Source organism: Inhella sp., from assembly GCF_041912635.1.
GTDB lineage: Bacteria > Pseudomonadota > Gammaproteobacteria > Burkholderiales > Burkholderiaceae_C > Inhella.
In genome coordinates, this window is the sequence record NZ_JAYRMO010000028.1 from 1 (window position 1) to 56,203 (window position 56,203).

Sequence of the window (56,203 nt, forward strand, 5' to 3'; positions counted from 1 at the left end):
GCCGCCTGCTGTTCGAGCACGCGCTGCGCGAGCGCTTCCGCCACCCCGGCGCGCCGCTGATGCGCACCTTGCCGCATGGCGGCCGCGTGGTGGCGGGCAGCAAGGATGGCGAGTCCTTCTACTTCGTGGGCAGCGGCGCCAGCCCGAAGGGCGAACGCCCTTTCCTGGACCGCTACAGCATCAAGGACCAGCCCGTGCAACGCGTCTTCCAGGCCGCCGAAGGCGTGCTGGAAATGCCGCTCGCCTGGCTGGACGAGCGCCAGCTGCTGACCCAGGTCGAGCGCGCCCACGAGGCCCCGCAGCCGGGGGTGCGCGATGGCGCGCAATGGCGCGCGCTGCTGCCCCCGCGCGACCTCTCGGCCGCCTGGCGTGCCATCAAGCGCCAGCACCTGAGCTTCAAGCGCGAGGACGGCGTGGAGATGTCCGCCTGGCTGCTGCTGCCGCCGGACCACCAGGAAGGCCAAAGGCGCCCGGCGCTGATCTGGGCCTACCCGCGCGAGTTCACCGACGCCGAACTCGCCTCGCAGGCCGCCGCCTACAGCGAGCTCAACGGCCTGCCGCCACCCGGCAGCCCGATCTGGCTGGCGCTGGAGGGCTATGCGGTGGTGGTGGAGGCCACGATGCCGGTGGTGGGCGACTCGCGCACCGTCAACGACGGCTTCGTCGAACAGCTGCAGATGAATGCCAAGGCCCTGGTGGAGCAGCTGCGCGAGCACGGCGGCGTGGACATCAGCCGCCTGGCCATCGGCGGCCAGAGCTATGGCGCCTACATGGCGGCCAATCTGCTCGCGCACACCAATCTGTTCAAGGCCGGCATCGCCCGCGGCGGCGCCTACAACCGCACGCTCACCCCGTTCGGCTTCCAGAGTGAGCGCCGCAACCTCTGGGAAGCGCGCGAGACCTACATGAAGGTCTCGCCCTTTCTGCACGCCGAGCGCATCAAGGAGCCGCTGCTGCTCATCCACGGCGAGCAGGATGCCAACCCCGGCACCCCGGCGCTGCAGAGCGAGCGCCTGCACCAGGCCCTGGCCGGCTTGGGCCTGACGACGCGCCTGGTGCTGCTGCCGCTGGAAGGTCACAGCCTGCAAAGCCGCGAGGCCGCCGGGCAGGTGCAGTGGGAGATGCACAACTGGCTGCGCCGCCACCTGGGGCCCGGCCGGCCCACGCTTCCTTAACCCCCGCTGGGGTTAAGCCCAGACCTGCGGCCCCTCTCAACCCGTTCGGCCAAGATCCGGCAGTTGATTGCGGCCAAGGGACGGGCAAAGCGGGGGGCTGGCAAGGCGCGAGCTCGCAGCGGGCTCAGTGCCCGCAAAGGCGAGCAACGCAGCCAGCGGGCGCAAAGCGTTCTCACCAGGACGCTGAAGCCGGACGTGTGCGCAAGTCCTTGATGTACCGACTGCTTCATGCGGCGGGAAGCGGTCAACTGCCGGATCTAGGTTCAGATCGCCAGCGGATCCACGTCAATCGCCCAGCGCGTCAGCCCCTTGTGCTGGCGCTTGAGCGCATGCAGCTCGGGCACCCAGGCCGCGAGCGCACGCTGCAGCGGCGCGCGCTGCGGGCACTCCACCAGCATCTGCCAGCGCCACTGGTTGGCCACCTTAGGCACCGGGTGGGGCACGGGCGGGTACCAGAACAGTTCGCTGTCCGGCGCCAGCGCCTGGCCGGCGGCGGCGGCGGCCTGCAGGAAGTCGCGCGCCACGAACTCCTCGCGGCTGTCGGCGCGCAGCAGGGCCAGGTGGGCGAAGGGCGGCAGGCCGGCGAGCTGTCGCTCTTCGAGCTGGCTGGTGGCGAAGGCGACGAAGTCGTGCTTCTGCAAGGCCTGGTAGAGCGGGTGGCGCGGCTGGTGGGTCTGCACCCACATTTCCGCGGCGTGGCCGGCCCGGCCGGCGCGGCCGCCGGCCTGCATCAGCAGCGCGAACAGGCGCTCGGGGGCGCGGAAGTCGCTCGAATACAGCAGGTTGTCGGGGTTGAGCGCCGCCACCAGGGTCACGTTGCGGAAGTCGTGGCCCTTGGCAATCATCTGCGTGCCCACCAGCACGTCCACCTCACCGGCGTGCACGCGCGCCAGCTGGGCTTCCAGGCTGCCGGCTTTTGAGGTGCTGTCCGCGTCCAGACGCGCCAGGCGCGCCGTGGGCAGCAGGTGTTCAAGCTGCTCCTCCAGGCGTTCGGTGCCGCGGCCGATCGGGGCGATGTCCTGGTTGCCGCAGTCCGGGCAGGCGCTGGGCACACGCTCGGTGAAGCCGCAGTGGTGGCAGCGCAGCGTGCGGTCGCTCTTGTGGAAGACGCGCCAGGCGCTGCAATGCGGGCAGCCGCTGCGCCAGCTGCACTGGCCGCAATGCAGCACCGGGGCGTAGCCGCGCCGGTTCAAGAGCAGCAGGGATTGCTCGCCGCGCGCGATGCGCTGCTCGATGGCCTGCAGGAGCGGCGCGGCAAACGGCGGGGGCGTCGCGCCGGGGCCCTTGGGGGGCGGCTGGTTGTTGAGATCGAGCAGGCGCACCGTGGGCAGGGGCGCCGCACCAATGCGCTCGGTCAGATCCACCCGGCGGTAGCGGCCGGTCTGTGCGTTGTGCCAGCTCTCCAGCGAGGGCGTGGCCGAGCCCAGCAGCACCGGGAAGCGCCCATGCGCGGCGCGCCAGACCGCCAGATCGCGCGCCGACTGGCGCGCGCCGTCCTGCGCCTTGAAGCTGGGATCGTGCTCCTCGTCCACCACGATGAGCCCGAGGCGCGGCAGCGAGGCCATCACCGCCAGGCGCGTGCCCAGCACCAAATCGGCCTGGCCGCTGTGCGCGCGCAGCCAGTCGCGCAGGCGCTGCGGGGGCGTCAGGCCGGAGTGCAGGCAGGCCACGCGCTCCGCGCCAAAGCGCGCCGCAAAGCGGGCCTGCAGCTGCGGGGTCAGATTGATCTCGGGCACCAGCACCAGCACCTGGCGGCCCAGGGCCAGGGCTTGGGCGGCGGCGTGCAGATAGACCTCGGTCTTGCCGCTGCCGGTCAGGCCCCAGAGCAGCACCGGCTGGGGCGGCACCTCGCCGCGCAGCTGGGCGCTGAGCAGATCCACCGCGGCCTGCTGGCCGGCTTGCAGGGCCGGGCCGGCGCCGGGCGCGGCGGCCTCCAGCGCAGCGGGCTGACGCTTCAGGCGGCGTGCCAGCTGGGTGTCGTCCAGCTGGGCCAGGGTGGGCGGCAAGGCGGCCAGGGCCAACTCGCCCAGGCCGCGCTGGTAATAGGCGGCGGCAAAGCGCACCAGAGCGCGCCAGCCGGCGTCCAGCGGCGGCAGGGCCAGCACGCCGGCCAGGGCTTTCAGTTCCACGCCGGGGTCGGGGTCCGGCTCGCCGTCCCACACCACCCCCAGCACCTGGCGCTTCCCCAGCGGCGCGCGCACCAGGCTGCCGGGCGGCAGGGCCTGGTGGTGGCGGTAATCCAGCGGCGCACCCAGGCCGCTGTGCTGCGGGGTGGGCACGGCCACCTTCAGCACGACGTCACAGGAGTTTGAGGAATCCGTCACAAAGTGGCGCCAGGCTTGGGTTTTTCGAACGATCCACAGCCTGTGGATAAGTTTGTGGGAAAAAGCGGGGCAGCCGCAGGGCGGTCGTGCAGGCTCCGGGCCGGAAGCCCATTCTCACGCCCAGGGCGCCTGAAAAAACGCTTTCAGGACAAGGGTTTAGCACGGTCGACCGAGGGCGCGGCACCGACCCAGGGTTGGAGCCCCCGCTCCACAAAATGTGGGGACAAGTGCGCCCGGCTCGTGTAGCGCCGCGCCATTTCGCGCCCGCCCGAGTGAGCGGGCGCTAACCGACTAGCGCAGCGTGCGCGAGTGGTTGTGCACGGCCTCGACCAAGGCCGCGACCTGCTCGATCGGCGTGTGCTGGCTGATGCCATGGCCGAGGTTGAACACATGGCCGCCCCAGCTGCCATCGGCGCGCTGCGGGCGGCCGAAGCTGTCCAGCACCTTGATGGCCTCGGCCTGCACCACGGCGGGCGGGGCGAACAGGCACATCGGGTCCAGATTGCCCTGCAGGGCCACGCGGTCCTGCGTAAGGGCGCGGGCGCGGCCGAGGTCCATGGTCCAGTCCAGGCCCAGCATGTCGGCACCGGTCTCCACCTGTTCCTGCAGCCACAGGCCACCGCCCTTGGTGAACAGAATGTGCGGCACGCGCTGGCCATCGGCGCCGATGCGCTTCAGGCCGGCCAGCACACGCTGCGAGGCCGGCAGCGCGAAGCGCAGGTAGGCATCGTGGCTGAGCACGCCGCCCCAGCTGTCGAACAGCATCACCGCCTGGGCGCCGGCGTCGATCTGGGCGTTCAGATATTGGATGGTGGCGTCCACCAACTTGTCCAGCAGGCCCTGCATCAGGTCGGGGCGGCTGTACATCAGGGTCTTGACCTGGCGGTAGTCGTCGCTGCCCTTGCCCTCGACCATGTAGCAGGCCAGGGTCCAGGGGCTGCCGGCAAAGCCGATCAGCGGCACCTTGCCGCCCAGGGCCTGGCGGATCGAAGCGACCGCATCCACCACGTAGCGCAGCTGGTTGAGGTCGAACACGGCCTCCTTCAGCGAAGCCTCATCGCGCACCGTCTTGGCAAAGCGCGGGCCCTCGCCCTCGCCGAAGCTCAGGCCCAGGCCCATCGCGTCGGGCACGGTCAGGATGTCGCTGAACAGGATGGCGGCGTCGAGCGGAAAGCGCTCGAGCGGCTGCAGCGTCACCTCGGTGGCGTAGTTGGGCGACTTGGCCAGGCCCATGAAGCTGCCTGCCTTGGCGCGCGTGGCCTTGTACTCGGGCAGGTAGCGGCCGGCCTGGCGCATCAGCCAGACGGGGGTGTAGGGCGTGGCCTGGCGCAGCGCGGCGCGCAGGAAGACGTCGTTCTTGAGCGGGACGTAGGACATGGGCCGGGATTATCCGGACCGGCCCGAGCCCCGCTCCTTGTTCTGCATCAGCTTGGCCAGCAGTTCCGTCCGCAGTGCCGCCTCCACCCCCTGCGGCGCATGGGCGGCGCGGCTGGCCAGCTCCTGGCTCAGCACCCAGGTGCCGGGGCCGGCCTCGCGCAGCACGCGCTCGGCCGCCACCGCCACACGCGCCAGCGCCACCGAGCGCAGCGGGCGCTCGCTGTCCGGCAGCATCCAGCGCAGCTGCGACCACCAGGCCGCGGCAAAGCGCTCCAGCCAACTGCCCTGCACCGCCACGCGCTCGCGGCTGCTGCGCAGCAGCACCAGCTGGGTAAAGCCGAGCTGGCTGAGCGCCTGCTCGTCCTGGTCGGCAAAGCCATCGCGCAGGGCCACCGGCAGGCTGTTGGGCGCATGCGGCAGCACCACGAAGAGCCGCGCCACGCCGAGCGCACGCAGCTGGCGGCCCAGTTCAGGCAGCTGCGCGACGCTGGGCGCCACGAAGGCGGCATCGCGCGTGCCGGTGAGGCCGGGGCGCTCCAGCACCAGGTAGGCGGTGGCACCGGACCAAGTGCCGCGCAAGCGCTCATCGGGCGCCTGCAGCTCGGCCTGGCTCAGGGTCAGCAGCCCGCGGTGCGTGCTGGCCAGCGGGCGCTGCACCAGCGCGCCCACCTGGGCGTGTCCGGCGGCCAGCACCTGGGCCAGCAGGGCCGCGCCCAGCCAGCCGCCGGCACCGAGTACCAGGGCGGGGCCGTGCGCCGTACTCACTGCAAATGCCTTTCCAGGAAGCGCTCGACACGCTGGGCGAAGTCCACCCGGTTCTTCAACAGAGCCCAGAAGTGGCCTTCACCGGGATAGCTGACCCACTCGGGCTCATTGCCGGCCTTTTGCAGCGCCGCGCGCAAGCGCTGGCCGTGGGCCAGCGGAACCCGGCGGTCGTCCTCTCCAAAGCCCAGCAACACCGGCGCCTGAATGCGCGCCGCCTGGTGGACCGGGGAGTGGGCGCGCAGCATCTCGGCGTCTCGGACCGGGTCGCCAATCATCTCGGGCAACGAGTGCCGACGCGCCAGGTCGCTGGTGTCGTCATCGATCCAGACGGAGCCGTTCAGCAGCAGCTCCAGGTCGGTGACCGCCACCCAGGCCACGCCACAGCGGTAGAGCTCGGGGTGCCGGACCAACCCCATCAAAGCGCTGTAGCCGCCGTAGCTTGCACCGGCAATGCAGGCCTTCTCGCCCGCCAGGCCTTGTTTGCGTGCCCATTGCAGGGCGTCCGCGACATCGTCCTGCATCGCCTGCCCCCATTGCTTGTAGCCCGCCCGCTCGTGCGCGTCGCCGTAGCCGGAACTGCCACGGAACTCCGGCGCGATCACCAGGTAGCCACGCGAGGCCAGGAACTGCGTCCAGGGCTCCCACGTCCAGGACCAGCCGCGCACCCACGGCCCGCCATGCACCAGCACCACCGCCGGCTTGCCGGCGGCGGGTCGGCGCGGGCTGCTGACCCAGACCGGCAGCTCATGCCCGTCGCGCGCACGGATGCGGTGCAAATCCAGGGTTGCCATCTCGGCCGGCTGCAGCTCCTTGCGCGCGGCGGCCACCGCCGTCCACTCCGGCTGCCCCTGGGGCGGGCTGCCCCGGTAGAGCCAAACCCGACCCGCTTCGACATCGGCATAGGAGTGGATCAGCGCCACCACTTCCTTCGCATCGCAACGTCGGCAACTCATGCGATTCACGCGCCCTGGGAGCTGGGCGTCCACCTTCTGCTGCAACTGCTTGTGGGCCGCGCTGAACCAGACCGTCGTCTCGGCATCGTGCGTCAGACGCAGGCCCAGAGCCCGCTCACCCGGCGCACCGCGCAGCAGGCGCCCCTGGAAGTCGAAGCCCTGCAGCGACACCAGAACCTTGCCGGGTGCCTTGCTCGCGAAGTCGTACAAGCTCAGGACCGTCCGGCCTTCAGCGCCCTCGCTATGGGTCACGTAGAGCTGGCCCTTGTCGTCCACGCTGTGGGGTAGGAAGGGCATGCGCAGCACATCGCCACGCGCCAGCACCTGCCACTCGGTCTGGCCGGGTGCGCGCCAGTGCAGGGTCAAGTACTGGTCCTTGCGGGTCATCACCGCGCGCGCCTCACCCTGGCCGTCAAACCACCAACGCAGCGGTTCGCCGGGTGCGCGAACTTCCGCTCCCCGGGTACGACCGGTGCGGGTATGGAGCCAGAGCGGGTAATAGCTCACCGAGTCGTCCAGCCCGAACTTGAGCTCGGCAATAAGCACCTCCTCATTGGTCTCGGCCGCCCGGGGCTGCGGCACCATCAGCAACTCGTGATTCCAGTCCAAGGTGCGGCTGACGATATGGGTGCCGGTCTGCATCGGCGCATGGCGACGGCGCACCAACATGCGCAGGTTCTCGCCGCTCGCGTCCACCGCAAACAGCCCCGGCGCTCCGCTGGGGCGTCCGCCGCCCGCAGAGAAGTCGGTGGTACTGAAGATCAGACGTTCGTCATTGACCCAGTGGATGTCATCGACATCCACATCCGAGAAATGAGCCACGGCACGGCCCTTGCTGGTGTCATCGACCTCCAACACGAACAGCCCGACCCGGTGCCCGTCGCCGCCAAAGCTCAAAGCCAGCTTGGTGCCCGATGGAGACAACACCGCCTGGCGCAGTTCGCTCTCCTTGAAGAAGAGTTCGGCCGGCAGGCCAGTTGCCGCTTGCACCCAAGCCATGCAACACCATGCCATCAAGCCGCACAACCATTTCCGCACACCACCCCCCCGCTTCAGAAAGTCGCGCAGGGTAGCGGACCTGCGCTCAAAACCGATTCACGCCCCCGGCTCTCCAGCCGGAAGACGGCTCGACAGCTTGCGCACAGGTGCCCTCACCACTCCCCGCGGCGGATGCGCGCGACATGGGCGTTGATGCGCGGCCGCAGCAGGCGCTCGAACAGCCAGCGGCGCGGCCCGCGCAGGTTCACGCCCTGTTGCGCATAGAAGGCGTCGGGGGTATTGAACAAGCCGAAGTCCTGGCGGATGCCCTCGCGCTGAATGAAGGTGTCCTGGCCGCGCCACTGCACGGCCACGGTCTGCAGGTTCGGCGTGGCGGCGCCATAGCCGCAGAAGGGCCCGCCCTGGCGGGCGAAGCGGCGTTGCAGGCTGGCAAGGTAGCGGTCGTCGAGGATCAGTCCCTCCAGCGCGACCCAGCGCCCCTGATGCTGCACCTCGACCCAGCTGTGCAGGATCTCGCGCGGCGCCAGCGACTGGATGGGCGCCGGCAGGGCGCCGGCCTGCAGGGCCTTGTCGATGGTGAAGCCGTGCAGCCGGCAAGGCAGGCCCAGGCGGCGCAGCAGGGCCATGAAGAGCGTGGCCTTGGTGTTGCATTGGCCATGGCCATCGGCCAGCACCTGGGAGGCCGGTACGTCGTCCGAGGCGTTGTAGCCAAACACGATCTCGTTGCGCACGAAGTCATAGGCCGCCCGGATGCGCTCGGCAGGGGGCAGGTGCAGCCAGTGACGGCCTTGCACCAGTTGCTCGATGGCCGGGTGGTCGAAATCCAGCAGCGGGCTGGGTTGCAGCAGCAAGTTCACGGCGGGGGGCAGGAAGTGGGCGGGTGGCCATGGTGGCCTGGCGGCCCCGCGCGCGCTTGAACGAAACAGTCGCGCGGCCCTGCTTCAGAGCAGGCGCACGCCGCGCAACGCGATCGAGGCCGTCACACCCAGCATCGCGCGCAGGGTGCGGGCGAAATGCGCCTGATCGGCAAAGCCGGCGCCATGCGCGGCTTCGATGAGGCTGCGGCCGGCCAGCGCCTGCTCGATGGCCAGCAGCAAGCGCAGCCATTTGCGGTAGCTGCGCAGGGGCATGCCGGTTTGCGCTTTGAACCAGTGCGAGAAGCGGTCGGGGGACAGCGCACAGGCCTGCGCCAGGGCCTGACGCTCGCCCTTGTCCCCGCCGGCCAGGGCCTGGCGCAGCAGCGCCAGCACGCTCGCCAGCCGGGTGTCCGGCGCCGCGGCAACCGGTGGCTGCAACGCCATGAGCGTCGCAGCCTGCGGGTTCAGCGCCAGCGCCCGAAGGCGGGCGAACCAGGCGGGCTCCAGGTGGCCCCAGGCAGCGGGGCCCGAACCCAGCAGGGCCGGCGCCAGCGCGTGGGTCGGGTCCACCCACAGCAGCAAGCCCTGGTGGCCGAGCAGGCGGTGCCGCGTGCCGGCGCGCAGCCACAGCGCCTCACCTTGCACCACGCCCTCATCCAGCTCCAGCTGCGAGACCGTGCCGGGCCGCGCCAGGCAGACCTGGTGCGCCAAATGCCGGTGCGCCCGGTTGTCCCCGCTGTGGCCGACGAACAGCGCCAGCCCGGCACCCAGCAAGGCTTGGCCCTGCCAGGCCGGCTGCGGGCTGCCGCTCATCACTCCGCCTGGGCCGGGCAGGGCAGGCTCTCGCCGCCTCCGGGGGGCTGCAGGCGCTGGCTGGCCTGGCACAGCGCCGCCCAGAAGCCCTGCACGAACTGCGGGTGACGCGCCTGCAGCGCGCGGCTGCTGGCGGCGAAGTAGAGGGTGCGCTGCACCGGCGGGCCCACGGGCACCAGGGCCTCGGGGCCTTCGAGCGCAGTGCTGGGCAGGGCCTCGGGGTTGATGAGCAGCAGGTCGAAGCGCCTTGCCTTGAGCATCGGCAAGGCGCTGTCGAAGCCGCGGATGGGCACGGCAGTGAAGCCACGCCGCTGCGCCACGCCATCCTGCGTGGTGCCCTGCACCACGCCCACCGTCAGGCCGGGCGCCAGACGCTCGCCGTCCCAAGCCTGGGCCGGCACGCGCTGCGGCCAGGCGTACAGGCGCAGCGCGGTGGTGGCGATGGCGCGGCTTGCATCCGGGCGGCCCTGGGCATCAAGCGGGAAGCCGAGCCGCGTGCCTCGCTCCAGCGTGTAGCCGAACAGCAGGCCGAAGCCCAGCTGGCCGCCCTGCAGCTCCAGATCCATGCGGCGGTGCGGCAAGCGCAGCAGCTCGGCCTTGCAGCCCAGCTGCCGCAGAGCGGCGCGGGTGGCCAGCACCAGCCAGCCAGGGTCGTGCTCCTGGAAGCCCGGGCCCTGGCCCTTCAGGCTGGGCGGGAAGGCCTCGTAGTTGAAGCTGATGCGCAGCTGGGGCGGGCAATCGGCCAAGGCCGGCCCGACCACGACCAGCGCGGCCGTCAGCAGCAGCTTGTTGAATGGTTTTGTCCTCCCCATGGCGCTTGGATTCTGGGGGACGATGCCGGCCATGTCCGCGCCTGTCTTGCATGCCCCTTTCGATGGCGGCGTCGTCATCGTCTTTGCCGTTGTCTACCTGGGCATGTTCCTGGGCGGCCTGCCCAAGCTCAAGCTGGACCGCGCCGGCATCGCCCTGCTCGGCGCCATCGCCGTCATTCCGCTGGCGGGCGAGACCATTCATGACGCCGCCCGTGCGGTCGACCTGCCGACCCTGGTGCTGCTGTTCGCTTTCATGGTGGTGTCGGCGCAGATGCGACTGGGCGGCTTCTATACCGAGGTGACGCGGCGCGTGGCCGCGCTGCCGCTCTCGGCCCCGGCCCTGCTGGCGGCGCTGATCGCCGTGGCCGGCGCGCTCTCGGCCGTGTTCAGCAATGACGTGATCTGCCTGGCCATGACCCCGGTGGTGGCGCGCCTGGCCCTGCGCCGCGGCCTGGACCCGCTGCCCCTGCTGGTGGGCCTGGCCTGCGCGGCCAATATCGGCTCCGCCGCCACCCTGATCGGCAACCCGCAGAACATGCTGATCGGCTCGGTGCTGAAGCTGCCCTTCGGTGCCTACCTGCGCCAGGCCCTGCTGCCGGTGGGCCTGGGCCTGGTCCTGCTGTGGGCCTGGCTGGCGTTTGGCGTGCGCTGGCAGCCCACGGCGGCACGGGAGGCCGGTGCCGCGCAGGAGCCCGCCTTCGACGCCTGGCAGTCCACCAAGGGCCTGATCGTCGCCACCGCGCTGATGGGCGTGTTCCTGTTCAGCGACTTCCCGCGCGAGGTGGCCGCGCTGATCGGCGCCGGCGTGCTCCTGATGAGCCGGCGCCTGCACAGCAGCGAGGTGATGGGTTTCGTGGACTGGCAACTGCTGCTGCTCTTCATCGGCCTGTTCGTCGTCAACCATGCCTTCGAGGCCACCGGCCTGAGCGCCCAGGCCGTGGCCTGGCTGCAGGGCCAGGGCGTGCACCTGCACGAGCCGGGCACGCTGACGGTGGTGGCCGTGCTGCTCAGCAACCTCGTCTCCAACGTGCCGGCGGTGATGCTGCTGCTGCCGCATCTCGGGGCCGACCCACAGCAGGCGGGCGCGCTGCTGGCCTTGGTGAGCACCCTGGCGGGCAATCTGCTGCTGGTGGGCTCGATCGCCAACCTGATCGTGGTGGACCTGGCCGAGAAGGAAGGCATCGCGATCGACTGGCGCGCCCACCTGCGTCTGGCCGCCCCCGCCGCACTCGCCAGCCTGGTGATTTGTGTCCTCGTGATGTGAGTCTCGTCACTGTGGCGCGGGGCTAACACCCAGCGGGTTTCCCTGACCCACGCTAGGGCAGACACCCTAGCCCACCGTCCGCACAATCGACCGCCCTGGATATCTGTCCCCGGAGGTCAAGAGAATGAAAAACCCGTCCCACCTTCCGTTGGTCGGCGCGCTGGGCCTGGCCCTGCTCGCCTTCAGCCCGCTGGCCGCCCAGGCCTCGGGCTACCGCTTCGGCACCCAGTCGGCCGCCGCCGAGGGCACCGCCAACTCGAACGGCGCCGAAGCCCTCGACGCCAGCACCATCTTTGCGAATCCGGCCGGCCTGACCCGCCTGTCCGGCATCCGCTTCTCGGGCGTGCTGGACTACGTGGAGCCCAAGGTGCGCTTCACCGATGCCGGCTCCTTCATCACCTCGCCGGAGTCGGGCCTGCAGCCGCGCCCGACCTCGCAGCCCGGCAATGTGCAAAGCCCGGCCGGCCCGGCCTATGTGCCGCACTTCTACGCCAGCTACCAGCTGAACGATCGCATGGTGGCCGGCTTCGGCACCTTCGTGCCCTGGGGCGCCAAGCTCAATTACGACGACAACTGGGGCGGCCGCTACAACATCCAGAAGGTGGTGCTGAAGTCGATCGCCTTCAACCCCAATCTGGCCTTCAAGGTGACGGACGAGCTCTCGCTCGCCGGCGGCCTGGTGGCGCAGTACATGGAAGGCGAGATCAAGCGCGCCGTGCCCTATGCCTCGGCCTACACCCTGGGCCTGCTGAGCGCCGCGCGCCAGGCCGCTGCCGCCGGCGCCACCGCGCTGGCGCTGGAGCTGCAGCAGCAGGCCGCGCAGGTCTTCGGCAACCCGGCCTTTGACGGCTCGATCGCCGTGGACGGCAAGGACTGGGGCTTCGGCTTCAACCTCGCGCTGATGTGGGAACCGGTCAAGGACAGCACGCGCATCGGCCTGAGCTACCGCTCGCCCGTCAAGCAGCGCCTGAAGGGCAATGGCGACTGGACGCAACCGGCCAATCTGCCCGCCGCCGTTCTGGCCGCCATCAAGGCCGCCCCGTATGACGGCGCCGGCAAGCTGGACCACAACGACTCCGGCGCCTCGGTCTCGGTGCGCACGCCCGAGTCGCTCTCCACCCACATCTACCAGCAGATCACGCCGACCCTGGCCCTGCTGGCCGACGCCACCTGGATGCGCCAGTCGCGCCTGGAGCAGCTGCGCATCGACTTCGACAGCAGCACGCCCGACTCGATCAGCCCCGAGCACTGGAAGGACACCCTGCGCCTTTCGCTGGGCGCGAATTGGAAGGTGCACAAGGACCTGACCCTGCGCGCCGGCGTGGCACGCGAGAAGTCGCCCGTGCCCAGCTCCACCCGCAGCCCGGTGCTGCCCGACGCCCACCGCACCTGGACCACGCTGGGCGCGAACTTCATCGTCGGCGCCAACACCACGGTGGATTTCGCCGTCGGCCTGATCGACGTGAAAGACGCCGCCATGGACATCACCGACGACGCCGAGGGCGAGACCCCCTGCAACTGCAGCAAGGCGCGCGTGCGTGGCAACTACACCAGCAAGGCCAATTTCTTCGGCCTGCAGCTGAACCACAAGTTCTGAGGAGGCGCATATGGATCGCCGCAGTTTTCTCCGTCGCAGCGCCGTCCAGGCTGGCGCCCTCATCACCGCTTCCTCCGCCCTCGGCGGCCTGACCGGCTGCAGTGGCGGCGGGGGCGATGTCGGCACGCCCATCGTGCCGCTGCCGCCCACCTTCCCCGGCTCCAGCATTCCGCTGCCGGCCACGCCGGCCGCCACCGGCGCGCACAAGTTCCCGCAGTCCATCGCCTCGGGCGACCCCAAGCCCGATGGCGCCGTGCTCTGGGCCCGCGTGGTGCCGGCCAGCGCCGATGACGTGGCCTCCGTCAGCGGCGGCAACTTCAGCGTCAAGCTGCGCATCAGCGCGGCGGTGGCCAACGCCAGCGCCGTGGGCACCACCACGGCCCTGAGCGGCAACATCGATGCCGAGGCCGACGTGCCCGTCTACGCCCAGTACGACCACAGCCTGCGCCACCGCATCAGCGGCCTGCAGGCCAACACGGTGTACTACTACCAGTTCACCGCCGGCGACACCCGCTCCAAGGTCGGCCGCTTCAAGACCGCCCCGGCCGCGGATGCCGACAACGCGAGCCTGAAGTTCGCCTTCATGTCCTGCCAGGACTGGAGCGTCAACCACTGGGCCGGCATGGAAAGCCTGGCGCAGGAAGACGTGGACTTCATCGTCCACCTGGGCGACTACATCTACGAAACCGTGGGCGAGGCCTTCCAGACCGGCGGCGTGGAAGCCGGCCACCCGCTGCTGCAGCTGCCGCAAGGCACCGCCCTGCCCAGCGGCGGCAAGTACGCCAACGGCCTGGCCGACTACCGCTACCTCTACAAGCGCTACCGCACCGACCCGCGCCTGCAGGCCGTGCACGAACGGTTTGCGATGGTGGCGGTGTGGGACGACCACGAGTTCAGCGATGACTGCTGGCAGGACCGCAGCACCTACGAGAACGGCAGCTTCAACGCCGCCACCGGCGTGGCCGACAACACGGTGCAGACGAGCCGCCGCCTGGGTGCGAACCAGGCCTGGTTCGAGTACATGCCGGCCGACATCCCGTTCAGCTTCGAGCCCGGCCAGGGCATCACCAACATCCGCATCTACCGCGACCTCAAGTTCGGGAAGCTGATGCACCTGGTGATGACCGACCAGCGCCTCTACCGCGCCGACCACATGATCCCGGAGGCCGCGCCCAACCCGCTGACCGGCCAGCCGCTGGGCCAGATCGGTGCGCGCTACATGGTGCCGGAGGCCACGCTCTACGGCATCGAGGCGCAAAAGCTCGCCGCCGGCGCCGCCCTGCCCGACCCGATGGCCCTGGTCACCGTGCTGGGCGGCTCGCAGCGCCAGTGGTGGGCGCAGACCATGACCAGCTCGACCTCGCAGTGGAAGATCTGGGGCAACGAAACCTCGCTGCTGAAGATGGGCGTCGACGGCGCCAAGATCCCCAGTGCGCCGGCCGCCTTCAAGACCAAGTTCGTGCTCAACGCCGACCAATGGGACGGCTACAACACCGAGCGCAAGTACCTGATGGGGCAGCTGCTGGGCAAGGGCGTGAAGAACGTGGTGGCCGTCACCGGCGACATCCACGCCTTCTACGCCGGCGTGGTGATGGCCGACTACAACGCCGCCACCCCGGTGCCAGCGATGGTGGACCTGGTCACCGCCGGCATGTCCAGCAACAGCAACTTCACCTACTTCCTGCAGGCCGCCAGCCTGCCGGCCTTCGCCCCGCTCAAGCCCCTGGTGGCCATCAGCGAAGCCGAGGCCGAGGGCATCGCCATCCAGATGCTGAGTGCCGCCATCGCCTTGGGCGCGGGCATCACCGATCTGAGCAACACCGCCGCCATCCAGGCCGCGGTGGGTGCAGCGATCCAGGCCGGCATGGTGCCGGCCGCCGCCTTCGCGCCCACGCCCACGCTGTCGCGCGCCATCATCAACACCTTCGATGAGACGCAGGCCGGGGTGATGGGCACGATCGTGGCGCAGACCATCGCCGGTCTGGCCGCCACCGGCCGCTCGGCGGCGGCAATGACGCTGTACGGCGCCATTGCCGGCCGCCTGGCCGCGGCGCTGGGCATCCCGATGTCCTCAGTGCCGGCCAGCGAAGTGGTCAAGCGCCTCAACCCCTTCGCCAACAGCACCACGGGTGTCGGCCCAACCGTCAACAACCCCTGGATCAAGCATGTGGACAGCGATGCCCAGGGCTATGCGGTGGTCACGCTCAGCAAGACCGAGCTGCTGTGCGACTTCAAGAAGCTCAAGCGCCTGGCCAACGGCCAGGCCCCGGCCCAGCCGGCCGTGGCCAGCGTCAAGCGCGTGCGCGTGGCGGCGGGCGTCACGGATGTGACCGTGGTCTGAGCCCACACCGCTCTCATCAGGTCAAGGGGCCCGGCTTGCCGGGCCCTTTTTCTTGGCGTCTTGTACCGGTGGGGCCAGGGGTACAGCCTCGGCCGCCTGGGCCCGGCTTGTGCCTTGGCCCGCGCACCGCGCCTGCCTACTCTGGCGGCCCTGTGATGCGCCCGCGAACCCAACCCCGATGCCCGACCTGATCCCCCTGATGACCTACTGCTTCGTGATGTCGAGCACGCCGGGGCCCAACAACGTCATGCTCACCGCCTCGGGCGCCAACTTCGGCTACCGCGGCGCGCTGCCGCAGATCCTGGGCATCGGCGTGGGCGGCTTCGTGCTCACCCTGCTGAGCTGCCTGGGCCTGGGCAATCTCTTCATGGCCTGGCCGCTGGCGCGCGAGCTGTTGCGCGTCGTCGGTGCGCTCTACCTCGTCTATCTGGCCTGGAAGCTCAGCGGCGCGGGCGGCCTGCAGGGCGCCGAGCTGCCGCGCCCGGCCAGCTTCTGGCAGGGCTTTGCCTTCCAGGCGGTGAACCCGAAAAGCTGGGTCAAGGCCATCACCATCGGCTCGGTGTTCCTGCCCAGCGGTCTCAGCCCCGCCGAGGGCGGCCTGCTGGCCGCCAGCCTGGGCCTGCTGATCGGCCTGCCCTGCACCTCCAGCTGGGCGCTGTTCGGTGTCGGCATCCGGCGCTTCCTGAGCGACCCGCGCAAGCTGCGCGCCTTCAATCTGGCCATGGGCCTGAGCCTGCTGGCGCTGGCGCTCAATCTGCTTTCATAGACTCGGGCGCATGTTTGCCATCGACCGCACGAGCAGCACCCCGCTGGCCGACCAGATCGAGCAGCGCCTGGGCGGCCTGATCCAGAGCGGTCAGTTGCCGCAAGGTGCGCGCCTGATGTCGATCCGCCAGCTGGCCCAGCAGCTGGGGGTCAGCGTCAACACCGTGGTGCTGGCCTACGAGCGCCTGGCCGCCTCGGGCCTGGTCGACAGCCAGGGCACGGCCGGCACCTTCGTGCGCCGCGCCGCCGCCCCCATGCCGGATGCCGCGGCCATCGAGGCCGGCGAGGCGCAGGAGCCGGTCTGGCTGGCGCAGCAGGCGCACGACGTGCACGCCGGGCTGCTGCTGGCCAGCAGCGGCGCCCTGCCGGCCAGCTGGCTGCAGGACGCCGTGCCCGCCAGCACCGTGGCACGCGCGCTGGCGCACAGCCCGGCCGGCATGGCCACGCGCTGCCCGCCGCAGGGCCTGCCCGAGCTGCGCGAGCGCCTGGCCCAGCAGCTGCGCGCACAAGGCATTGCGGTGGATGCCGGACGGGTGCTGACGACCTTCGGCGGCACCCATGCGATCGACCTGATCTGCCGCGCCCTGCTGCGCCCGGGCGACGCGGTGCTGGTGGAGAACCCCGGCTACTTCCTGATGTTCAGCCGCCTGCGCGAGCTCGGCCTGCGCCTCGTGCCGGTGACGCGCCGGCCCGAGGGCATCGACCTCGAAGAGCTCGATGCCGCCTGCCGCGTGCACCAGCCGCGCCTGCTGTTCACGCAGACCGTGCTGCACAACCCCACCGGCTGGGGCAGCAGCCCGGCCCATCTGCACCGCCTGCTGGTGCTGGCGCAGCGGCACGGTTTCCTGATCGCCGAGGACGATGTGCAGGGCCATTTCCACCCCGGCCAGCCCACGCGGCTGGCGGCGCTTTCCGGCCTGGAGCGGGTCATCTACTACTCCAGCTTCTGCAAGGCCGTGAGCCCGGCGCTGCGCGTGGGCTACCTGGCCGCCGAGCCCACGCTGCTGCGCGCCCTGCTGCGCGAAAAAATCCACCAGGTGCTGACCGGCGCGGCGCTGAACGAGCTGGTGTTCCAGGAACTGCTGGCCGCCGGGCGCTGGCGCAAGCACCTGGAACGCCTGCAGCGCAAGCTGGCCGCGGCGCGCCACCACAGCCTGGGCCTGCTGCGCCAGGCCGGGCTGCGCATCGAGGTGCCGGGCGAAGGCGGCCTGTTCCTGTGGGCCCAGTTGCCCGCGGGCGTGGACCCCGAGGCCCTGGTGCAGGATGCCTACCGCCAGCAGATCCTGCTGGTGCGCGGCGCCACCTTCATGGCCGATGGCGCGGGCGACACCCATCTGCGCTTCAACGTGGCGCAGAGCCAGCACCCGCGGCTGGCCGCCTACCTGAGCCGCTACCTGGGCGAGCAGCCCGCGGCAGCGCGCTCAGGGAGCGCCGACACCCGGGCCTGAAGGCTCAGAACGCGGTCCAGGGCACGGGCGCCGGCGGCGCCGCGCAGAACCATTCTTCCGGGCTGGATTCGCATTCCGCCAGCCAGGCCTTGCCCTCGGGGCTGCGGAACTCGCGCAGGCGTGCCACCAGGTGCAGGGCCTGGTCGGTCTGGCCGTTGGCGTGCAGGCTGCGTGCCCAGGCCATCATCAAGCGCGCGTCGATCAGCTGGTGCCCCGTGCGCCGGGCCGCGGCCAGAGCATCGGGGCCGGTACCGAGCGCGGTGGCAGCGGCGTAATCGGCCTGGGCGCCGAAGAACAGGGTGCGCTGGCCGCGCGCGATGCGCTCGCGCAGCGAGGCCCCCTCATGCCCCGGCGCATAGATGGCGGTAAGGGCGCGGTACTCCCAGACGGCATACAGGCTGCCCAACAGCAGCACCAGGGCCACGCCCTTGTGCAGGGCGGCCTGCGCGGCCTGTGGGGCCTGCTGGCGTGCCGGGCCATCCTGCCCCTCCGCCGCCAGACACAGGCCGAAGGCATAGGCCGTGGGCAGCAGGAAGTAGGCGTACCAGAGCGGGTACTCCAGCATGCTGTGCACGCCGGCGATCAGGATCAGCATCAGCGCGGCACGGCGGTCCAGCGCATCGCCCCCCCGCGCGCGCCAGGCCAGGCGCACGGCGGCGGCAAAGGCCAGCGTCAGTGGCAGCAGCACCAGGGTGCCCAGGGGCACGCCCAGCTCGACCAGCAGCTGCAGCGGCAGGTTGTGGTTGTGGTCGAAGAAGGCGATCGGGCGGTCCGGGAAGGGCGTCAGCGTCCAGGCGCGGTTGAACTCGCCCCAGCCCACGCCGATCCAGGGCTGCTGCTTCAGCAGCTCCCAGCTGTTGAGCAGGATCTTGATGCGCGAGGGCGAGCCCGCGCCCTCGCTGTCCAGCCGCACCTCGGCGCCGAAGGTGGCACCGCTCAGTTCCGCCCAGAGGTGCAGGCCGCCCCAGGCCAGCAGGGCCAGCACGGGCGTGAGCAGCAGGGCGATGCGCTGCGGGCGCGCGAGCTGGCGGTCCAGCAGGCCCCAAAGCAGCAGCAGGGGCACGCCGAACCACAGGCCGGTGCGCGAGGCCGTCAGCACCAGGGTGGTGATCAGCAGTGCCAGCAGGCCCAGCAGGCGCGGCAAGGGCCAGCCGCGTCGCTGCGCCAGCCAGACGGCGGCGATGGCCGCCCACACCATCAGCGTGGCCAGGTGGTTGGGCTGGCGCAGATTGCCGACCGCGCGGCCCGCATAACCGCTGCGCGCGATCCAGCTGCCGTCGGCCCAGGCCGGCGCGAACACCTGCACCGCGCCGATGGCCGTGCCCGCCAGGCCGGCCGCCAGCAGGCCCAGCGCCAGGCCCTCGACCCCCAGGCGCGCCGCACCCAGCAGGGCCACGGCGGCAGCCGCCAGCACGAAGACGTTCAGCTCCAGCAGCGGCGCCAGCGGGGCCTTCAGCAGGCCCTGCGGCCCGGCCAGCAGCGCGCCCATCAGCAAGGCCACCAGCGCGGCCAGCAGCAGCTTGAGCCCCAGGCTGGCGCGGGCCGGCCAGCCGGCCGGCGCCAGCAGCAGCACGCCGCCCCAAGCACCCAGCGCCAGCAGCTGGTTGAACAGCGTGGACGAGGGGCTGAGGTTGTAGGCCAGCAGCGTGGGCGCCAGGCAGGCCAGCGCCAGGCCGGCCGTCAGCGGCCGGAGGTCCTTAGATCCAACCAAGATCGATCGCGCGCAGCACGGCCTGGGTGCGGTCGCGCACACCCATCTTGGCGAAGATCGACGAGCAGTGGTTCTTGATCACGCCCTCGCTATTGCCCAGCAGGCCGGCGATCTCGGTGTTCGAGCGGCCGCTGGCCACCAGGCGCAGCACCTGCAGCTCCTTGGGGCTGAGGGGTTCGGGGTCGGGCAGGCCCTCGAAGGCGCGCTCGGTGGCGCCGGGGCGGGTGGCGCGCTCGGTCAGGCCGGGGCGCAGCGCGGTGCTGCCGCTGGCCACGTCGCGCAGCGCCTGCGCCAGGGTCTCGACGCTGATGGCCTTGAGCAGGAAGCCCTTGGCGCCGGCGCGCACGGCCTCGTCGAAGGCCTCGCGGTCGTCGAAGGTGGTGAGCAGCAGCACCGGCACGGCCAGGGCACGCGCGGCCAGGGCGCGGATCAGGCCGATGCCGTCCAGGCGCGGCATGCGCATGTCGGACAGCACCACATCGGGCATCAGCGTGGGGATGAGTTCGAGCGCCTTGGCGCCGTCCTCGGCTTCGCCGACGAGCTCGATGTCGCCGCACAGGGCCAGCAGGCCCTTCAGGCCTTCACGCACCAGCTGCTGGTCTTCCACCAGCAGCACTCGGATCGGATTCGGGGCAGCAGCTTGCACTTAGAGCCTCTCTTGGCGCGGGATGCGCAGTTCCAGACAAAAACCGGGTTGGTGGCGCAGCACCGTCAGGCTGCCCCCCAATTCTTCTACGCGCTCGCGCATGCCCGTCAGGCCGTTGCCGGCCTGCAGGCGGGGCGCGCCCACGCCGTCATCTTCGATGCGGACCAGCACCTGGTCGCCGGAATCGACGCAGAGCAGTCGCATCGCCACCTCGACCTGGCGGGCGCGCGCGTGGCGCACGCAGTTGGTCACCGCCTCCTGCACGCAGCGCAGCAGCGCGTGGGCGCAGCGCGGGCTCAAGTCCTGCACGGCATCGGCCGCCACATCGAGCACGATGCGCGGGGATTCGATGCCGGCCTGCAGGGCCTGCAGCGCGGCGCGCAGGTCGATGCGGGCTTCGTCGCGCTGGGCGCTGACGGCCGCGCGCACGTCGGCCAGCAGCTGCTGCGCCACGGCGCGCGCCTTGCCCAGGGCCGGGGTGGCGGCGCTCGCGTCGCCGCGCGCGGCCAGGGCCTCGCCGAGCTGCAGCTGCAGGTTCAGCGCGGCCAGGTGGTGGCCCATCAGATCGTGCAGCTCGCGGGCGATGACCAGGCGCTCGGAGTAGCGCAGCTGCTCGTCGTGCAGGCGCTCGGCGCTCAAGCGCTCGGCCAGCATGGCCTGCAGCCAGCGGCGCTTCTCGGCCTGCGAGGCCGTGAGCCGGCCCAGACCGTAGGCCAGGCCGTGCAGGGCGAGCATGGACATGGCCGTCATCGTCACGCCGTAGAGCAGGCCCTGGTGCAGCTGCTCGTCGCGCTGGCCGGCATTGGGCAGCCAGAGGTAGTTGGCCAGGGCCAGCAGCACCTGCAGGGCGGCAAAGATCAGCGCGGCGCGCGCGCGCAGCAGCACCGCGGCCATGGCGGTGACGAGGAAAGGCAGGCCGGGCGTGACGGCGAAGGCCAGCACGTCCAGCAGCACCAGCCAGCGCAGCGCGTGGCGCGGCGGGTTGTCCATGTGCTGGGGCCGGGCCAGTCGCCACAGCAACCAGCCAAAGGCGCCCAGCAGCATCAGCGAAAGGATCAGCGGCGTGGGGTTGCGCGGCGCGCCACCCAGCGCGGCCCAGGCCTGGGCGATCAGGCCGTCATAGGGCTCGGTGGCAGCGCCCGCCAGCGTGGCCACGGCCGAATAGAGCTCCAGCGCACAGATCACCAGTGCGGCCATGCGCAGTGCCACGGCCGGCTCGGTGAAGCGGTCGATCCAGGGGCGGCGCGGGGCGGGGCTCAAGGGCGGGGGATTCTCAAAAAGCCGGCGAGCTTAGGGGCGGGCCGGCCAGACACCATTCGTCACGAAACCATCGGGGCGGCCTGGGCGATCACCCCGCCACCCAGGCAGACCTCGCCGTCGTACAGCACCGCGCTCTGACCCGGCGTCACCGCCCACTGCGGCTGCTCGAAGTCGAGTGCGAAGCCAGCCGTCGTGGCTTCGAAGCGGCAGGCGGCATCGGCCTGGCGGTAGCGTGTCTTGGCGCCATAGGCCCCGGGGGCGGGCGCGTGGCCGGCAATCCAGCTGCAGTCGTCCGCCACCAGGGCGGGAGACTGCAGCAGCACATGGTCGTGCCCCTGCACCACCACCAGGCGGTTGCGCTCCAGGTCCTTGCGCGCCACGAACCAGGGGGCGTGCTCGCCCCCCCCTCGCGGGGCGCCCTTCTCCTTCACGCCGCCAATCCCCAAGCCCTGGCGCTGACCGAGGGTGTAGAAGCTCAGGCCCACATGCTGGCCGAGCTTGCGGCCGCGCTCGTCGACGATGTCGCCGGGCGCGTGGCTCAGGTAGCGGTTGAGGAACTCGCGGAAGGGCCGCTCGCCGATGAAGCAGATGCCGGTCGAATCCTTTTTCTTTGCATTGGGCAGGCCCCATTCGGTGGCCAGGCGGCGCACCTCGGTCTTGGGCAGCTCGCCCACCGGGAACAGCACCTTGCTTAGCTGCGCCTGGCTCAGGCGGTGCAGGAAGTAGCTCTGGTCCTTCAGCGGGTCCAGGCCCTTGAGCAATTGCGACTCCCCGCTGGCCAGCACGCGACGGCGCGCGTAATGGCCGGTGGCGATGGCATCCGCCCCCAGGCGCATCGCGTGATCCAGGAAGGCCTTGAACTTGATCTCGGCGTTGCAGAGGATGTCCGGGTTGGGCGTGCGGCCGGCCTGGTACTCGCGCAGGAACTCGGCGAACACGCGGTCCTTGTACTCGGCGGCGAAGTTCACATGCTCGATCTCGATGCCGATGACCTCGGCCACCGATGCGGCGTCGACGAAGTCGATGTTCGAGGAGCAGTACTCGGAATCGTCGTCGTCTTCCCAGTTCTTCATGAAGATGCCGATGACCTCATGGCCCTGGCGCTTCAGCAGGGCGGCGGAGACGGCGGAATCGACGCCGCCGGAAAGGCCGACGACGATGCGTTGTTTCGGTGTGGCAGAAGACATGGTCTTGCGATTGTCGTTAGGCTGGCGACTTTTCCGATCTGGAGATCCTGACATGCGCCCTCTGCTCGCCGCAGCCCTGCTCTCCCTGCCACTGCTCGCGCAAGCCGCCCCGCCCCAGGCCGGTGGCCAGGCACCGGGCTGGTATCGGATGAAGCTGGGCAGCTTCGAGGTGACCTCGCTCTACGACGGCTTCTTCCGCCTGCCGGTGGACAAGCTGCTGCAGACCGACGACCCGACTCTGGTGGCACGCCGCCTGCAGCACCATTACCTGGGCCTGCCGCTGGAAACCTCGGTGAACGCCTTCCTGGTGCACACCGGCGAGAAGCTGGTGCTGATCGACACCGGCCACGCCGGCCAGGGCGGCGAGGCCACCGGCCGCGTGCTCGCGCATCTGAAGGCCAGCGGCTACAGCCCCGAGCAGGTGGATGAGGTCTACATCACCCACTTCCACGGCGACCATCTGAACGGCCTGGTCGACAAGGACGGCAAGCCCGCCTACCCCAACGCCGTGGTGCGCGCGGACCAGCGCGAGTCCGGCTTCTGGCTGAGCGACCCGGCGCAGGCCCCGCAGGCCGCCCGTGGTGGCATGGCCAACGCGCAGCGCGTGCTCAAGCCTTATCTGGATGCCGGCCGCTTCAAGCCCTTCGATGGCGCCACCGAGCTGGTCAAGGGCGTGCGCGCCGTGCCCGCCTACGGCCACACGCCCGGCCACAGCATCTATGTGGTGGAGTCCGGCGCCGACAAGATGGTGCTCTGGGGCGACCTGATGCATGTGGCGGCCGTGCAGTTCGCACACCCTGAAGTGACGATCGCCTTCGACAGTGACCCCAAGTCCGCCCGTCCGCAGCGCGAGGGCCAGTACAAGGCCGCGGCCGAGGGCGGCTACTACGTCGGCGTCACGCACGTGAGCTTCCCGGGCATCGGCAAGCTGCGCGCCGACGGCAAGGGCTACGAATGGATTCCGGTGAACTACCCGCGACCGTGAACATCGAGCTGCGCGAGATCACGGCCGAGACGGTGATCGCCATCATCAAGCTGCAGGTGGCTCCGGCCCAGCAGGGTTTTGTGGCGCCCAACTCGGTCTCGCTCGCGCAGGCCTTGTTCCACCCCGAGGCCTGGTACCGCGCCATCTACGTGGATGGCGAACCGGCCGGCTTCGTGATGCTGGAGGACCGCAGCGGCCTGCCCGACGCGCAGGCCAAGGACCGCGCGGAAGCCGGCCTGTGGCGGTTGATGGTGGACGCGCGCTACCAGGGCCTGGGGGTAGGCCGCGCGGCGCTGCGGCAGGTGATCGAGCAGTTGCGCGCACGCGGCTTCCAGCGCCTGCTGACCTCCTATGTGCCCGGCCCGGGCTGCCCGGAGCCCTTCTACAAGCGCCTGGGCTTCACGCCCACCGGCGAGGTGGATGGCGGCGAGGTGGTGCTGGCGCTGACGCTTTGATGGCGCCGGCTCAGTCCCAGCTGCCCGCCAGTGGTGCCAGCACGGCGTCCAGGCTGGGGCGGGCGAACCAATAGCCCTGCATCAGCCGCACACCCAGGTCGGCCAGCGCATCGCGCTCGGCGCGGGTCTCGATGCCCTCGGCAATCACCTGGATTCCCAACTCCTCGCAGGTGCTCAGCAGGCCGCGCACGATGGCGCGGCGCGGCTTGTCGGCATCGATGCCGCGCACCAGGTGCATGTCGAGCTTGACCAGATCGGGCTGGAAGTCGGCCAGCAGCTTGAGTCCGGCATAGCCGGCGCCGAAGTCGTCGATCGCCGTCAGGAAGCCGGTGCGACGGTACTCGCGCAGGATCTCGGCCAGCCAGGCGCCGTCCTCCACCTGCTCGCCCTCCGTCACCTCAAAAATGATGCGCTCCAGCGGAAAGCCGTGGGTGCGCGCCGCCGCCAGGGTGGTGCGGATGCAGACCTCGGGCCGGTAAATGGCGTTGGGCAGGAAGTTGATCGAGATGCGCTCGCTCAGGCCCTGTTCGGCGGCCATCTTGATGGCCTTGACGCGGCAGGCCTGGTCGAAGCGGTAGCGGTTGCCGTCGTTCACCTGGTCCAGCACCCAGCCGGCGCCCTGGCCCTCGGTGCCGCGCACCAGCGCCTCGCGCGCGAACACGCTGCGCGTACCCAGGTCCACGATGGGTTGGAAGGCGAAGCGGAAGTCAAAGCCGAGCGCATCGCCGCGTGCGCAGGATTCGCAGTCGGCGGCGCTGCCCTGCAAAGGCGTGAAGTTGGATGGAAACAGGGGGTGGGCCGAAGCCATTCAGTCCTCCATCAGAGACGGGCGAAATACCGCTCGGGCATGGCGCGAAAACGCGCCGACAACCCGGCGTTGGGCAGTTCCAGCACCTGCGCCCGCAAGGGCTCGGTGCGCTGCAGCCAGCGCGCGAAGCCCGGGCTGGCCGCCAGCAGGCGGCGCAGGCTGCCGTCCTCGAATGCCGACTCCAAGCCGCGTTGTAACGCGTCGCGCAATGCCAGGCGCCCGGGGGCGACGAAATAAAGGCGCGCAAAGCGGTAATGCAGCAGGGGTTGCTCCAGCACCTCGCAATCGGGCGCCAGCGCCTGGTGGCGCCGCAGCTGCTCCTGCGCTTCCTCGATGCCCAAGGGCAGCACATCGAAGCGGCCGCCCTGCAGCATGCGGAACAGGGCCTTGAACGGGGCCGTGTCCACCGCCAGGCCGGCAGCCTCCAGGATGCGCTGATCGGCCCAGCCCGGCCCCTGGCCGACGCGGAAACGGCGCAAGCCGGCCAGGCTGCGCACGGCCGCCACCTCGGCGGCGCGGTCGCGCCGCACCAGCAGGCAGCGCCAGCCGCTCAGGCCCAGATCGATGGGGAAGAACACCGGCTCGTAGCGGTCTTCCAGCTCGGGGCCGGTGCCCATGTCCATCACGTCCACCGCGCCACTGCCCAGAGCGCGGCGCAGGCCCTGCGGGCCCAGGGTTTCATCGCCCATGCGCAGCTGGTAGGGCTGGCCGCTCCTGCGCAGGGCCAGGTCCAGCAGGCGGTAGCCATAGGCCTGCTCGCCGCGTTCATCCACGCGCGGGTACACCACCTCCAGCGGCTCGGCCTGCGCGCGCAGCGGCAGGCCCAGGCCGGGGCTCAGCGCGAACAGGGCACGACGCTGCATAGGCGCCTTCCTTGGGTCGGGGAAGGCTCAGTTTAGGAGGCTCTGGTCCGTTTGCAGGTGCCCGTCCACCAGGGTCAGCACGCGGTCGGCGGCCTCGGCGAAATGCGGGTCGTGCGTCACCGTCACCACCGTGGTGTGCTGCTCGCGGCAGAGCTCGCGCAGGATGCTGCGCACATTGGCGCTGCTGGCGGAATCGAGGTTGCCGGTGGGCTCGTCGGCCAGGATGACCAGGGGTTCATTGGCCAGCGCTCGGGCGATGGCCACGCGCTGGCGCTGCCCGCCGCTGATCTGGTGCGGGCGCTTGTGCCCATGCCCCTGCAGGCCCAGCCGCTCCAAGAGGGCCTGTGCCCGCGCGCGGATGGCGGGCTCTTTCAGGCGGCCCAGGCGGCGCATCGGCAGCGCCACGTTGTCCAGCAGGCTGAACTCGGGCAGCAGGAAGTGGAACTGGAACACGAAGCCGAGCTTGGCCAGGCGCGTGTCGGCCAGGCGGTTGTCGTCCAGGTCATGGGTGTCCTCGCCGTCCAGCACCAGGCTGCCGCTGCTGGGACGGTCCAGCAGGCCGAGCAGATAGAGCAGCGAGCTCTTGCCCGAGCCCGAGGGGCCGACGATGGAGACGAACTCGCCGCGCTCGATGTCCAGGCTGACGCGTTCCACCAACGTGACGGGCACATCGCCCGGCAGCGTGCGCGTCAGCTCGCGGGCCTGCAGCAGGGCCGTCATGCCGCCCCCTCGGTGAGCGGGCGCACGAGGGGATGCAGGGCGCTGGCCGGGACCTGGCGGTAGACCGCGGGCAGCTCGGGGTTGGGCAGGCGCACGATGCGGTCCGGCACTTGGGCACGGGGCCCCAGCAGCGGCGCCAGGCCGGCTTGCTGCTGCAGCACCGCCAGCACCGCACCCTCGGCGTGGGCCTGCCGAAGGCCGCGCAGCAGGGCCTCGCGCAGCCGGGTGTGGCCGCGCGCCACCATGAACATGCGGGCCAGCGGGTAGTGCAGGGCCAGCCCCGGCACCACCACGGCCGAGGGCGCCAGAGACTGGTGCTGGCGCAGCGCCGCATGGATCTCCTCCGCGCCCAGCGGGTAGAGCTCGAAGCGGCCGGCTTCGAGCATGCGGAACAGGTTCAGAAACTGGCTGGTGTCCACGCGCAGGCCGGCGGCGCGCAGGATGCGCGTATCCACCCACTCGTCGCCCTGGCCGAAGCGGAAGGGCTTCAGATCCTGCAAGGTGCGGACCTCGGCCAAAACCGGCAGCAGGCTGCGCCGCGCCAGCAGCTGGCGCAAGCCGCTCAGGCCCAGGTCGAGGGCAAAGGGCACGAGCTCAAAATTGGCCTCGGCCTCGCGGGAGATCCCGCCGTCCAGCACCTGCACACGGCCCGCCGCGAGCTCCTCTCGTGCCCGGCGCGATGACAGGGTTTCGTCCGTCAGGCGCAGTTGGAAGGGTTCTCCCGAACGCTGCAGGGCCAGCTCCAGCAGGCGGTAGCCATAGGCATCGACCGGGCGCTCCGCCAGCCGGGGGTACACGACCTCCAGCACCGGCGTGTTGGCCCCACCCGGCCGCCAGCTCCCCGCCGCTGCGGCCACGGCCACGCGGGCCAGCGCGCGCCGGTGCAGCCGCCTGCCCAGGTCGTCGCTCACGCCGCCCCCCGCAGGATGTCCACCGGGTGCACGCGCGCGGCTTTGCGCGCCGGCAGCCAGGCCGCCGCCAGCGCCGAGGACAGCGCAAAGCCGGCCGCCAGCGCGAACTGCTCGGCCCCCCAGTAAAGCGGCAGGTTCGTCACCTCCACCGCGCCGGGCGGCTTCACCGCCACCTGCCCGAGTGCGTGCATCAGCAGGGCGCCCAGGGCCAGGCCGAGCAGGCTGCCCACCACGCCCACCGCCGCGCCCTGCAGCAAAAAGATGCGCTGCAGCTCGTTGGCGTGAAAGCCCATGCTCTTGAGGATGGCGATGTCCTTGGTCTTTTCAAGCGCCACGGTGCTCAGGGTGTTGTAGATGCCCAGGCTGGCCACCACCAGGATGGCCGACACCACGGTGTACATGATGAGGTTGCGGATCACCAGCAGGGCCAGGATGTCCTGGTTCGCCTCGCTCCAGGCCACCGCCTTGTAGCCCCACTCGGCCTCGATGCGCGGCGCCAGCTGGCCGGCGGCCTGCACATCGTCGAGCTGCAGGATCAGGCGGTTGGCGCGGTTCTCGCGCCCCAGCAGGGCCTGGGCGCGCTGCAGCTTCACGAAGGCCTGCCCCTCGTCGTAACCCTGGTTGCCTGTGTAGAACACCCCGACCACCTTCATTTGCCGCGCCAGGCCCGAGGCCGCCACCACGCTGACGGTGCCGCCCACACGCAGCTGGAACTGCTTCATCAGCCCGGCGCCGAGCACGATGCCGTTCGGGTCGGCATTCAGGCTGTCCAGATTGCCCTCGGTCATCTTGGACTCGATGGTCGAGACCCCGCGCATGGCTTCAGGCTCGATGCCCTGCAACTGCACGCCCTGCACGCGGCCGGCGAAGCTGAGCACCACGGCGCCATTCAGCACGGGGGCCACGCGCAAACCTGGCTGCTGGCGCAGGGCTTCGAGCACGCGCGGCCAGCCGCGGATGCCGCGGTTCTCGCGCTGCGGCTTGACGCGCGGCAGTTCCAGCGCGGCCTCAGGCCAGCGCAGCGCGGCGGGCTGGGGCTGGGCTTCGCGGTATTCGTCGTACACGGTGATGTGGGGCGCGTTGTCCACCAAGCGCTGCAGGAAGTCGCGCTCGGAGCCGCGCATCAGGCTGGAGGTAGCGAGGAAGAAGGCCACGCCGAGGATGACGCCGCCGAGTGCGACCAGGGTCTGGCGTTTGCGGCCGATGAGGTGGGCCCAGGCGACGGAGAGGACGACGCTCATGGGGTGCTGCTTCCTGCTGCGGGCTGCAACGCAAAAGCGCACCAAGTCACGGCGCCACCCTCACCCGTTGCCCCTCCACCAAAGCCTCCGGCTTCGCAATCACCTGCGCATCCGCGGCCAAGCCCGAGCGGATTTCCACGCGACCGTTGCCCGCGGCCCCCACTTGCACCTTCAAGGCCCGCGCCCGCCCCTCCACCACCTGCCACACCTGCCCCTTCAGCACGGCGGCGGTCGGCAGGAGCAGCGCATCGGCCCGGCGCGCGGCGATCAGGTTGGCGTCCACCGTCATGCCCACGCGCAGGGCGGCGGGTGGGGCGGCCAGGGCGATGCGCACGCGGTAGCTGCGCGCCACCGGGTCGCCACGCGGGGTGATGCTGTCCACCTTGCCCTCAAACACCTGGGGCCCAAGGGCCTGGGCGCGCAGCACCACGGGCATGCCGGGCTGCACGCGCGGGATGTCCTCCTCGTCCACCTCGGCGCTGACGCGCAGCTTCAGCGCGTCACCCAGGTAGAGCAGGGGCTGGCCGGCGGCGAAAAACTGGCCGGGTTCGGCGTCACGCCGCAGCACCAGGCCCGCCACCGGGGCCTGCAGCAGCGCATAGGCGCGCTGGGCGCGCACGCGCTCGATCTGCGCGCGCACGGCGTCGCGCTCGGCGCGCGTGCGGTCGGCCTCGCTGGCGGCCATGAAGTTCTGCTTGACCAGGGTCTCGACACGGTCGAGCGCCAGCTGGGCCTGGCGCTCGCGCGCCGCCAGCTCCTGCAGCTGGGCCTCCAGCTCAGCGGTTTCCAGGCGCGCCAGCAGCTGACCCTTCTTCACCGCCTGGCCCTCGTCCACCAGCAGCTCGATGACCCGTCCGCCCACCCGCGGTGCGACCGGCAGCTGCAGCACCGGCTCCACGCTGCCGGTGGCGAACACGGCCTCGATGGCCTCGCCGCGCGTGGGCCCCACCAGCTGCACCGGCGTGGGGCGCTGCCACCACAGCAGTGCGGCGATCAACAAGGCCAGGGGGAGCAGCAGCCAGAGCCAGCGTTTCATGCGGCCATCATCGGCCCAGGCCCGCCCCACCTTCCTTGCGCTGCGTCAGCCGCGCCACAGGGCCTGGCATGGCCGCCACGATTCTTTACCCACGGCGAGGCCGCTGCGGCCTAGAGTCGCTCCAGCTTGGGGAAGGAGGGAGCGCCATGTCACAGCCTTTGACGCCAGCGCAGGAGCGGGTGCTCGGCCTGCTGGCGCGGCACCTGTTCGACGATGTGCCGGCCCACCTGAAGACCTACTGCGCCGTCAGCTCGGCCATCTGCCAGGCGGTGCTGCGCCACTTCGGCATCGCGGCCGAGCTGCAACCCTGCCAGATCTGGCATGTCAGCGGCAAACGCAACCATGTGATCGGCTTCCTGGGCCGGCCCCCGAAGCCGCATTGCTGGGACGGCCATGTGGTGTGCCGCGCCGGCCACCATCTGCTGGATGCCGCCACCCAGCACTTCGAGGTGCAGTTCGGCCTGCAAGTGCCCTGGGTGACGGTGGTGCCGATGATCGAGCTGCCCACCCAGATGCTGGCGCGCTCGGAGCTGGCCAGCGGGGCACAGCTGTGGTGGCTGCGGCCGCCGCCGGGCTTCGACCCCACGCCGCCGCACGAGCCCGACGAGCTGGTGCAGGAGCACGCCGAGCGGCTCATCGCACGCCTGCGGCGCGAGCTGCCGGACATGCCGGCCGCCCCCTGGCCGGGCTACCGGGCGGACCCCTTCGGGCCGGCCTTGCAGACCCGCCTGCGCCCGCACAATCCGCGCCCCTGAGTTCTTCCCCGCCCTCCGCATGCTGAACCGCCGCCTCTGGCTGGCAGGCACCGCGCTGCCCGCCGCGGCCGGTGCGGCCCCGCCCTTTGCCCTGGCCCATACCGAGACCCAAGTGCTGGCCTCGGCCCGCCTGGGACGCCGCTACCCCGTGCACCTGAGCTGGCCGCAAGAGCGGCCCGCGAAGCCCTTGCCCGTCGTGCTGGTGCTGGATGGCGAGAGTGCCTTCCCCTGGCTGCACAGCGTCTGCGGCTTCATGCGCCGCCACGCCAAGGGCACCGGGCTGGGCGACTTCCTGCTCGTCGGCCTGGGCTATGCCGAGGGCGACAGCGGCATGCAGAGCCGCCGGCGCGACTACACGCCCTGGCCGAACCCCCAAGCGCCGGCAGGCAGCCAGGCCGATGACTTTGGCGGCGGCCCCGCCTACGCGGAACATCTGCAGGCGGAGCTGCTGCCCTGGCTGGCCCAGCGCGGCGGCGACCCCGCGCGCCGCGTGCTGATGGGCCATTCGTTCGGGGCGCTGCTGGGCGCCTGGCTGGCAGTCCACCGGCCCGAAGATTTCCCTGACCTGGTGCTCAGCAGCCCCTCGCTCTGGTTCGCCCGGCACCGCCTGCTGCAGGAGGCCCAGGCCCTGAAGGGCGGGCAGGCCGCGGGACGGATGTTCCTGGGCGCCGGCAGCTTCGAGGCCCGCAAGGCCGGCGATGCGCGCTTCAATGAAGAGGTCGACATGGTGGCGGACCTGCAGCGCTTCAGCCAGAGCCTGCGCCGCGCCGGCGGGCCGCGCCTGCAGCTGCGCAGCCAGGTGCAGGCCGGGCACGACCACGCCACCGCCATGCTGGGCACCTACACCGAGGCGCTGCGCTGGCTGCTGCCGCGCAAGGCCTGAATCAAGCGCTGATGCGCTCCCAGCTCAGTTCGTAGCGCGCCAGGTATTTGCGCAGGCGGTCGGCGTCGTTCACCACGCTGCGCTGGGTGCGGCTCACATTGAAGAGCGCGCGCCCGGCCTCGCTCAGGCTGGTGGCCTTGGCGCAGACGGTCAGCACGGCGTCCAGCTGCAGTTGCTCGAAATGGTCCAGCGCCGCCCAGGCCTCGCGGCCCAGCAGGGCCTCGGCGCGGCCGCTGGGTGGGGCGCCGGCTTCTTCGCGGCGCCACAGCCAGCGCAGGCGCTCGATCTCGGCCTCCACCAGCTCCAGGCCGATGCGCCCGCCCTCGGCCAGCGTGGCCAGGCGGGTGATGGAGGCCGAGAGGTCGCGGAAGTTGCCGCGCCAGATAGCCTCGGCGCTGCGCGCAAAGCGCAGATAGCGCTCGCGCGCCTCCACATTGAAGCGCGCCGCCTGGCCGTTCTCGCGCGCATGCAGTTGCAGCAGGTGCTCGATGTTGGGCGCGATGTCCTCGCTGCGCTCGGCCAGGCCGGGCAGGGTGTAGGTCCAGAGGTTGATGCGCGCGAACAGGTCGTCGCGAAAGCGCCCCGCCGCCACCTCGGCGCGCAGATCGCGGTGCGTGCCGGCCACGAGCTGGAAGTCGCTCTCGACCTCCTGATCCGAGCCCATCGGATAGAAGCGCTTCTCCTCGATGGCCTTCAGCAGCATGGCCTGCTCGTCCAGGCCCAGCTCGCCGATCTCGTCCAGGAACAGCAGGCCCTGGTGCGCCGTGCGCAGGTAGCCGGCGCGCTCGCCCGCCGCGCCCGTGTAGGCCCCCTTCTTGTGACCGAACAGCGCCGAGGCCGCGCCGTCGCCCCTCAAGGTGGCGCAGTTCACCTCCACGAAAGGCCCGGCCAGCTGGTGCCGCGCCTTCTTCAGCTCGTACATGCGCCGCGCCAGATGCGACTTGCCCGCCCCCGTGGGCCCGATCAGCAGCACCGGCGCCTTCGAGCGCACCGCCACGCGCTCGACCTCGTCGATCAGGGCGTTAAAGCGCGGGCTCTGCGTGGCGATGCCGCTCTTCAGGAAGCTGACCGCATCGGCGTGCGCGCGCTCGAAGCGCTGTGCGATCTGGTCGTATTTGCTCAGGTCCAGATCGATCAGCGCATAGCTGCCGGGGTTGCCGGCCCTTTGCTTGCGCGGCGGTGAGGTCTGCACCAACACACCCGGCACCAGCCGCGCCTCGGCCAGCAGGTACATGCAGATCTGCGCCACATGGGTGCCGGTGGTGATGTGCACCCAGTAGCGCTCGCGCTCGGGCTCGAAGCGGTAGGCGCGCACCCAGTCGTACAGCGCCGCGTAGACCTCGCCGAAGTCCCAGGGGTCCTTGAGCGGCATCTCGACCAGGTTCACCGTGGTCTCGGGCGAGACCGTGCGCACATCGGCCGCCACCAGCTCGGCCAGGCTGCGGTGATGCGGCGAATGCAGCAGCTCCAGGCGCTGCACCGCCATGTCCTCGTGCTGCACCAGGGAGATCGTGGGCCGCCACTTCTCCCAGCGCCCGGCGCCCTGGCCGGCGTCGAGCTGGGAGCCGAGGAAGCCGATGACGACGGTTTGCGGGCTAGCCATTTCGCTAGTTTACGCGCCGCCAAGATAACCACCTTAGAGCCGGATCGGTGACAAATGACCGGACCCGGAGATTTTTCCCCCATCAAATCAATAACTTACAAGCTTCACAGCGCCCCTGAGCCGGACTGGCACAGCTCCTGCAATGAAGAAGGCACCGAAACCACCTCCTGGGCTGCCCCTGCCAACAAGGGCACCCCAAGCGGCCGGGGCCTGGCGCCTCGGACGGTCGGGCCGGCGCAGCACCGTTTCACCACAGTTCGGCTGCGCCGGCCAGGCGCCGGAGACGGCCACTGCCCGATCTACACAAAGCCCCATGTCCACGCCTTCGCTTCTCGCTGCCGTTCGGAACGCCTACCGCGTGTTCGGGCGCCGCTCAGCACCCACCCTGCCGCTCAATGTCTGCACCGGCTGCTGCATGGCGCCCGAGCTGGAGCAGCAGATGCGCCGCCTGCCCCTGCAGCAGCTGGGCGCCCGCCACTTCTGGGAGTACGCCGATGGCGCGATGGGCGATCTGGTTCAGCCCGCCGCAGAGATCAAGTACCTGCTGCCGCGCTGGCTGGAACTGCTGGCCGAGGGCCATGAGCTGCGGCACTCGCTCGAGATCACGCTGGACCGGGTGGGCCGCTGTCCCGAGGGCTCCTTCACCGAGGCCGAGCGCAAGGTACTGAACGACTTCATGCTGGCCCTCTTCGACGCCCATATGAGCGGACAGGCCTGCAAGGAGGGCCAGTGGTACCGGGCCGACGACCCCATCGGCCTGCTGCTGATGGCGGATTACGCCGGCCTGGAGGTGCAGCCCCTGCTGCAGCGCTGGACCGAGATGGGGCACCCTGAGTCCACGCTGGCCTTCGTGCACGCCATCTATTGGGATTACCTGCCCACTGGCGACATCGGCTCCGCCTTCGCGGGGGAGCGCACGGCCTTCAGGGCCTTGATGCGCGAGTGGTTGGAAGACCCGGCCACCAAGGCTGCCTTCACGCGCAAGCTGCTGGATGCCGACCTGCTGACCCGTGTCGCCCAGCACCCACCCTGCGGACGCACCTCCATTGCCACCATGGTCGACGCCGTGTTCGACCAGATGACTGTTTGAGAACAATCCAACAAGAAGGAAGAGAAACCCCATGAACTACAACGAACTGCAAGTCGAAGGCGGGGTGACCGTCAAGATGTGGACCCAGGGCGTGCCCGTCGAGGCCGAGGCCCAGAAGCAGCTGGCCAACGCCGCCAAGCTGCCCATCGTCTTCAAGCACATCGCCGCGATGCCGGATGTGCACCTGGGCATCGGCGCCACCATCGGCTCGGTGATCCCGACCTTCAAGGCCATCATCCCGGCCGCGGTGGGGGTGGACATCGGCTGCGGAATGATGGCCTGCAAGACCACCTTGCGCGCCGAGGACCTGCCGGACAACCTGGGCCCGCTGCGCAGCGCGATCGAGCGCGCCGTGCCGCATGGTTCCAGCCCGCGTTCACGCGGCCGCGACCAGGGCAGCTGGGAGAACCCGCCCGAGACGGTGGACCAGGTCTGGGCCGGGCTGGTGGACGAGTTCGACGCCATCTGCGAGGCGCACCCGCGTATCAAGAACACCAACAACCACAAGCACCTGGGAACCCTGGGAACCGGCAACCATTTCATCGAGGTCTGCCTGGATGAGCTGGGCTTCGTGTGGTTCATGCTGCACAGCGGTTCGCGCGGCGTGGGGAACGCGATCGGCAACCACTTCATCGAACTGGCGAAGAAGGATGCCGAACTGCACCAGCGCAATCTGCCGGACAAGGACCTGGCCTACTTCGAGGAAGGCGCGCAGTACTTTGGCGACTACGTGAAGGCCGTGGGTTGGGCACAGAAGTTCGCGCAGAAGAACCGCGAAGTGATGATGGCCAACCTGATCGCCACCGTGCGCAAGGTGATCCCCAAGCCCTTCGAGTCGCACATCGAGGCGGTGAACTGCCACCACAACTATGTGCAGCAGGAACGCCACTTCGGCGAGGACGTGTTCGTGACCCGCAAGGGCGCGGTGAGCGCGAAGAAGGGCCAGCTCGGAATCATCCCGGGTTCGATGGGGGCGCGTTCCTACATCGTGCGCGGAAAAGGCAACCCCGAGAGCTTCGAGAGCTGCTCACACGGCGCCGGCCGCACGATGAGCCGTACCGCCGCGAAGAAGCGCTTCACGGTGGCCGACCAGGTCAAGGCCACCGAGGGCGTGGAATGCCGCAAGGACGCCGACGTGATCGACGAGATCCCGATGGCCTACAAGGACATCGATGCGGTGATGGCGGCGCAGAGTGATCTGGTGGAGGTGGTGCACACCTTGAAGCAGGTGGTGTGTGTGAAAGGCTGAGATCGGGCTGAGCGAGGTCCTGAGGACCTCGCGAGGCCGATCGAAGAGATCGCCACGTCTCGCGTGGCGATCGCGGTCTGCAAGACTGAGATGGGACCGAGGACAGCCCTGAGGGCTGTCCGACGCCCATCGAAGGACGCGCCGCGTCTCGCGCGGCGTGGCTGGGGAGCTGGTGTCAGTACGGCAGGCCGGCGGTCGTCGAAGTGAGAACAACATGAAGAGCAACAAGCAACGCCGTACCGAGATCAAGGCCCTGCGCCTTGCCCGCACTCGTGCGACCGCGCGCCCCGACCCCCGCGCACTCAGCGGCGTCGTACCCGCCGGCGAAGTGGCCGCCGACCCCGCCAAGCTCACTCACGTCAACAGCTACAGCCCGCTGCCCAGCTTCTACCTCGACCGCCCCTTCACCTGCTGCGACTGCGGCAGCCAGGAGGTCTGGACCGCCAAGCAGCAGAAGTGGTGGTACGAAGAACTGCAGAAGCCCATCGACACCCGCGCGGTGCGTTGTCGCGCATGCCGACGCGCCCGACGCGAACTGATCGAGTCGCGCGGCGACGCAGCCAATCACTGCGGACCGAGGTGCGCGCGCTGCGGGCGCTCGGTGATGCCGTCCCGACCGCCGCATCGCGTCGCTCGATCGAGTCCGCGCTCCACTCCAAATGGAACGGCCTGCGCGTAACCTCCGTCAAGACGCTGTGCCGCTGGAGCGATTCCGAGTCCCTGCGTCTTGCGCGCGAGGCGCTGGCGCGCGAAATCGCGGGCGATGGGCGCGGCCATGCAAGCCATCCCATGGCCCAGGCCTTGACGCCCCATCTGCGCGAGTCCGACCTCGAATGGCTGTTGGATCTCTATCTGAACCAGGCGCACTGTCGCCAGCGTTGGCAACTGCATGTGCTGCTGCAGGCGCTGGATCCTGCAGTCATCCACGCAAGGTTGAGCCCGCTGCGCGGGAAGATGCTGGACACGGAAGGCGAGCGCGAGCTGTCCACACTGCTGTACTGGGTCCAACGGGCCCTCGAAAGAACTTCGTGAACAACCAGAAGCTCCTCACCGCCCACCCCATCGCCCCCGAAGTCCGCCAACGCATCGCCCAAGAACTCGACCGCATCGAACAAGAGCATCAGGTCCAGATCCTCTACGCCTGCGAGTCCGGCAGCCGCGCCTGGGGCTTCGCCTCACCGGACAGCGACTACGACGTGCGCTTCGTTTACCTGCGCCGCCCCGAGCGCTACCTGACGGTTCGGCCGGAGCGCGATGTCATCGAGTGCCCGATCGACGCCGTGCTGGACATCAGCGGCTGGGATCTGCGCAAGGCCCTCGACCTGGGCGGCGAATCCAACCCCACGCTGCTGGAGTGGCTGCGCTCGCCGGTGGTCTACCGCCAGCACGCCGCCCGCGCCGCCCAGTTGCGCGAACTGACCGAGCGCTTCTTCGCGCGCGACCGGGCCTACCACCACTACCTCTCGATGGCGCGCAAGAACGACCGCGAGCATCTGAAGGGCGAGACGGTGCGACTGAAAAAATACCTCTACGTGCTGCGTCCGCTCCTGGCCGCCCGCTGGCTGCGCTTCCGCGAGGACGCGCCGCCGATGGTGTTTGCCGATTTGGCCGAGGCCGTGCTGCCCGAGCCCGAGCTGATCGAGGCCATCAACGAGCTGCTGGCCCTGAAGATGCGCGCCGGCGAGGCCGAGCGCGGCCCGGCGCGGCCCGTGCTGCGTGCCTTCATCGATGCCGAGCTGGCGCTGGCCATGCAGCAGGCACCGACCCAGGGCGAACGCCAGCCGCTGGCGGCGCTGGATGAATTTCTGGCCGATTGCGTGCTGAGCCAGCTCCACTGACAAACAACAAGAAGACCAAATGATCTACATCGACGCCTCCGCCGGCGAAGGCGGCGGCCAGGTGCTGCGCAGCAGCCTCAGCCTGTCCCTCCTCACCGGCACCCCCATCACCCTGACCGGCATCCGCGGCCGCCGGCCCAAACCCGGCCTGATGCGCCAGCACTTGACCTGCGTGCAGGCCGCCGAGGCCATCGCGCCGGGCTCGCGCGTGCAGGGCGCCGAGTTGGGCTCGCAACAACTGTGCTTCGTGCCCGCCCCCGTGCAGCCCGGCAACTACCGCTTCGAGATCGCCACCGCCGGCTCCTGCCTGCTGGTGCTGCAGACCGTCTGGCTGCCGCTGGCCTTGGGCGGTGGCGCCAGCGAGCTGGAGCTGAGCGGCGGCACGCACAACCCGATGGCGCCGCCCTTCCCCTTCATCGAGCAGGCCTTCGCACCGCTGCTGGCACGCCTGGGTGCGCCGGCCGAGCTGGAGCTGCAGCGCGCCGGCTTCTACCCGGCCGGGGGTGGGCGGCTGAGGGTGCGCATCCAGCCCGCCGCGCCGCTGCAGCCCTTTGACCTGGTCGATCCCGGCGCCTTGATCACGCGCCGCGCCCAGGCGGTGGCGCCGGGTCTGCCGCGCTCGATCGCCGAACGTAAACTGCGGACCCTGGCCGACCTGCTGGACTGGCCGATCGAAGACCTGGAGGTGGCCGCCTGCCGCCAGAACGAGGGCCCCGGCAACGCGCTCTGGGCCAGGCTGGAGCACGAGGCCCTGACCGAGCTGTTCTGCGCCTTTGGAGAGAAGGGCCGCACCGGCGAGGACGTGGCACGTGAAGTGGCGCGTGAGGTGCGGCGCCACCAGCAGACTGGCGCGGCCCTGGGGCCGCAGCTGGCCGACCAGTGGCTGCTGCCGCTGGCCCTGGCCGTCACCCAAACTGGCAAGGGGGCGACATTCACCGCCAGCGAGTGGACCGAACATGCCCGCACCAATGCGGGGCTGATCGAACGATTCCTGCCGGTGGTGATGCACGTCACCAGGGAGGCGGGAAATGCGGTGCGTGTCGAATTGCAGCCCCAGGCCCCTGAGCCAGAATTCGCGCCCTGACCCGCCCGGCACCCGGCCGCGCGGCAGCTGGCGTGGAAAGTCGTGATGAAGCAAGTGATGGGCAAGCGCGTGGCGCTGAAGGTGGCGGCGCTGGCCGCCGGAGTTTTGCTGGCCGGCGCAGCCGTGGCACAAACGGCGCTGACGGTGGGCACCACGGTGCGTGTGGCCACCGACAAGGGCCCGATCGACATCCAGCTCTATGACACCGATGCGCCGGCCACGGTGGCCAACTTCCTGAGCTATGTGCGCAAGAACGCCTACACCGGCGCCTTGTTCCACCGTTCGGTGAAGAACTTCGTGATCCAGGGTGGCGGCTTCAGCTTCAACGACGCCACCACCCCGCGCGTCACCGCCATCCCCACCGACCCGCCGGTCAACAACGAGTTCAGTGCCGCGCGCTCCAATGTGCGCGGCGCGGTGGCGATGGCCAAGCTGGGCAGCAACCCCAACAGCGCCACTATCCAATGGTTCGTGAACCTGGCCAACAACGGGGCCGGCAGCACCGCCAATCTGGACGGTCAGAACGGGGGCTTCACGGTGTTCGGCCGCGTCAGCACGCCCAGCATGATCACGGTGGATGCGCTAGCCAATCTGCCCACGGTGGACGCCAAGAACTGCACCACCACCCTGGGCGCCCTAGCCACCGCACTGGACACCCTGCCCCTGGCCCAACCCCTGACCCCGGTGACCTGCGCCAACATCAAGGCCGTCAACGTGGTGCAGATGCGCTGGGCCAAGGAACTCCCCGCCAAGGCCACGAGCACCGATACCGACCGCGTGCTGAACTACCTTGAGGCGCTGTACCCGCAGCACATCGCACCGGCCAGCCCGGCCACGCAGACGGCCCAGGGCTACACCTACCGCTACTACGCCAACACCAACGCCCATGTGGGCAGCAAGGACGGCGTCATGTACTACCTGGTGCCTTCGATCAGCGCCGAGATCAAGACCCTGGGCCCGCTGGCCGAGCTGCTGCAGCAGGCCGCGGCAGCGGGCTACTGAGCAGGGGCAGGCCATGAAGCAAGCCGCTCAAACCCTGCTGCGTCGCGGCGCTGTCCTGGCCGCTGGCTTGGTTCTGGCAGGCGCCGCCGCGGCGCAGACGGTGGGCACCACGGTGCGCATCAGCACCGACAAGGGCCCGATCGACATCCAGCTCTACGACAGCGCCGCCCCCGCCACGGTGACGAACTTCCTCAACTATGTGCGCCGTGGCGCCTACGACGGGGTGTTCTTCCACCGCCTGTCCCTGGGCTTCGTGCTGCAGGGCGGCGGTTTCAAGTTCAGTGACAGCGCCAGCCCGCGGGTCAGCGCCATCGCGCAGGACCCGCCGGTGGTGAACGAGTTCAGCGCCACACGCTCGAACGTGCGCGGCACCGTGGCCATGGCCAAGCTGGGCGGCAACCCCAACAGCGCCACCAACCAGTGGTTCATCAACCTGGCCAACAACGCGAGCAATCTGGATGGCCAGAACGGCGGCTTCACGGTCTTCGGCCGCATCAGCACGCCCAGCATGGCCACGGTGGACGCGCTGGCCGCACTGAACACCGTGAATGCCGCCGGCTGCACGAATGCGCTGGGGGGCCAGGCCGGGGCGATGGGCGAGCTGCCGCTGATCAAGGCCCTGAGCAGCCTGAGCTGCGACGCCATCCGCGCCGAGAACCTGGTGGTCATGCGCACCGTGAAGGAGCTGCCCAAGCCCACGGCGGCTTCCGACTCGGACCGCATCTTCAACTACCTGGAAGCCGCCTACCCGCAGTACGCCGCGCCGGCCAGCGCGCCCACGCTGAGCGCGCTGGGCTACACCTACCGCTACTACGCCAACACCCAGGCCTACGTGGGCACCAAGGACGGTGACGTCTTCTATCTGGTGCCTGCTCTCAGCAGCAACATCACGAAGTTGGCCTCGGTGGCCGAGCTGCTGGCGCAGGCCGCGGCAGCCGGTTACTGATCAGGAAGGCTTGACCGGCAGCGTGGCCGTCGGCCCGCTGCCCGTCTCCTGGTACTCCACCTCGCCGTCCTTGGCCCAGAGCCAATGCGGCACGCCGGCCGGCGCCACGTAGAGCGCACCGACCGGCACCGCCACCCAGCGGGCCTCGTCCACACGCTCGCCAAAGCCCACGTAGAGCGTGCCGCGCAGCACCGTGCTGTGGCGCGTGTCCGGGTGGGTGTGGGGCGGGATGCGTGTGCCCGGCGCCAGCTGCACGCGCAGCACGTAGGCGCCGGCATCTTTCTCGGTGCCCAGCAGCCAGGTGGCGCGCAGGCCCGGCAGCTGCGGTGGGCTGAACCAGGCGCGCGCCTCGGGGCGGATCGGCTCGGGCTGGGCCGCACAGCCCAGGCTCAGGCACAGGCTCAACAGCGTCAGCGCAGGCTTCATGGCGCTTCACCCTCGGCCACCGTGGGCTTGATGAGGCGCGGCTTGGCGCGCCACAGCCCGCCGGCGCTGAAGGCGCCCCAGGCCCAGCGCACCCAGCTCAGCAGCGCCGCGGCCAGCCACAAGGCCCACAGCAGCATGGCCATGCGGTAAGCCCAGATTGGCAGGCTGAGCAACCAGGCACTGCGCTCGGCCCCGCCGGTCACCCGGTCGGCGTACCAAATGAGCTGCTGGGCGTTCGAGCCATTGCCCTGGATCAGCAGGTCCGGGTGCCCGAGCAGGCCGACCGACAGCGCGTGCAGCAAGGCCGAGACAGTGAACAGCGTCCACAGCAGCAACAGCAGCTGCAGGCCGTTGAACTGCCAGCGCTTGAGCTCCGTGCCGGCCAGGCGCTCACGGGCGCGCAGCAGCAGGAACCAGGCCAGGATCACCGCCAAGCCCGAGAGGCTGGCCGGCGCCACGCCCAGGCCCAGCAGCAGCCAGCCCCAGCCCTTCAGGGGCAGGCCCTGCAGCTTGCGCAGGCCTAAAGCCACCGCCGCCAACAGCACCACCAGCACACCCCAGAACAGCACCGCCGGGCCCAACGCCGGGCCGCCGCTCAGGCCCATGGCCAGCGCCACCCGGTCTTGCGGTACCGCCAGCACCAAGCGCTCGTTCACGCCCTGCAGCTTGCCCAGGCCCAGCGGCGTGCTGCGGAACCAGCTGCCCAGGCCCTCGGGCTGGCGCCAGCGCAGCTTCAGCAGCTGCTTGCCCGGCGTCAGCGGCACGGTGATGGCGCCTTCGCGGGCCTGCACGGGCAGCGGCGCGCCGTTGAGCTGCAGCTCCAGCAGCTCGGCCCCGGGCGGCAGCTGCAGACGGTGGTCCTGCCCCAGGCTGACGCGCAGGTTCAGTTGCGTGCTGTAGGTGCTGGCGCGCTGGCCGGGCTCGATCTCGGTGTGCAGCGCGTCCAGCGTCAGGGTCTGGCCCTCCACGCCCTGCGGCTTGCTGATGCGCAGCTGCATCTTTTCGCCCGGCCAGGGCTGCCACTGCGGCGCCCAGCGGCCCTCGCGCTGGTGCCAGATCGGCGCCAGGCCCTGCAGCTGCACCTGCCAGGCGGGGCTGGCCGCCAGGCTCCAGACCTCGATCTGCTGCGCCTGCGTGCTGGCCTGGAAGTCCAGCTGCGGCAGGGGTTTCAGCGTGCTGTTCAGCAACACCTCGTCTTCGCCGCCCATCTGCAGCAGCAGCTGGCCGTCCTTGACCTCGGCGCCGGCCTCGGTGACGGATTCACCCGGCAACAACGCAATCTGCACCGTCAGCGGCGCCCGGCTGGGGCTGAGGCGCTGCACCCGCGTCAGCACCTGCCATTGCAGCCCCAGCTGCAGCTGGCGCTCCACCCGCACCAACGGCGGCAAGGCATCACGCGGGGTGCCGCTGTCGCTGCTCTTGGCCGCTTGCGTGCCGCCCTGCTCGCGCGCCAGCCGCAGCGCACCGCTGGGCAGGCCGCGCGCATCCAGACCACTCAGGGCCCAGCCGTCCAGCTGGGTCTTGAGCTCGCGCAGCGGCAGGGGCAGGTTGATGCCGACGTCCTGCGCGCTGCCGGCGTCCATCTCCAGCAGCACCTGGCTGACGCCAGCCGGCGCCAGCAGCCAGAGCAGGCCCTGCTCGTCGCGCCGGGTGGTGGCGGTCTGGCCGTCCAACGTGATGCGCTCGGGCGCCCAATTCGTGCCTTCGCCCGGCAGAGGCAGCGCCACCGCCGCCTGGGCGTGTACTTCCAGGCGCAGCTGAATGCGCGAACCCTGCGCAGTCAAGAGGCCGCGCGCCAGCTCGGCGCAGCGCGGCAGGCAGGGCGGCGGCGGGTTCAGGCGGGCGCGCAGCTCGGTCAGCAGGGCTTCGCTGGGTTGCGGGAAGGCGGTGGGCGCTTCGGGCGCCGTATCGGCCAAGGCCGGCAGAGTCGTCAGCAGCAGGATCAAGGCCAGCAGGCCGAGGCGTGCGCCCCCGCGCTGACGCCAACCCTGCCCACCGCGCCAGGCCGCCACCCGCGCTTCCGCCTGCGGCCAGGCGCCGCGCGCCAGCGGCAGCGCCGCCGCCACCAGCAGCAGCAAGGCCAGCACGCGCAGCAGGCTCAGTGCCCAGGGCGGCAGCAGCCAGAGCGAGAGCGTTTGGCCGGCTTGCACAGGGCCCTGCAAGCTCAGCGTGTGGTTCTTCCAGCTCCAGGTGGGCAGGCCGGGGCCGGTCTGCACGCGGGCGCGCGGGTCCTGTTCGCGCAGCTGCCGCATGGCATAGCCCTTGGAAGCCCCACCGCTCACGGCCAGGTCTTTGGCCGGCGCCTGCATGGCCTGCATCACCCGGGAGTCCACCGGCGGTGCCGGTGCCGCCTCGGGCATTTGCAGCTCGACCGGAATCCCTTCTTCTTCCGGATGGGCCATCACGACCTTTCGCGCCGGCTGCGGCCCCCAGGCATGCACGGCCCCCTCCAGCTGAGGATGCAGGGCGAAGCGCACCTGATCGACCGCAAAGCCCAGGAAGATCAGGCCCAGCAGAAGCAAGGCCGCGCGCTGCGCCCGCGCCACCCAGCGCACCAAGCCATGTCCGGCAGGCAAGGCCTGGCGAAGCGCCAGCAGGGCGACCAGCCCCAGCCAGAGCGCCTGTGGCGGCGAGCCTGGCAACTGCCAGGCCAGACACAGGGCCACACCGGTCAACGCGCCCGCGCGCCAGCCCAGCAGCTTGCCGGCGCCCAGACCGGCCAGCAGCAGGAAGAACAGGTCCCAGAGCGTCCATTGGCTGATCCAGCTGCCCTGGGCATGGTCCACGCCGCTGGCGTGCAGCAGCAGCCAGCCGGGCGGCAGGCGCAGCTGGGCGGTGGCGGATTCAAAGTCCTGCGCCCAGCCGCTGGCCGGCAGCGCGCCGCTGCGGCCCGTGATGCGGCTGTCGGCCTCGACCTGCACCTGGGCGTCGCGCAAGGCGAAGCCGATGGCCTCGCCGGCGCCGCGCGTCAGGGTCTGATCCGCGCCATTGACGGTGGCGCGGCCGAGCTGCCCGCGTGCGGGCATGTCCAGGCGGGTGGCGCGGCTGGCCTTGCCGCTGATGTGGTCCTGCACGGTGTAGCCACCGCCATCGAAGTCCAGCCAGAGCGTGCGGCTCAGGCGCAGCGCATCGGCCTCGGGCTGTTCGGTGCCGCGCCGGCTCTGCGCAAATTGCAGGGCCTCGCCGGGCAGCATTCGGTAGGCCGGCAGGCTGCGCCAGTCTTCGGGCATCTCGACCTGGCGCGGGTCCAGCGCCGCGCCGCCGCTCAGGCTCACCACGCGCAGCTCGTTGCGGGCGGCAAAGCTCCAGACCTCCTCGGCGCTGGCGCCGCCCTGGGGAAGCTCCAGCTTGGTCAGCGGCGCCATGTGGCGGGCTTCGAGCTCCAGCGTCCACTGGCCCGGGCGGGCCTGCACGCGCAGGCTGCCGTCCGGCTGCAGGCGCGCCGGCAGCGGGCTGCGGATCTCATGCGCCTGCCAGCCCGGCAGCAGGGCCAGCGGCAGGGTGATCTCGCGCGAGCGGCCGGCCACCGTCAGGCCGAACTGGGTGATCAGGCGGGCGGGGATGTCGTCCTCCAGCCGGCGCACGGTGCGGATCGCCTCACTGGCTTGACCCTCGGTCTGCGCGCCCGCGCCGGGCGAGAGCAGCAGGCGACCGTTCTCGTCCACGCGCTGGCGCAGGGCCTGGCCGTTCAGGCTGGCCTCCAGGCTTCCCAGGCCGGCCGGCAGTTGCAGGTCCTGCGGCAGCGTGCGCCAGGGCAGGCGGCCTTCGACGCTGTAGCGGCCGGGCGCCAGCCAGACGGTGGGGCGGCCCTCGATCTCGCTCACCGCCAGCGCCTGGCCGCCGGCCTTTACGTCCTGCGGCCACAGCCCCGGCTCACCCGCCAAGACCACCCGGGCCGGCGCGCCCAGCACCTGCAGCTCCAGGCGGAAGCTGGCGCCGCCGGCCTCGGCCTGGAGCTTCAGGTGCCCAGGCCAGACGCAGGGCTGCTCGGCCTGGCCGTCAAAGGCCTTGGGGCAGCGCTCGGCCTGGTGGCCATGCCAGGCCCAGGGCAGCCAGTCCTGCAGGGCCTTGGGCAGGTCTTCGGGTTTCAGCGGCGACTGGGCCGTGGCCAGCGTGCTGAGCAGCAGGCCGGCGGTCAGGGCCAGGGCTCGGATGGGTGTGGACATTTGAAGCTCCCCCTCAGGAGCGCGCCTTGTAGCTGATTCCCGGGGCGAAGTCGGTCGCGGCGGCGGCGCTCACGCCGTCACCACCCGGTTGCGGCCACTGCGCTTGGCCTCGTACAGCGCCGCATCGGCGCGCTTGAGCAGCGTGGCGGCATCGTCGCCCTCGGCCATCCAGGCCAGGCCCACCGACACCGTGTTGTCCACCAGCGGCTCGGTCAGCAGCGGCTGGCTGGCCACGGCGGCGCGCAGGCGCTCGGCAATCTCCAGCGCCTTTTCGTGCGTGGCGCCAGGCAGCAGCACGCAGAACTCCTCGCCGCCATAGCGGGCGCATTGGTCGCTGCTGCGCAGCTGGGCGCGCACGCGCTCGGCAAAGGCCTTCAAGGTGGCGTCACCCACCGCGTGGCCATGGCGGTCGTTGACGGCCTTGAAGTGGTCGATGTCCAGCATCAGCACCGCCAAGCCGCTGTCGGTGGGCGGACGCTGCAGCCAGGCGTCGAGCAGCTGATCGAGGCTGCGGCGGTTCGCCAGGCCGGTGAGGGCATCGGTGGCGGCCTCATGGGCCTTGCGCTCCAGGTTCTCGCGCAGCTGCTGCGCCATGCGCTCGTTGTCGATCTGCAGGCGCAGGCCCTCAATCAGGCGCGCCGACACCGGCCGCATCAGCCAGAACAACAGCACGTAGAACAGCAGGCTGCCCGCGGCCAGCTGCCAGGCCGGCGCGCCCTGCCAGGCCGTGCTGGCGGCCAGCGGCAGCCAGTAGGCCCCGAGCTGCCAGGCGTAGGCGCGCAGATGGGTCAGGTAGGCGGTGGCGCTGATGGCACCCACGCCACACATCAGGATGATCAGCCAGGCATCCAGCACCGGCGAGCGCCCGGCCACGGCCCAGGCGCACAGGCCCCAGCTCGCGCCATCCAGCACAGCGGCCAGGGCCAGGGCATTGGCATCACGCTCGCGCTGCGCACCGCGCGCCAGGATGCGGCGCAACTGCAACTGGCACAGCAGCCAGAGCGTGGCGGCCGCGGCCAGCCAGATCAACAAGGGCCGGGGGCCGATCGGCTCCCAGGCCACCAGCAGCACGAAGGCCCAGCCCGGTGGGGCGTTGCGCAGCAGCTGCTGAACGGCGCGCGCGCATTGCTCGAAACCGAGCTGTTCGGCACGCGCGAAGTCTTGGGCGGGCATGGCGCCAGTATGGCGCCCTGCCCGGGTCGGCGGTCAAGCCTCAGGCTTGCGTGGGCGGCGGGCTCGCCGGGGTGGTCGGGGCGGCGGGCGCCGCCGCAGCCAGGGCCGGGGGCGCCTCCTCGCCCACGAACAGCCACAGCGCCACATAGACCGCCAGGCTGCAGCCACCGAACATCAGCCCGACGACGAACAGGATGCGCCAGCCCCAGCTGGCCAGCCCGGTCAGGCGTTCCAGGCCGCCGCACACGCCCGCAAGCCAGCGGTCGCTGCGGCTGCGGCGGAACAGGTTCAGGGTGGCAATCGGCGGCGGCAGCGTGGCAGAGCGCCCCTCGTCCAGCACGCGCGCCTTGGCGCGGCCGAACTCGTCGTCGCTCAGGTGGCCTTCGCGGTGCAGGTCGGCCAGGCGTTGCAGGTCATCGGCGGGGTACATGGTGGGGCTCCTGTGGTTCGCACCGGGGTTCGGTGTGATTGAACGATAGGAGGGGATGGGCTGCCTTCCAAGCAGGGTGCGACACGCTGCAAACGGCGGGCCATGGACGGAAACCTGCGCCGATCGGCCGCAAGAACCTCGCTCGCGACAATCGTCCGCACCCATCGGAGCCCCCAACCAACCGCCATGCCCTCTCACGCGCAGCGTTTCCTGCTCACCCTCAGCTGCTATGGCATGGCCTACGTGCTTGGCTCCGCGCTCGGCAGCGGCCTTCATGCCGGCAACCTCATCACGCTGACGTTCATCGGCCTCCTCTGCGGTGGCCTCGGAGCCCTCTGGATGCGCGAGCCCAATGCATGGGAGTGGCCGCTGAGTTTGCTGCTCGGTGGCTGGATCGTCCTTGATCACATGGGCTGGCCTGCGCGTCCCAGTCCGCTCGAGTGGGCGGCGACATTGGGCCTGATCCTCGTACTCGTGTTGGTCAGCCGGTTGGCAGGAATTGGCGTCCGTCGCTTTGGACAAGGCATCCTGCCCTTGCTGCGCTCGCGTTTCGCACAAACCCTGCTGGCATTGGGTCTATTGCTCGGGGTCGCCTCCGGCTCGCTGTTCGCGCCCTTCTCCTACCCACTTCCATTGGCACGCATGCTGGCGCACCTCTGGGGCCAGCCCCCACTGGTAGCCCTTGCAGTCAGCTGGCTCACGAGCGCTGCCGCCATGGGGTATGCCGCTGGCTTTGCGCTTCCACGGGCCTATGCCCTGACCGGCCTTGCAGGGCTGGCGCTGGCTTGCGCAGCCCTGAGCCTGCGCTCGATCGAGCCCTGGCTGCGATCGGATGCGACCGGCCTGTGGCTTGGCGACGCCTTCGCGCTGCCTTGGACGATTGCGCCCGCCGCTGCACTCGCCGCCTGGCTGGGCGGACGCGCCGGCCGCGCGGTGGGCATTGCACGCGAGGGTGCCGCATGAATCGATGGATGCAGAACGCAGCAGGCCTGTTGTGGGCCGCCTTGCTGGCGCCGGCCCAGGCCTGCAGTTGCATGAGCCCGCCGCCTCTGGAGCAGCAGGTCCGCGACGCCTTCGACGCCAGGGACCTGATCGTGCTGGTAGAGATCACCGGGCACGAACGCCGCAGGGCCTCATTGGCTTTCACAGCCGAGCACCTGCTGGGTGAAGTGTCGCCCTGGCGCGGGGAAGAGTTCATCCAGGCCAGGATTCTGCGCAGCTGGACACCTGGGTTTCAGTCGAACCAGCGGCTGGAGATCCGCAAACTCGGCGGCGCCGCCTGCGGCTATGAAGATTGGGAGAACGGCAAGCGGCACCTGCTGTTCATGACCCGGCTGACCTGGTGGGTGGCGGGCCTCTGCGGCCCCAGCCAACCTGAAAGCAAGGCGGCTGAACTGATTCGCCTTCTGGATGCCGAAGCCCAGCGGCGTGCGGCCCGGCAGACCCCAGTGCAAGCGAAGAGCGCATCCAGGCCCTGAGAGGCGCTGCCCACGGGTCAGTATTCGGCGCTCAGGACGGCTTCGATGAAGCGGCTCTTGGCCGCCCGGTACTCGGCATCGCCCTGGTCCACATGGGCTTGCTAGAGCGCGTTGTAGGCCGCCGCACGTTCGGGTGCTGCACGCAGCCGGTCGCGGAAGCGCGGGCAATTGCGCTCGAACACCGAGCCCAGGGCGACCAGCTGCCGCGCATGCTCGAGCTGATCTGTGGCTGACTCCAGATTGCACATCTTGGGCGTGCGCAGGGTGTCGAGCATTTCCAAGTAGCCCTACGCCACCAGCACGGCGCGGACCGCCTCCAACAGCGCGCCTTCCAGCACAACCAGCACATCCAGATCGCCCTTGGAGCAGGCACCCGGGATGCTGGACGCGCCGATGTGCTCGATGCGTGCCGCCGGCAGTCAGGCCTGCAGGCAGGGGGCCAGAGATTCGAAAAGGGCTTGCTGACTTGGCTGATAGGCAGCCGCGGCGTGGAGCGTCAGCATCTATTGATTCTCAAAGGCGAGCAAAGACAGTGCTCCTGCCACCAGCTCCCCAGCCTGCGCCCTCACGACGGGCGCAGTCCTTCGGTCGGGGTCGGACAGTCCTCAGGACTGCCTCGCTCCGAACTCAGCCATCCAGCTTCTTCTGGAACACCAGGCCCGCATGCTCGCGCAGCGCATGGAAATGGATCTTGGGCCAGTTCTCCTGGATGGCGCGCAGCTCGGGCGCGTACTCGACCAGGATGGTGGGCGCGTCCACGGCGTCGTAGGCCATGCGGTGGTCGTTGGCGGCGATGAACTTCTTCAGCTCCACCTCGTCGTCCGCCGTCACCCAGCGTGCCACCTGGAAGCGGCAGGGCTGGATGCGGGCCTTGACGCCGTACTCGTGCTCCAGGCGGTGGGCCACCACCTCGAACTGCAGCTGGCCGACGGCACCGAGCATCAGCACGCTGCCCGCCATCGGGCGGAAGACCTGGATCGCGCCTTCTTCCCCAAGCTGCTGCAGGCCGGCGCGCAGCTGCTTGGTCTTGAGCGGGTCGGCCACCTCGACGTTGCGGAACATCTCGGGCGCGAAGAAGGGCAGGCCGGTGAACTGCAGCGCTTCGCCTTCGGTCAGCGTGTCGCCCAGGTGCAGCACGCCGTGGTTGGGGATGCCGATGATGTCGCCAGCGAAGGCCTCCTCCACCAGCTCGCGGCGTTGGGAGAGGAATGACACCACGGTGTTGGGGCGGAAGTCCTTGCCCGTGCGCGTGACCTTGAGCTTCATGCCACGCTCGAAGTGGCCGCTGGCACAGCGCACGAAGGCGATGCGGTCGCGGTGCGCCGGGTCCATATTGGCCTGGATCTTGAACACCACGCCGCTGAACTTCTTCTCGGTGGGCTGCACCACGCGCTGCAGGCTGGGGCGCTCGCCGGGCGGCGGGGCCAGTTCCACCAGCACATCCAGCACCTCGCGCACGCCGAAGTTGTTGATGGCCGAGCCAAAGAACATCGGCGTCTGGTGGCCGGCCAGGAATTCGGCGTGCTCGAAGGGCGTGGCCGCTTCGCGCACCAGCTCCAGTTCGCCCTGGGCGGTGCCCCAGGCCATGCCGAAGCGGCTCTCGTGGGCGGGGTTGTCGAGGTCGGTGATCAATTCCTCGTCGCCACCGGCGCGGTCCTCACCCGGGGCGAACACGCGCATGGTCTTGGCGCGCAGGTCCATCACGCCGCCGAATTGCTTACCCATGCCCACCGGCCAGGTGAAGGGGCAGACCGTCATGCCCAGTTCCTGCTCCAGCTCGTCCATCAGGGCCAGCGGGTCCTTGACCTCGCGGTCCATCTTGTTGACGAAGGTCAGGATGGGCGTGTTGCGGGCGCGGCAGACCTGCAGCAGGCGGCGGGTCTGCGGCTCCACGCCGTTGGCCGCGTCGATCACCATCAGCGCGGCGTCCACGGCGGTCAGCACGCGGTAGGTGTCTTCGCTGAAGTCCTGGTGGCCAGGGGTGTCGAGCAGGTTGATGACGCAGTCGCGGTATTCCATCTGCATCACCGACGACGCCACCGAGATGCCGCGCTGCTTCTCGATCTCCATCCAGTCCGAGGTCGCGTGCCGCGCGGCCTTGCGCGCCTTGACCGAGCCGGCGATCTGGATCGCGCCCGAGAACAGCAAGAGCTTCTCGGTCAGCGTGGTCTTGCCGGCGTCGGGGTGGGAAATGATGGCGAAGGTGCGGCGGCGGCGCACTTCGGCTTCGATGCGTTCGGACATGGCGGGCTTTCGGGCGGAACCCGCGATTATCGGGCTCGGGTTTTCACCAGGGATACCGCGGCGCTGCGGGTAACTCGGCTGGCGCGCCTTCCATCACGGCGGCAGACTGCCGCGCTTTGCTTGCCAGCCCCCACCGCTCCATGACCGCGCTCACCCTCGACCCCACCGACACCCGCCGCTGGGCTTGGCTGCCGCCCATCGGCACGCCGGCTTACTACACCCTGCTGGCCGCGGTGGGCATGCTGCTGCTGGGTCCGCTGGGCGGCGTGGCGGCCAGCTACATGAACTTCTCGCTCGGCTTCTATGTGGGCGGGCAGGTGCTGGCAGGCATCCTGGGCTCCGTCATCACGCTGGGCTACGGGCCGGCGGGGCGCCATGGCGCCAACTACATGCAGACCACCGCCGCCAGCGTGGCCGGCATGATGGCCATGAGCACCCTGCTGCAGGCGCGCGTGTGGATGGGTCTGCCCCCGGTGCCGACCTGGCAGCTGGTGGTCTACATGCTGTGCATCGGCATGCTGGGCGCGGGCGTGGGCATGCTGTACACGCCCATCCTGGTGGAGCGCATGAAGCTCACCTACCCCTCGGGTCTGGCGGTGGCCAACATCCTGCGCGCGCTCACCGACCCCGAGCTGCTGCGCCGCTCGGTCAGCCGCCTGTTCGGCGGCATGGCTGCGGGCATCGGCGGCGGCGTGGCGGCGGCCAAGGTGGCGGCGCTGGGAGCCATCGAGATGAGCCTCTCGACCTTCGGCGCCGGCCTGATCGTGGGCGCGCGCATCACCATCCCGGCCATCACCTCGGGTCTGCTGTTCTGGGCGCTGACGCCGACCTTCGTCTCGGTGGGCTGGCTGAACGAGGGCGAGCCCTTCCGCAAGATCGCCTTCCTGATTGCGCTCGGCCTGATCCTCGGCGCCGCCATCATCGATGTCGGCCTGATCCTCTGGCAGGCGCAGCGCCGGCTGCGTGGGCTGGACAAGAGCGCCGAACAAGGGGCCGGGAGCGAAACCGCCGGCCCGCGCCACAGCATCGCGCGCCTGCTGCTCTGGGTGGGCGCCTGGGCGCTGGCCGTGGTGTTCTGCGGCCAGGCCTTCTTCGGCGTGCCCACCCTGCTGATGCTGCTGGCCCTGGGCCTGGTGGCGATCTTCGTGATGGTCAACGGCATCTCGGTCGGCATCAGCGACTCCAACCCGATCTCCTCGGCCTTCGTGGTGGGCGTGATCGTGTTCGCCCTCACCGGCCTGAAGGACCCGGCCCTGGGCCTGATGGCCGCCACCGTGCTGCTGGTGGCCACCAGCATCGGCTGCGACATGCAGCAAGACCGCAGCACCGGCTGGCGCCTGGGTTCCAACCGCGCACTGCAGTTCCGCTTCCAGGTCGGCGGCATTCTGGTGGGCGCGCTGCTGGCGGTGGGCATCGCAAACCTCTTCATGGCCGCTTACCCCATCCTGCGCCTGGACCAGACGGTGATGAGCGCCGACCAGCAGCCGGCGCAATGGTCCTCGGCCATGACCTACAAATTCGTTGGTGTGCTGCGCGGTCTCTCCGAACCCAACCCGCACCAGACGGCCGCCATCGTGCTGGGCATTGGCTTTGGCTTCGGCATCGAACTGCTGCGCAAGCTGATCAAGCGCAGCGCGCGCTACCAGGCCTTCGTGGCGCGCGGCAAGGCGGGCTTTGCCACCGACTTCGCTGTCGACGCCCTGGTGCTGCCCAGCCCCTACGCCTTCAGCTTTGGCGGCTTCGTGAACCTGCCGACCTCGCTGTGGTTCGGCGCCGGGGGCGTGATCTCCAGCCTGATCAACACCTTTGCCAAGCGCAGCAAAGAAGACGAGGCCCTGCCCAGCGACATGAGCGCCACCTCCCTGGTGGGCGGCGGGCTGATTGCCGGCGATGCGCTGGCCGCGCTGGGCCTGGGCGTGGTGGGGCTGCTGAGCCTGCTGTAATCCGCGCATGAGCGCCCTGAGCCGCCGCCACAGCCTCTGCGCCCTGGCTGGGGGCGCGTGGGCTCTGGTGGCCGCCGCAGAGGGCGTGCTGCGCATGCCGGGGCCACCGGTGTTTGCCGGCCAGCAGCCCTTCTTCCAGGGCGATCTGGCCCGCCTGGCCCTGCAGAAGGCTGGGCGGCCGGAAGCCCTGCAGCTGCTGACCATGCCCACCTGGCCCCGCCAGGTGCGCGAGCTGCGCGACGGCCATGTGGACTTCGCGCCCCTGCCGGCGCATGCCGAGGCCTACGCCGAGTTCGGCCTGCGGCGCGTGGACTTCCCGATCCGGCGCGGCCTGCTGGGCTTGCGCCGCCTGGTGTGCCGGCGCGAGCGCCTGGCCGAGCTGGAGGCCCTGCCCGATCTGGCCGCGCTCAAGGCCCTGCGCCTGGGCTACGGCGCCGAGTGGGTGGACCGCCCGCTGCTCGAAGGCCTGGGCTTTCGCACCCAGCCCACGCGCAACACCGACCATCTCTATGCCGCCCTGCTGGCCGGCGAGTGCGACTACCTGAGCCGCGGCGTGAACGAGATCGGCCCCGAGCTGGCGCATTACGACCCCGAGGGTCGGCAGCTGGCCGCGCCGGCCCAGCGCCTGCTCTGGTACCCCCTGGACGACTGCTACTTCGTGCCCGAGCGCAACGGCAGGCTGCACGAGGCTCTGACGCTGGGCCTGCAGCGCGCGCTGCAGGACGGCAGCTACCAGCGCCTGTTCCGCCGCCACTACGCCGCGGTGATCGAGCTGCTGACCAAGGCCCGGGTGTGGACGGTGGAGGGCTACCCGCCGCCCGCCGGCCTGCCGCGCGCCAGCTTCGACCTGCTGCGCCACTGGCCCGCAGCGTAGGATCGCGCCACCCCCAGCCCCAGGAGCTTTCATGAGCGACGCCAGCTTCAGCAAGTTCGTGCCCGGTTTCGAGTTTCTGCAAGGTCTGGTGAAAAACGCCGGCACCGCCCTGCCCGGCATCGGCCAATGGGTGGCGCCCACGCTCAACCCCGAGGAACTGGGCAAGCGCATCGAGGAGCTGCGCACCGTGCAGTTCTGGCTGGAGCAGAACGCCCGCATGCTGGCCGCCACCATCCAGGCGCTGGAGGTGCAGCGCATGACGCTCTCCACGCTCAAGACCATGAACGTGCCCCTGCACGAGCTCAAGGAAGTGCTGAAGGTGCCCACGCCGGATATCTCCGCCTTCCCCGGCACGCTGCCCGGCATGGAGCCGGCCATGCAGGCCGCGAACGTGGGCAAGAAGGTGGCCAAGGCGGCGGTGAAGGGGGCGGTCTCGGGGGCCAGCAAGGTGGCCAAGGCGGCCGCGGGCGAGAAGAAGGAAGCCCCGGCCCTGGGCGTGGACCCGATGCAGTGGTGGAACGCGCTCTCGCAGCAGTTCAGCCAGGTGGCGGCCAACGCCATGAAGGACTCGGCCACCGAGGCCGCCAAGGGCCTGGCGAGCAGCCTGGTCAAGCAGAGCATCGACGCCGCGGGCGACACCCTGCGCAAGGCCGCCAGCGTGCCGCAGGCGGTGATGGACGCAGCCGGCGGCATGGCCCGCACCACGGCCGGCAAGCCGGCTGCCAAGGCCGCCGCCGCCAGCCCCGCCCCGACGCCCAGCCCGGCCAAACGCCCGACCAACCGCCCGGCCAAGGCCGCCAAGAAGACGGCGCGCAAATCGGCTTGATGGAGCGCGCCGAGCGCCAGCGCCAACTGCTTTCGCGGCTGCGCCCCATCCTGGGCGAGGCCGGCCTGGTGGCGCGCGCCGCTGGCTTCGGCCCCTACGAGAGCGACGGTTTCACCGCCTACCGCGAGCGCCCGCTGGCGGTGGCCATCCCCGAAGATGAGAAGCAGCTGCGCGCGGTGCTGCAGGTCTGCAAGGAACTGGGCACGCCCATCGTGCCGCGCGGCGCCGGCACCGGGCTTTCGGGCGGGGCGATGCCGCACCCGGAAGGCCTGTCGATCAGCCTCGCGCGCCTGAACCGCATCCTGGCCATCGACCCCGCCGCGCGCACCGCGCGCGTGCAATGCGGCGTGCGCAACCTCGCCATCAGCGAGGCCGCCGCGCCGCATGGCCTGTACTACGCCCCCGACCCGAGCAGCCAGATCGCCTGCACCATCGGCGGCAATGTGGCCGAGAACGCCGGCGGCGTGCACTGCCTGAAGTACGGCCTGACCCTGCACAACGTGCTGGGCGTGCGCGGCTACACGGTGGACGGCGAGCCCATCGAACTGGGCTCGATGAGCGGCGCGCTGGACGGCACCGGCCCCGATCTGCTCGCGCTGGCGATCGGCAGCGAAGGGCTGCTGTGCATCGTCACCGAGGTGCTGGTGCGCCTGACGCCCAAGCCCGAAACCGCGCGCTGCCTGCTCGCCAGCTTTGCCGACGTGGCCCAGGCCGGCGCGGCCGTGGCGGCGCTGATGGCCGGCGCCATCACCCCCGCCGGGCTGGAGCTGATGGACGGGCCGATGACTGCCGCGGTGGAGGACTTCGTGCACGCCGGCTACGACCTTGGCGCCGCCGCCATCCTGCTCTGCGAGGCCGACGGCACGCCCGAGGCGGTGGAGGCCGAGATCGCCGCCATGCGCCAGACCCTGCAAGCCTGCGGCGCCACGCGCATCGACGAGAGCCGCGACGAGGCCGAGCGCCTGCGCTTCTGGAGCGGGCGCAAGAACGCCTTCCCGGCCAGCGGCCGCGTCAGCCCCGATTACCTGTGCATGGATGCGTCCATCCCGCGCGCGCGCCTGGCCGAGATGCTCAATGCCATCGCCAGCCTGCAGCAGCGCTGGCATCTGCGCTGCTTCAACGTCTTCCATGCCGGCGACGGCAATCTGCACCCGCTGATCCTGTTCGACGCCAAGGACCCCGACCAGATCCGCCGCGCCGAGGGCTTTGGCGCCGAGATCCTGGAGCGCGCCGTGGCCATGGGCGGCAGCATCACCGGCGAGCACGGCGTGGGCATCGAGAAGCTCGGCGGCATGTGCGTGCAGTTCAGCCGCGCCGAGCTGGAGGCCTTCCACGCCATCAAGAGTTGCTGGGACACCGACGGCCGCCTGAACCCGGGCAAGGCGATTCCGCAGCTGCACCGCTGTGCCGAGGCCGGCCAGCTCTGGGTGCGCGGCGGCCAGCTGCCCCACCCCGAGATCGAACGCTTCTGATGGCGAGCTGATGGCGACCGACCCCTTGATGAATCTGGCCGAGCGCGTGCGCGCCGCCGCAAGCGAGGGCCATGCGCTGGAGCTGGTCGGCATGGCCAGCAAGCGCTTCTATGGCGAGACCCCGCGCGGCACGCCCTGGGTGCTGACGCGCGAGCCCGAGTTGCGCGGCCTGCGCTCCTACGAGCCGGCCGAGCGTGTCGTCACCGTGGGCGCGGCCACGCCCCTGGCCGAGCTGGAGGCGGTGCTGGCCCAGCACGGCCAAATGCTGGCCTGTGAGCCCCCGCGCTTTGGCGGCGAGGGCACGGTGGGCGGGCTGATCGCCACCGGCCTGGCCGGCCCGGCCCGCGCCTACGCCGGCGGCGTGCGCGACAGCCTGCTGGGCCTGACCTTGATCGACGGCCAAGGCCAGCTGCTGAAGTTCGGCGGCACGGTGATGAAGAACGTCGCTGGCTTCGACGCCGCGCGCCTGATGGTGGGCGCGATGGGCACGCTGGGCCTGATCGCCGAGGCCAGCTTCAAGCTCAGCCCGCTGCCCGCCGCCAGCCTGACGCTGCGCTACGACCTGCCGCAGCAGGAGGACGGCCTCTACGCCATGCAGCAGGCCGCTTTGCAGGGCTTCCCCTTGAGCGCCAGCGCCTGGTGGAGCGGCCAGCTGCTGCTGCGCCTTTCGGGCGCGCCCGAGCCCCTGCAGGCCGCCGCACGCCGCTTGGGGGGCGACGCCCTGCCGCCCGAGCTCGCGGCCGACTTCTGGGCCGGCCTGCGCCACCAGACGGACGAGTTCTTTGCCGGCGCCGTGCGCGCGCTGCAGGCTGGCAGCGGCATTTCGGTGTGGCGCCTGAGCCTGCCGGCCACCGCCCCCGAGCTGGCCGCACCGGGCGAACAGCTGGTGGAATGGGGCGGCGCGCTGCGCTGGCTGGTGACGCCGCTGAAGCCCGCCGCGGTGCGCGACCTCGCCGAGCGCGTCGGCGGCCAGGCCACGCTGTACGCCGCGCTGGACAAGAACTGCCCGGTCTTCACCCCGGCCGAGGGCGTGCAGCGCCAGATCCGCCAGCGCCTGAAGGCGCGCTTCGACCCCAAAGGCATCTTCAACCCCGGCCGCCTGGGTCCCGACTGAAAATCCCTCCATGGCGACCCGCAACACCGTGCTGCTGACCGGCTTCGAGCCTTTCGGCGGCGACCCCATCAACAGCTCCTGGGAGACCGCGTGCGCGCTCGACAGTGCGGAGCTGCCGGGCGGCGTGAAAGTGCGGGCCTTGCAGCTGCCCTGCCGCTTCGGCAGCGCCCTGGGCGCCCTGCACGACGCCATCCAGAGCCAGCAGCCGCGCCTGGTGCTGGCACTGGGCCAGGCCAGCAACCGCCGCGCGTTCTCGCTGGAGCGGGTGGCCATCAATCTGGTCGACGCCCGCAT

The 56,203-nt window shown here is 70.5% G+C and carries 50 protein-coding genes (1 of these 50 cut by a window edge); 26 read left to right on the forward strand and 24 right to left on the reverse strand.

What is annotated here, in order from left to right; all coding sequences use genetic code 11:
* Positions 1-1,175 (forward strand): alpha/beta hydrolase family protein (locus ACE3QP_RS15870; protein ID WP_374437459.1); only part of this gene is annotated, 1,175 nt, incomplete at its 5' end.
* Between the two features lie 263 nt (positions 1,176-1,438).
* Here ACE3QP_RS15870 and ACE3QP_RS15875 read toward each other — a convergent pair.
* The 7 genes from ACE3QP_RS15875 to ACE3QP_RS15905 form a co-directional block, all read right to left on the reverse strand.
* On the reverse strand, positions 1,439-3,499 hold the full coding sequence (locus ACE3QP_RS15875; protein ID WP_374437460.1) for a primosomal protein N': 2,061 nt from the start codon (positions 3,497-3,499) through the stop codon (positions 1,439-1,441).
* Positions 3,500-3,790: 291 nt separating this feature from the next.
* Positions 3,791-4,876: a uroporphyrinogen decarboxylase gene (gene hemE / locus ACE3QP_RS15880; RefSeq protein WP_374437461.1), complete on the reverse strand. Its 1,086-nt coding sequence runs from the start codon at positions 4,874-4,876 to the stop codon at positions 3,791-3,793.
* 9 nt (positions 4,877-4,885) lie between these two features.
* The gene (locus tag ACE3QP_RS15885) at positions 4,886-5,641 is read right to left on the reverse strand and encodes a hypothetical protein (protein WP_374437462.1); all 756 of its coding nucleotides are present in this window, start codon (positions 5,639-5,641) and stop codon (positions 4,886-4,888) included.
* Positions 5,638-7,584, reverse strand: coding sequence for an alpha/beta hydrolase family protein (locus ACE3QP_RS15890; RefSeq protein WP_374437463.1), 1,947 nt, complete (start codon positions 7,582-7,584; stop codon positions 5,638-5,640). The genes ACE3QP_RS15885 and ACE3QP_RS15890 overlap by 4 nt, the downstream gene beginning before the upstream one ends.
* Before the next feature lie 161 nt (positions 7,585-7,745).
* The gene (locus ACE3QP_RS15895; protein WP_374437464.1) at positions 7,746-8,450 is read right to left on the reverse strand and encodes a transglutaminase family protein; all 705 of its coding nucleotides are present in this window, start codon (positions 8,448-8,450) and stop codon (positions 7,746-7,748) included.
* 84 nt (positions 8,451-8,534) lie between these two features.
* The gene (locus ACE3QP_RS15900; RefSeq protein ID WP_374437465.1) at positions 8,535-9,263 is read right to left on the reverse strand and encodes a helix-turn-helix domain-containing protein; all 729 of its coding nucleotides are present in this window, start codon (positions 9,261-9,263) and stop codon (positions 8,535-8,537) included.
* The gene (locus ACE3QP_RS15905; protein WP_374437466.1) at positions 9,263-10,075 is read right to left on the reverse strand and encodes a hypothetical protein; all 813 of its coding nucleotides are present in this window, start codon (positions 10,073-10,075) and stop codon (positions 9,263-9,265) included. The genes ACE3QP_RS15900 and ACE3QP_RS15905 overlap by 1 nt, the downstream gene beginning before the upstream one ends.
* Before the next feature lie 31 nt (positions 10,076-10,106).
* On the opposite strand from ACE3QP_RS15905, the gene ACE3QP_RS15910 reads away from it, so the two are divergent.
* From ACE3QP_RS15910 to ACE3QP_RS15930, 5 genes are all read left to right on the forward strand, one after another.
* Complete coding sequence (locus tag ACE3QP_RS15910; RefSeq protein ID WP_374437467.1) at positions 10,107-11,339, forward strand: SLC13 family permease; 1,233 nt, start codon at positions 10,107-10,109, stop codon at positions 11,337-11,339.
* Between the two features lie 124 nt (positions 11,340-11,463).
* Positions 11,464-12,936 (forward strand): OmpP1/FadL family transporter, encoded by a 1,473-nt coding sequence (locus ACE3QP_RS15915; RefSeq protein ID WP_374437468.1) that lies wholly within the window; start codon positions 11,464-11,466, stop codon positions 12,934-12,936.
* Between the two features lie 10 nt (positions 12,937-12,946).
* A complete protein-coding gene (locus tag ACE3QP_RS15920) occupies positions 12,947-15,277 on the forward strand; it encodes an alkaline phosphatase (protein ID WP_374437469.1) in 2,331 nt (776 codons plus the stop codon).
* 178 nt (positions 15,278-15,455) lie between these two features.
* Positions 15,456-16,043 (forward strand): LysE family translocator, encoded by a 588-nt coding sequence (locus ACE3QP_RS15925; RefSeq protein WP_374437470.1) that lies wholly within the window; start codon positions 15,456-15,458, stop codon positions 16,041-16,043.
* A gap of 10 nt (positions 16,044-16,053) precedes the next feature.
* The gene (locus ACE3QP_RS15930) at positions 16,054-17,490 is read left to right on the forward strand and encodes a PLP-dependent aminotransferase family protein (protein WP_374437471.1); all 1,437 of its coding nucleotides are present in this window, start codon (positions 16,054-16,056) and stop codon (positions 17,488-17,490) included.
* A 4-nt stretch (positions 17,491-17,494) separates the two neighbouring features.
* Here the strand turns inward: ACE3QP_RS15930 and ACE3QP_RS15935 are convergent, their stop codons facing one another.
* Genes ACE3QP_RS15935 through mnmA form a run of 4 tightly spaced genes read right to left on the reverse strand, consistent with a single transcriptional unit; the run spans position 17,495 to position 22,294 of the window.
* Positions 17,495-19,201: a Wzy polymerase domain-containing protein gene (locus tag ACE3QP_RS15935; RefSeq protein ID WP_374437472.1), complete on the reverse strand. Its 1,707-nt coding sequence runs from the start codon at positions 19,199-19,201 to the stop codon at positions 17,495-17,497.
* Positions 19,188-19,847 carry a response regulator transcription factor gene (locus tag ACE3QP_RS15940; RefSeq protein WP_198110283.1) on the reverse strand — a complete coding sequence of 220 codons (660 nt, stop codon included), beginning with the start codon at positions 19,845-19,847 and terminating at the stop codon, positions 19,188-19,190. The genes ACE3QP_RS15935 and ACE3QP_RS15940 overlap by 14 nt, the downstream gene beginning before the upstream one ends.
* Complete coding sequence (locus tag ACE3QP_RS15945; protein WP_374437473.1) at positions 19,848-21,107, reverse strand: sensor histidine kinase; 1,260 nt, start codon at positions 21,105-21,107, stop codon at positions 19,848-19,850.
* A 59-nt stretch (positions 21,108-21,166) separates the two neighbouring features.
* The gene (gene mnmA / locus ACE3QP_RS15950) at positions 21,167-22,294 is read right to left on the reverse strand and encodes a tRNA 2-thiouridine(34) synthase MnmA (protein WP_374437474.1); all 1,128 of its coding nucleotides are present in this window, start codon (positions 22,292-22,294) and stop codon (positions 21,167-21,169) included.
* Between the two features lie 52 nt (positions 22,295-22,346).
* On the opposite strand from mnmA, the gene ACE3QP_RS15955 reads away from it, so the two are divergent.
* Entirely contained in the window at positions 22,347-23,279 is a 933-nt protein-coding gene (locus ACE3QP_RS15955) for an MBL fold metallo-hydrolase (RefSeq protein WP_374437475.1), read from the forward strand.
* Entirely contained in the window at positions 23,249-23,734 is a 486-nt protein-coding gene (locus ACE3QP_RS15960) for a GNAT family N-acetyltransferase (RefSeq protein WP_374437476.1), read from the forward strand. Before ACE3QP_RS15955 ends, ACE3QP_RS15960 begins: the two co-directional genes overlap by 31 nt.
* A 10-nt stretch (positions 23,735-23,744) precedes the next feature.
* Here the strand turns inward: ACE3QP_RS15960 and ACE3QP_RS15965 are convergent, their stop codons facing one another.
* The 6 genes from ACE3QP_RS15965 to ACE3QP_RS15990 are packed head-to-tail and all read right to left on the reverse strand — an operon-like array spanning position 23,745 to position 29,313.
* Positions 23,745-24,542: an EAL domain-containing protein gene (locus tag ACE3QP_RS15965; RefSeq protein ID WP_374437477.1), complete on the reverse strand. Its 798-nt coding sequence runs from the start codon at positions 24,540-24,542 to the stop codon at positions 23,745-23,747.
* 11 nt (positions 24,543-24,553) lie between these two features.
* Positions 24,554-25,405, reverse strand: a complete 852-nt coding sequence (locus tag ACE3QP_RS15970) for a substrate-binding periplasmic protein (protein ID WP_374437478.1) — start codon at positions 25,403-25,405, stop codon at positions 24,554-24,556.
* 27 nt (positions 25,406-25,432) lie between these two features.
* Positions 25,433-26,125: an ABC transporter ATP-binding protein gene (locus ACE3QP_RS15975; RefSeq protein ID WP_374437479.1), complete on the reverse strand. Its 693-nt coding sequence runs from the start codon at positions 26,123-26,125 to the stop codon at positions 25,433-25,435.
* The gene (locus ACE3QP_RS15980; protein ID WP_374437480.1) at positions 26,122-27,036 is read right to left on the reverse strand and encodes a hypothetical protein; all 915 of its coding nucleotides are present in this window, start codon (positions 27,034-27,036) and stop codon (positions 26,122-26,124) included. The genes ACE3QP_RS15975 and ACE3QP_RS15980 overlap by 4 nt, the downstream gene beginning before the upstream one ends.
* Positions 27,033-28,277, reverse strand: coding sequence for an ABC transporter permease (locus tag ACE3QP_RS15985; protein ID WP_374437481.1), 1,245 nt, complete (start codon positions 28,275-28,277; stop codon positions 27,033-27,035). Before ACE3QP_RS15985 ends, ACE3QP_RS15980 begins: the two co-directional genes overlap by 4 nt.
* A 46-nt stretch (positions 28,278-28,323) precedes the next feature.
* The gene (locus ACE3QP_RS15990) at positions 28,324-29,313 is read right to left on the reverse strand and encodes an efflux RND transporter periplasmic adaptor subunit (protein WP_374437482.1); all 990 of its coding nucleotides are present in this window, start codon (positions 29,311-29,313) and stop codon (positions 28,324-28,326) included.
* A gap of 146 nt (positions 29,314-29,459) precedes the next feature.
* Between ACE3QP_RS15990 and ACE3QP_RS15995 the strand changes: the two genes are divergently transcribed.
* Both ACE3QP_RS15995 and ACE3QP_RS16000 read left to right on the forward strand, forming a co-directional pair.
* On the forward strand, positions 29,460-30,068 hold the full coding sequence (locus ACE3QP_RS15995) for a hypothetical protein (protein WP_374437483.1): 609 nt from the start codon (positions 29,460-29,462) through the stop codon (positions 30,066-30,068).
* Between the two features lie 19 nt (positions 30,069-30,087).
* Positions 30,088-30,951, forward strand: coding sequence for an alpha/beta hydrolase (locus ACE3QP_RS16000; RefSeq protein WP_374437484.1), 864 nt, complete (start codon positions 30,088-30,090; stop codon positions 30,949-30,951).
* 1 nt (position 30,952) lies between these two features.
* Here ACE3QP_RS16000 and rtcR read toward each other — a convergent pair whose 3' ends face one another.
* Complete coding sequence (gene rtcR / locus ACE3QP_RS16005) at positions 30,953-32,554, reverse strand: RNA repair transcriptional activator RtcR (protein WP_374437485.1); 1,602 nt, start codon at positions 32,552-32,554, stop codon at positions 30,953-30,955.
* Positions 32,555-32,867: 313 nt separating this feature from the next.
* Here rtcR and ACE3QP_RS16010 point away from each other — a divergent pair, with 313 nt between their 5' ends.
* From ACE3QP_RS16010 to ACE3QP_RS16045, 8 genes are all read left to right on the forward strand, one after another.
* The gene (locus ACE3QP_RS16010; protein ID WP_374437486.1) at positions 32,868-33,644 is read left to right on the forward strand and encodes a hypothetical protein; all 777 of its coding nucleotides are present in this window, start codon (positions 32,868-32,870) and stop codon (positions 33,642-33,644) included.
* A gap of 31 nt (positions 33,645-33,675) precedes the next feature.
* Entirely contained in the window at positions 33,676-34,893 is a 1,218-nt protein-coding gene (locus tag ACE3QP_RS16015; RefSeq protein WP_374437487.1) for an RtcB family protein, read from the forward strand.
* 214 nt (positions 34,894-35,107) lie between these two features.
* Positions 35,108-35,572 (forward strand): zinc-ribbon domain containing protein, encoded by a 465-nt coding sequence (locus tag ACE3QP_RS16020; protein ID WP_374437488.1) that lies wholly within the window; start codon positions 35,108-35,110, stop codon positions 35,570-35,572.
* A gap of 110 nt (positions 35,573-35,682) precedes the next feature.
* Positions 35,683-35,925, forward strand: a complete 243-nt coding sequence (locus tag ACE3QP_RS16025; protein ID WP_374437489.1) for a hypothetical protein — start codon at positions 35,683-35,685, stop codon at positions 35,923-35,925.
* Positions 35,922-36,731: a nucleotidyltransferase domain-containing protein gene (locus ACE3QP_RS16030; protein WP_374437490.1), complete on the forward strand. Its 810-nt coding sequence runs from the start codon at positions 35,922-35,924 to the stop codon at positions 36,729-36,731. The genes ACE3QP_RS16025 and ACE3QP_RS16030 overlap by 4 nt, the downstream gene beginning before the upstream one ends.
* Before the next feature lie 19 nt (positions 36,732-36,750).
* The gene (gene rtcA / locus ACE3QP_RS16035; RefSeq protein ID WP_374437491.1) at positions 36,751-37,815 is read left to right on the forward strand and encodes an RNA 3'-terminal phosphate cyclase; all 1,065 of its coding nucleotides are present in this window, start codon (positions 36,751-36,753) and stop codon (positions 37,813-37,815) included.
* 45 nt (positions 37,816-37,860) lie between these two features.
* On the forward strand, positions 37,861-38,817 hold the full coding sequence (locus tag ACE3QP_RS16040) for a peptidylprolyl isomerase (RefSeq protein ID WP_374437492.1): 957 nt from the start codon (positions 37,861-37,863) through the stop codon (positions 38,815-38,817).
* 13 nt (positions 38,818-38,830) lie between these two features.
* Positions 38,831-39,763: a peptidylprolyl isomerase gene (locus ACE3QP_RS16045; protein WP_374437493.1), complete on the forward strand. Its 933-nt coding sequence runs from the start codon at positions 38,831-38,833 to the stop codon at positions 39,761-39,763.
* Here the strand turns inward: ACE3QP_RS16045 and ACE3QP_RS16050 are convergent, their stop codons facing one another.
* The 4 genes from ACE3QP_RS16050 to ACE3QP_RS16065 form a co-directional block, all read right to left on the reverse strand.
* Positions 39,764-40,189 carry a cupin domain-containing protein gene (locus ACE3QP_RS16050; RefSeq protein ID WP_374437494.1) on the reverse strand — a complete coding sequence of 142 codons (426 nt, stop codon included), beginning with the start codon at positions 40,187-40,189 and terminating at the stop codon, positions 39,764-39,766.
* Positions 40,186-44,355, reverse strand: coding sequence for a hypothetical protein (locus ACE3QP_RS16055; RefSeq protein WP_374437495.1), 4,170 nt, complete (start codon positions 44,353-44,355; stop codon positions 40,186-40,188). Before ACE3QP_RS16055 ends, ACE3QP_RS16050 begins: the two co-directional genes overlap by 4 nt.
* 69 nt (positions 44,356-44,424) lie before the next feature.
* Positions 44,425-45,528, reverse strand: coding sequence for a diguanylate cyclase (locus tag ACE3QP_RS16060; RefSeq protein WP_374437496.1), 1,104 nt, complete (start codon positions 45,526-45,528; stop codon positions 44,425-44,427).
* 40 nt (positions 45,529-45,568) lie between these two features.
* Positions 45,569-45,958 (reverse strand): PspC domain-containing protein, encoded by a 390-nt coding sequence (locus ACE3QP_RS16065; protein WP_374437497.1) that lies wholly within the window; start codon positions 45,956-45,958, stop codon positions 45,569-45,571.
* Between the two features lie 186 nt (positions 45,959-46,144).
* Between ACE3QP_RS16065 and ACE3QP_RS16070 the strand changes: the two genes are divergently transcribed.
* Entirely contained in the window at positions 46,145-46,921 is a 777-nt protein-coding gene (locus ACE3QP_RS16070) for a hypothetical protein (protein WP_374437498.1), read from the forward strand.
* Positions 46,918-47,436 (forward strand): hypothetical protein, encoded by a 519-nt coding sequence (locus tag ACE3QP_RS16075; protein ID WP_374437499.1) that lies wholly within the window; start codon positions 46,918-46,920, stop codon positions 47,434-47,436. The genes ACE3QP_RS16070 and ACE3QP_RS16075 overlap by 4 nt, the downstream gene beginning before the upstream one ends.
* Positions 47,437-47,537: 101 nt before the next feature.
* On the opposite strand, the gene ACE3QP_RS16080 is transcribed toward ACE3QP_RS16075, so the two are convergent.
* Both ACE3QP_RS16080 and ACE3QP_RS16085 read right to left on the reverse strand, forming a co-directional pair.
* On the reverse strand, positions 47,538-47,711 hold the full coding sequence (locus tag ACE3QP_RS16080; RefSeq protein ID WP_374437500.1) for a hypothetical protein: 174 nt from the start codon (positions 47,709-47,711) through the stop codon (positions 47,538-47,540).
* A 352-nt stretch (positions 47,712-48,063) separates the two neighbouring features.
* Positions 48,064-49,680: a peptide chain release factor 3 gene (locus ACE3QP_RS16085; protein WP_374437501.1), complete on the reverse strand. Its 1,617-nt coding sequence runs from the start codon at positions 49,678-49,680 to the stop codon at positions 48,064-48,066.
* Positions 49,681-49,820: 140 nt separating this feature from the next.
* On the opposite strand from ACE3QP_RS16085, the gene ACE3QP_RS16090 reads away from it, so the two are divergent.
* The 6 genes in view from ACE3QP_RS16090 to ACE3QP_RS16115 are tightly spaced (at most 31 nt apart) and all read left to right on the forward strand, a layout consistent with a single transcriptional unit that may run on beyond the window.
* Positions 49,821-51,623, forward strand: a complete 1,803-nt coding sequence (locus ACE3QP_RS16090) for an OPT/YSL family transporter (protein WP_374437502.1) — start codon at positions 49,821-49,823, stop codon at positions 51,621-51,623.
* 7 nt (positions 51,624-51,630) lie between these two features.
* Positions 51,631-52,497: a hypothetical protein gene (locus tag ACE3QP_RS16095; protein ID WP_374437503.1), complete on the forward strand. Its 867-nt coding sequence runs from the start codon at positions 51,631-51,633 to the stop codon at positions 52,495-52,497.
* A 31-nt stretch (positions 52,498-52,528) separates the two neighbouring features.
* The gene (locus tag ACE3QP_RS16100; protein WP_374437504.1) at positions 52,529-53,323 is read left to right on the forward strand and encodes a PhaM family polyhydroxyalkanoate granule multifunctional regulatory protein; all 795 of its coding nucleotides are present in this window, start codon (positions 52,529-52,531) and stop codon (positions 53,321-53,323) included.
* Positions 53,323-54,795: an FAD-linked oxidase C-terminal domain-containing protein gene (locus ACE3QP_RS16105; RefSeq protein ID WP_374437505.1), complete on the forward strand. Its 1,473-nt coding sequence runs from the start codon at positions 53,323-53,325 to the stop codon at positions 54,793-54,795. The genes ACE3QP_RS16100 and ACE3QP_RS16105 overlap by 1 nt, the downstream gene beginning before the upstream one ends.
* A 10-nt stretch (positions 54,796-54,805) precedes the next feature.
* Entirely contained in the window at positions 54,806-55,909 is a 1,104-nt protein-coding gene (gene glcE, locus ACE3QP_RS16110) for a glycolate oxidase subunit GlcE (RefSeq protein ID WP_374437506.1), read from the forward strand.
* A 10-nt stretch (positions 55,910-55,919) separates the two neighbouring features.
* Positions 55,920-56,203, forward strand: partial view of a pyroglutamyl-peptidase I gene (locus ACE3QP_RS16115; RefSeq protein WP_374437507.1) — the 5' end (the start) only. It continues 358 nt past the right edge of the window; the window shows 284 of its 642 coding nt (coding positions 1-284); it begins with the start codon at positions 55,920-55,922; its stop codon lies beyond the right edge, outside the window.

Bases quoted from the DNA above. Each gene is read 5' to 3' on its own strand.
- hemE (WP_374437461.1), bottom strand. From the start codon at position 4,876: ATGTCCTACGTCCCGCTCAAGAACGACGTCTTCCTGCGCGCCGCGCTG.
- ACE3QP_RS15900 (WP_374437465.1), bottom strand. From the start codon at position 9,263: ATGAGCGGCAGCCCGCAGCCGGCCTGGCAGGGCCAAGCCTTGCTGGGT.
- ACE3QP_RS15905 (WP_374437466.1), bottom strand. From the start codon at position 10,075: ATGGGGAGGACAAAACCATTCAACAAGCTGCTGCTGACGGCCGCGCTG.
- ACE3QP_RS15910 (WP_374437467.1), top strand. From the start codon at position 10,107: ATGTCCGCGCCTGTCTTGCATGCCCCTTTCGATGGCGGCGTCGTCATC.
- ACE3QP_RS15915 (WP_374437468.1), top strand. From the start codon at position 11,464: ATGAAAAACCCGTCCCACCTTCCGTTGGTCGGCGCGCTGGGCCTGGCC.
- ACE3QP_RS15920 (WP_374437469.1), top strand. From the start codon at position 12,947: ATGGATCGCCGCAGTTTTCTCCGTCGCAGCGCCGTCCAGGCTGGCGCC.
- ACE3QP_RS15925 (WP_374437470.1), top strand. From the start codon at position 15,456: ATGCCCGACCTGATCCCCCTGATGACCTACTGCTTCGTGATGTCGAGC.
- ACE3QP_RS15930 (WP_374437471.1), top strand. From the start codon at position 16,054: ATGTTTGCCATCGACCGCACGAGCAGCACCCCGCTGGCCGACCAGATC.
- mnmA (WP_374437474.1), bottom strand. From the start codon at position 22,294: ATGTCTTCTGCCACACCGAAACAACGCATCGTCGTCGGCCTTTCCGGC.
- ACE3QP_RS15955 (WP_374437475.1), top strand. From the start codon at position 22,347: ATGCGCCCTCTGCTCGCCGCAGCCCTGCTCTCCCTGCCACTGCTCGCG.
- ACE3QP_RS15960 (WP_374437476.1), top strand. From the start codon at position 23,249: ATGGATTCCGGTGAACTACCCGCGACCGTGAACATCGAGCTGCGCGAG.
- ACE3QP_RS15965 (WP_374437477.1), bottom strand. From the start codon at position 24,542: ATGGCTTCGGCCCACCCCCTGTTTCCATCCAACTTCACGCCTTTGCAG.
- ACE3QP_RS15970 (WP_374437478.1), bottom strand. From the start codon at position 25,405: ATGCAGCGTCGTGCCCTGTTCGCGCTGAGCCCCGGCCTGGGCCTGCCG.
- ACE3QP_RS15975 (WP_374437479.1), bottom strand. From the start codon at position 26,125: ATGACGGCCCTGCTGCAGGCCCGCGAGCTGACGCGCACGCTGCCGGGC.
- ACE3QP_RS15985 (WP_374437481.1), bottom strand. From the start codon at position 28,277: ATGAGCGTCGTCCTCTCCGTCGCCTGGGCCCACCTCATCGGCCGCAAA.
- ACE3QP_RS15990 (WP_374437482.1), bottom strand. From the start codon at position 29,313: ATGAAACGCTGGCTCTGGCTGCTGCTCCCCCTGGCCTTGTTGATCGCC.
- ACE3QP_RS15995 (WP_374437483.1), top strand. From the start codon at position 29,460: ATGTCACAGCCTTTGACGCCAGCGCAGGAGCGGGTGCTCGGCCTGCTG.
- ACE3QP_RS16000 (WP_374437484.1), top strand. From the start codon at position 30,088: ATGCTGAACCGCCGCCTCTGGCTGGCAGGCACCGCGCTGCCCGCCGCG.
- rtcR (WP_374437485.1), bottom strand. From the start codon at position 32,554: ATGGCTAGCCCGCAAACCGTCGTCATCGGCTTCCTCGGCTCCCAGCTC.
- ACE3QP_RS16010 (WP_374437486.1), top strand. From the start codon at position 32,868: ATGTCCACGCCTTCGCTTCTCGCTGCCGTTCGGAACGCCTACCGCGTG.
- ACE3QP_RS16015 (WP_374437487.1), top strand. From the start codon at position 33,676: ATGAACTACAACGAACTGCAAGTCGAAGGCGGGGTGACCGTCAAGATG.
- ACE3QP_RS16020 (WP_374437488.1), top strand. From the start codon at position 35,108: ATGAAGAGCAACAAGCAACGCCGTACCGAGATCAAGGCCCTGCGCCTT.
- ACE3QP_RS16025 (WP_374437489.1), top strand. From the start codon at position 35,683: ATGGCCCAGGCCTTGACGCCCCATCTGCGCGAGTCCGACCTCGAATGG.
- rtcA (WP_374437491.1), top strand. From the start codon at position 36,751: ATGATCTACATCGACGCCTCCGCCGGCGAAGGCGGCGGCCAGGTGCTG.
- ACE3QP_RS16040 (WP_374437492.1), top strand. From the start codon at position 37,861: ATGAAGCAAGTGATGGGCAAGCGCGTGGCGCTGAAGGTGGCGGCGCTG.
- ACE3QP_RS16045 (WP_374437493.1), top strand. From the start codon at position 38,831: ATGAAGCAAGCCGCTCAAACCCTGCTGCGTCGCGGCGCTGTCCTGGCC.
- ACE3QP_RS16050 (WP_374437494.1), bottom strand. From the start codon at position 40,189: ATGAAGCCTGCGCTGACGCTGTTGAGCCTGTGCCTGAGCCTGGGCTGT.
- ACE3QP_RS16055 (WP_374437495.1), bottom strand. From the start codon at position 44,355: ATGTCCACACCCATCCGAGCCCTGGCCCTGACCGCCGGCCTGCTGCTC.
- ACE3QP_RS16060 (WP_374437496.1), bottom strand. From the start codon at position 45,528: ATGCCCGCCCAAGACTTCGCGCGTGCCGAACAGCTCGGTTTCGAGCAA.
- ACE3QP_RS16065 (WP_374437497.1), bottom strand. From the start codon at position 45,958: ATGTACCCCGCCGATGACCTGCAACGCCTGGCCGACCTGCACCGCGAA.
- ACE3QP_RS16070 (WP_374437498.1), top strand. From the start codon at position 46,145: ATGCCCTCTCACGCGCAGCGTTTCCTGCTCACCCTCAGCTGCTATGGC.
- ACE3QP_RS16075 (WP_374437499.1), top strand. From the start codon at position 46,918: ATGAATCGATGGATGCAGAACGCAGCAGGCCTGTTGTGGGCCGCCTTG.
- ACE3QP_RS16080 (WP_374437500.1), bottom strand. From the start codon at position 47,711: ATGCTCGACACCCTGCGCACGCCCAAGATGTGCAATCTGGAGTCAGCC.
- ACE3QP_RS16085 (WP_374437501.1), bottom strand. From the start codon at position 49,680: ATGTCCGAACGCATCGAAGCCGAAGTGCGCCGCCGCCGCACCTTCGCC.
- ACE3QP_RS16090 (WP_374437502.1), top strand. From the start codon at position 49,821: ATGACCGCGCTCACCCTCGACCCCACCGACACCCGCCGCTGGGCTTGG.
- ACE3QP_RS16095 (WP_374437503.1), top strand. From the start codon at position 51,631: ATGAGCGCCCTGAGCCGCCGCCACAGCCTCTGCGCCCTGGCTGGGGGC.
- ACE3QP_RS16100 (WP_374437504.1), top strand. From the start codon at position 52,529: ATGAGCGACGCCAGCTTCAGCAAGTTCGTGCCCGGTTTCGAGTTTCTG.
- ACE3QP_RS16105 (WP_374437505.1), top strand. From the start codon at position 53,323: ATGGAGCGCGCCGAGCGCCAGCGCCAACTGCTTTCGCGGCTGCGCCCC.
- glcE (WP_374437506.1), top strand. From the start codon at position 54,806: ATGGCGACCGACCCCTTGATGAATCTGGCCGAGCGCGTGCGCGCCGCC.